We start from the raw sequence: 46,674 nt of genomic DNA, 5'->3' as shown, positions 1-46,674 counted from the left end.
CCCCACCGCCCCCCACCCTTTCTAGGGTGGGCGGGGGGTGGGTCCCCCGGGTCCTTTCCTGCTGGCTCCCCCCCCCCCCCACCCCCCCCCCCCCCCCCCGACGGGAGGCCCTAGGACTCGAGCCCTACGCCGTGCCGTCTGAGACCATGGACGGCGTGACAGAGAATCGGCGCGACACGCTTCAGGAGCAGACCTTCTACGAGCAGGTCGGCGGGGAGGAGACCTTCCGCCGGCTCGTCCACCGTTTCTACCGGGGGGTCGCCGAGGACCCGCTGCTGCGGCCCATGTACCCCGAGGAGGACCTGGGCCCGGCCGAGGAGCGGCTGCGGCTGTTCCTGATCCAGTACTGGGGCGGTCCGACGACCTACGGCGAGCGGCGCGGCCACCCGCGGCTGCGGATGCGGCACGTCCCGTTCAAGGTCGACCGGGCGGCGCACGACGCCTGGCTGAAGCACATGCGGGACGCCCTCGACGAGCTCGGCCTGCCCGAGGAGCACGAGCGCACGCTGTGGAAGTACCTGACGTACGCGGCGGCCTCGATGGTCAACACCCCGGGCTGATCCCCCCGGTGTCCGGCCGAACCGGACGGAAACGTTCCGATCGCATTCCGGAACGTCGTCGCCGGAATGCGATCACAATCCGGTCAAGCCCTCGTTCCCGGCGCTTTCCCGCGACCGGCCGTCTCTGACAACATCACCCGGAGGTCCGGACAACCACGGGGGGAACGGGTGGCGGCCGCAGGGGGGTCGGCGAGGTTCGTCCTCGCCCGCGCACGGGCTCACCGGCCGCTGCTCGCCGCCGCCCTGCTCACGGTCCTGCTGACCACGGCGGTCCTCGCGACCCTCACCGCCTACTCCGCGTCGATCGGCGACGCGGCCCTGCGCCGGGCCCTGACGGACCCGCGCAACGCCGCCGACACCGCGCTCGTCGTCGGGGCCGACGTCCCCGCGGACCGTCGCGCCGCGGCCGACGCCGCCGTGCGCGAGGGCGCCCGCGAGGCCTTCGACGGGCTGCCGGTGACCCTGCGCACCCTGACCCGCTCCGGCCCGTACGCCCTGCCCCGCTCGCCGGACGAGCACGCCGGAGCGGGTGAGCGCGCCGGAGCGGGCGAGCGCGCCGGGGCGGACGACCCCGGCCTGACGCACTTCGCGGCGCTGGACCGCACCCAGGTGCGGATCACCGAGGGGCGGATGCCCCGGGCGGCCGGCCGGGCGACCGTCGAGGCCGCCCTGCCGGAGACCGCCGCCCGCGCCCTCGGCCTGGAGCCGGACGCCCGGGTCACCCTGGCCGACCGGCTGGGCGGGCCGTCGGTACAGGTGCGGATCACCGGCCTGTACCGGCCGGTGGACACCGCCGCGCCCTACTGGCTGCTGGACGACCTGAAGGGCCGCGGGGTCGTCGAGGTCGACTTCACCACGTACGGTCCGCTGCTCGCCCACCCCTCGGTGCTCGACGGGGGCCGGGTCGCCGCCGGTACGACGAACTGGCTGGCGGCGGCCGACTTCTCGGCGGTGGGCACGGAGCGGATCGACGCGCTGCGCGAGGCGGTGCGCAGCGGCACCGCCGCCCTGGCCGGGGACGAGGCGCTGGGCGGCACGGCGACGGCGACGAGCGCGCTGCCCACCGTGCTGGACCGGGTCGAGCGTTCCCTGCTCGTCTCCCGCTCGACCCTGCTGATCATCGCCCTGCAGCTCGTCCTCCTGGCCGGCTGCGCCCTGCTGCTGACGGCCCTGCTGCTGAGCGCCGAACGCGCGGCCGAGACCCGGCTGCTGCGGGCCCGCGGCGGCTCCCGCGCCCAGGTGGCCCGGCTCGCCGCGCTGGAGGCGCTGCTGCTGGCCGTGCCCGCGGCGGCCTGCGCCCCGCTGCTGGCGGGCCCGCTCACCGGACTGCTCGCCGGACAGGGCCCCCTGACCCGGATCGGGCTGGACCTGGACACCTCCGTCGGCGCGGTCGCCGGGCGCGGCACGGTGTGGCTGGTGGCCGCGGGGGTGGCCCTGGGCTGTGCGCTGGCCGTCACGGTCCCCGCGCTCACCTCCTCCTTCGCGGCCGGCCGCGCCGAGCCCCTGCCCGGCGCGGTCCGCGCCGGCGCGGACGTGGGGCTGCTGGCGGTGGCCGCCGTCGCGTACTGGCAGCTGAGCCACCGGCCCTCCGGGGTCGTCGGCCGGGACCTCACCGTCGATCCGCTGCTCGTCGCGGCCCCGGCACTGGCGCTGCTCGCCGGCACGGTGCTGACGCTGCGGCTGCTGCCGCCGGTGGCGCGGCTGGCCGAGCGCGGGGCGGCCGCCGGCCGCGGGCTGCCGGGGGCGCTGGCGGGCTGGCGGTTCAGCCGCCGGCCGAGGAACGGCACGGGCCCGGTGCTGCTGCTGGTGCTCGCCGTGGCGCTGGGCATGCTGGCGGTCGGCCAGGGCTCCTCCTGGGAGCGCTCGCAGGCCGACCAGGCGGACTTCCGGGCCGGCGCCCCGGTGCGGGTGCTCGCCGCCGGGGAGGGCGAGCTGGGCCGCACCCAGGCGTACGCGGCCGTCCCCGGCGTGGGAGCGGCCGCTCCGGCGTACCGCACGGCGGTGACGCTGTCCGGCAACCGGACGGCGACCGTCCTGGCGCTGGACACGGCGCACGCGGCCGGGACCGTGCTGATGCGCCCCGACCTGGCCTCCGCACCGGTGGACGCGCTCCTGGACGGCCTGGCGCCGAAGGGCGGGACGGCGGGCGTGCGGGTCCCGGCGGACACCGCGCGCCTGGCGCTGGCGGCCCGGGTCCGGGGCGCGGCGGCGGGGACGGCGATCGAGGTCAGGGCCACCCTGGAGGACCGCCACGGGACGCCGTACAAGCTCACCTTCGGCCGGCTCCCCGCCGACGGACGGACCCACACGCTCGTCCTCGACCTGTCCGCCGTCGCCGAGGCCCCTCCGGGCGCCCTGACGCTGACCGGGTTCCAGCTCGACCTGCCCCAGCCGGTCGGGCGGGCCGAGGAGCACCGCTTCACCGTGGCCTCGCTGACCGCCACGGACACCGGCGGCCGGGCCCGGCCGCTGGCGCTGCCCGACGGCTCCGCCGGCTGGGACCTGTCCGCGCGGATCGCCGGCGCCGCGTCCTCCCCCGACGCCCGCACCGGCCCGACCCGCCCCCGGGCGGCCGCCGCCTCCCCGCCGGCCTTCACCTACGGCACCGGCTACGTGCCGCGGCGCAGCTCCTGGACGATTCCGCCGCTCACCGTCCGGCTGCGGATACCGCAGCCGGAGACGCCCGAGGTGGCCGCCGTGGCCACCGACCGCTACCTGGCCTCGACGAGCGCCCGCACCGGGCAGCGCGTGGACGTGACGATCGACGGTTCCCCGGTGCCGGTGCGGATCGTCCGGTCGGTGCGGGAGCTGCCGTCCGCGCCGTCCGGGGGGACGGACGACGGCGGGGCGCTGCTGGTCGACCTGCGGTCGGTCAACCGGGTGCTCCAGGCCCGGCACGCCGAGGGCGTGCGGCCCGGCGAGTGGTGGCTGCGGACCGAGCCGGGCGCGTCGGCCCGGGTGGCCGCGGCGCTGCGGGACCGGCCCGACGTCGAGCCGTCGCGGGTGGTGGTGCGGGACGAGATCGCCGCCCGGTTGCGCGACGACCCGTTCGGCGCGGGCCCCGGGGCGGCGTTCACCGCGGCGGCCTTCGCGGCGGCGGCGCTGGCGGCGGTCGGGTTCGCGGTGAGCGCGGCCGGGTCGCTGCGGGAGCGGTCCGCCGAGTTCGCGGTGCTGCGCGCCCTGGGCGCGTCACGCCGGCGGCTGACCCGCGTGGTGGTCCTCGAGCACGGGGTGCTGGTCGCCCTGGCGCTGGCGGCGGGGGCGCTGTTCGGCGCGGTGCTGGCGCGGGCCGTGATCCCGTTGATCACGCTGACCTCGGAGGCCTCCCGGCCGGTGCCGCAGGTGCTGGTGGAGCTGCCGGCCGGGCGGGTGGCCGTCCTGCTGGCCGCCGTGGCCGCGGCGCCGCTGCTGATCACGGCCGTGCTGGCGGTGCGCCGCGCGGACCCGGTGACGTCGCTGCGGGAACGGGGAGGTGAGTGAGGTGGGCGTGCGGTCCCCGGAACCGAGGGCGGTCGCCCCCTGGGTGCGCACCCGCATGCGCTCCGCGCCCGGTGCCGCGCTGGCCCTGGCGCTGCTGGTGGCGGTGACCGCGTTCCTGGCCGCCGTGCTGCCGCGCGCCGTCGACCGGTACGGCGACGCGGGCCTGCACCGGGCCCTGCGGTCAGCCGAGGCCGACCGCACCACGGTGGTGCTGGTCGACCCGCGGCCCGGCTCCGGCATGTCCCAGGAGGAGCGCGAGGCGGCCGTGCGCGCGGACGCGATGCGCGCGGCCCACTCCGAGGTCCTCGGCCTGGCCCCGCGCCCCCTCGCCGTCGACCCGGACCAGTCCGCCCACGGCGTGCGCACCGCCGAGGAGCAGGTGATGGACGAGCCCTGGCTGCCCCGGCCGGACGGCCTGCCCGCGCGGCTCACGTTCGTCGCGCAGAACGGGCTCGGCGACCACTCCCGCCCGCGCGAGGGCCGGCTGCCGAAGGCCCCGGGCACCGTCACCGCGGCGACGGAGAGCATCGAGGGCGCCGTCACCACCGACACCGCCAGGGACCTGAACGTCGAGGTGGGATCCGTCCTGGACGTCCCCGGCGTGGAGCGCGCGCCGCTCAGGATCCGGATCACCGGCATCGTCGAGCCGCGCGACCCCCGCGGCGCGTACTGGTCCACCGACCCCCTGCTGCGCACCCCGAGCCTGACCGTCCTGCCCGGCGACCCGGACCTGCGGGAGTACTGGCTGGGAACGGTGCTGCTCCCGCCGGACGCCGCCCCGGCGCTGCTCGGCACCGCCGCGGAGCCCTGGCGCTACTGGAACCTGGCCCCGACCGTCACCGCCCTGCACGGCCACGACGCGCCGCGCCTGAAGTCCGCCGTCGCGGCCCTGGAGTCCGGCCCGGTCCTCCAGCGGGTGCGCGCCGCCACCTCGCCCGACGTCGCGGCGCGTACCGAACTGGACGACGTGCTCGCCGAGTACACCGCGCTGCGCTCCGCCATCGGCCCGGTGGTCTCCGTCGCCGCCTTCGGCACCGGCACGGTCGCCGCCGTGGTCCTGCTCATGGCGGGCGGACTGGCCGCGGACCGGCGCCGCGGCGAGCTCACGCTGCTGCGCGCCCGCGGCGGCTCCCTGCGCGGCGTCGCCGGCCGGCTGCTCGCCGAGACGGCGGTGGTGGCCGTGCCCGCGGCCGCCCTCGGGCTGGCCGCCGCCTGGCTCGCGGTCCGCGACGCCCGGCCGGCGCCCGCCGCGGCCGCCGCGGGCGCCGTGGCCCTCCTCGCCTGTCTGGCCCTGCCCCTGCGGGCCGTCGCCGCGCACCGGTCCGTGCGCGTGCACGGCCCCCGCGAGGACGTCGCCTCGGCCCGCCCGTCGCGGCGCCGCACGGTCGCCGAGGCCACCCTGCTCGTGCTGGCGGCGGGCGCGGTCGTGGCGCTGCGCACGCGCGGCACGTCGGACGCGGCGACGGACTCCGGCGACCAGCTGGTGTCCCTGGCCCCGGTGCTGGTGGGGATGATCGCCGCCTTCGTGCTGGTGCGGCTGTACCCGCTGCCGCTGCGCGGGCTGGCCCGTCCGGCGAGGCGGCTGCGGGGCGCGGTCGGCCACCTGTCCCTGGCCCGGGCGGGCCGCGCCGCCGGCTCCGCGGTGCTGCCCCTGCTGGGGTTGCTGACCGCGCTGACCACCGCCGCCTTCGGCGGGTCGGTGCTCACCGGTGTGGCCGACGCCCGGGAACGCGCGGCCGTGCTCACCGTCGGCGCCGACGCCCGCGTCGAGTCGCCCCACCCCCTGCCGTCCGACCTGCCCGACCGGGTCCGCCGCGCACCCGGCGTGCGGGAGGTCACCGCCCTGAGCGTCGTCAGGTTCGCCCAGCCCGGGAGCGGCACGCGGACGGTGCCGGTGGCCGGTGTCGACCCGGACGGCTACGCCGCCCTCGCCCGGCACACCGGGATCGGCGCCTTCGACCGGAAGGCGCTGGAGGCGTCCGGGCCGTCGGAGGTCCTGCCCGCCCTGGCCTCGCCCGGGGTCGCCGACCGCCACGGCACCCGGCCCTTCCCCGTGCGCATGGAGGACGGCACCTCCGTCACCGTGCGGATCGTGCTGGTGCGCGAGCGGACCCCCGCGGTCGCCGGGCGGGAGTTCCTGGTCGTGGACCGGTCGGGGCTCTCCGCCCGGTCCGCCCGCCCGACCCTGCTGCTGGTGACCGGCGACCGCCCGGACGGGGCCGCGCTGCGCGCGGCGGCGGGCGGCGGGACACCGGTCCAGCTGCGCGCCGAGGAACGCGCCGGGTACGTCGACTCGCCCCTCCAGTCCGGCGCCGAACGCGTCTACGCCGCGGCGGTGGCGGCGGGCGCCGGCTACGCCGTCCTCGCGCTGCTGCTGACGCTGGTGCGCGCGGCCCCCGAACGGGCGGCGCTGCTCGCCCGGCTGCGCACCATGGGCCTCACCCGCTCCCAGGGGCGCCGCCTGCTCGTCCTCGAGTCCCTCCCGCAGGCGCTGCTCGCGGCACTGGGCGGGGTCCTCACCGCGTGGGCCACCATCCGGCTGCTCTCCCCCGGCATCGACCTGACCGCCGTCGCCCTGCCCGCCACCGCGTCGGCGGCGGGGCGGGCGACGCTGCGCACCGACCCGGTGTCGCTGCTGGTGCCGGCGCTGGCGGTCGTGGTGCTGACCGTCGGGGTCGCGGTGGTGCAGGCCTGGTGGACGGGGCGCCGGGGGTCGGTGCGGGAGCTGAGGGCGGGGGACGCCCGGTGAGGCCGGACGGCGGACGCACGAGGAGACCGGGTGGCGGACGCACGAGAGGACCGGACGGCGCGGGAGGGCGCCCGAAGGCCCCGCCGCGTGCCGGGCACCCGCGGCCACGACCGACCGACTCCCGCCCAGGAGGCGCCCGATGACCTCGAACCCCACCCTGGCCGACCTGGCGGACCGCGTCGCGGCCGACCGCGACCGTCCGGCCTTCGGCCACGACGCGCTCATCACCTGCGACCGCCTGGTCCGCGTCTTCACCGCGGACGGCGTGGAGGTGCAGGCGCTCCAGGGCCTCGACCTCCTGGTGCGCGAGGGCGAGCTGATGGCCCTGGTGGGCGCCTCCGGCAGCGGCAAGTCCACCCTGATGAACATCCTGGCCGGGCTCGACACCCCCACCGCCGGCGCGGCCCGCGTGGCCGGCCGCGACCTGCTCGCGATGAGCGCCAGGGACCGCCTCGCCTACCGCCGCGAGGTCGTCGGCTTCGTCTGGCAGCAGACCTCCCGCAACCTGCTGCCCTACCTGACCGCGGCCCAGAACGTCGCCCTGCCGATGCAGCTCGCCGGCGTGCGGGGCCGGTCCCGCGGCGCGCGCCGCGCCCGTGCCGAGCGCGCCCTGGAGCTGCTCGAGCTGCTGGAGGTCGCCGACTGCCGCGACCGTCGCCCGCACCAGATGTCCGGCGGCCAGCAGCAGCGCGTCGCCATCGCCGTGGCCCTCGCCAACGACCCGTCGGTGCTGCTCGCCGACGAGCCCACCGGCGAACTGGACTCGCACACCGCGGAACAGATCTTCGCCGCGTTCCGCACCGCGAACGAACGGCTCGGCACGACCGTCGTGATCGTCACCCACGACCAGGCGGTGGCGGGCGAGGTCCGCCGCACGGTCGCCATCCGCGACGGCCGCACCTCCACCGAGGTCCTGCGCCGCAGCGAGGTCGACGCCGCCACCGGCCACGAGACCGTGGTCGCCCGCGAGTACGCCATGCTCGACCGCGCCGGCCGCCTCCAGCTGCCCGCCGAGTACACCCGGGCGCTCGGCATGCGCGACCGCGTGGCGCTGGAACTGGAGTCCGACCACATCGGGGTGTGGCCGGACGACAGCGCACGCGACTGAGGGGCCGGACGCGACCAGCGGAACCGGGGGGAACGGAACGAGGAACCGGAAGCGGGGACGGGGTCGGGAACCCGACCCGGAGGACGGAGTCGGGGACCGGACCCGGAGGACGAGGTCGGGGACCGGACCCGAAGGACGGGGTCAGGAACCGGACCCGAAGGACGGGGTCGGGGACCGGACCCGGGAGAGGACCCCGCGGCGGGCTCAGCGCACGCTGAGGCCCAGCGTCCCGAGCCCGCCCTCGAGCCCTCCGCTCCCGCGCACGGCGACCGATCCGTACGGCGTCCGCAGGCGCAGCCAGGCGCCCGAGGAGAACAGCCCCAGCTCCTCGCCGCGCAGGAACCCCAGGGACTGGGCCGCGTGCACCGCCCGCACCGGGAGGCCGGTCTCCGCGACCGTGCGGGACCAGATCTCCCGTCCGATCCGGTCCAGTTCGGCGCGGGTGCGCCGCTGCGGGTCCAGCTCCTCCGTACGGGAGCGGAACTCCGCGACCGAGGCGGCGACGAGCCCCCGCAGGGCCCGGGGCCCCGGCAGTCCGGACTCGGCCCGCCAGCCGCCGCGCGGCGGCAGCACCCCCGCCCACGGCGGCCCGGTCACCGCGCCCGGGACGGCGGCCGTGGCGGCGGCCGGGTCCACCGACTCCAGCAGCTCCCCGGCGGACACGGTCACGTCCAGCGTGACGTCGAGCCCGTGCTCGTAGGGCTTGGCGAGCCGCGCGGCGCGGATCGCGAGCACCTCGAAGGAGGGCGGCCGCCCGAAGACGGCCAGCGCGGTCCCGGCCGCCTGCAGCCGCACCGCGGCCGAGCGGTCGTAGTGCAGCAGCCGGGAGAGGAAGGCCGCGAGGTCCGCGGCCTCCCCCTCGTCGGCGAGGTGGAGCACCGTGCCCGTCATGCGGCGACGGCCTCCTCCTCGTCCGCGTCCTTGTCCTCGTCCGCGGCCGGTTCGTCCCGGTACTCCTGGAGGAACTCCCGTTCCTCCGCGGTGATCCGGCGCGGACGCTGCGCCTCGAAGTCGAACGGCACGATGACCGTCGAGGCCCGGACGTAGACCTGGTCGCCGTCCTTCACCTCGTAGGCGAGGGTGAAGGACGCCGCCCGGATCTCCGTGACCCACAGCTCGACGTCCACGGGCGCGTGCCGGTGGACGAGCTGCCGCTTGTAGTCGATCTCGTGGCGCGCCACCACCGACCCCTGCTGGAAGTCCTTGTCCGGGCGGAACAGGAAGTCGATACGGGCCTCCTCCAGGTACCGGAGGAACACCACGTTGTTGACGTGACCGTACGCGTCCATGTCCGCCCAGCGCAGCGGGCAGCGGTAGATGTGCCGCAAGAGATCAGCCCCGGGTCAGCTTCTTGTAGGTGGCGCGGTGCGGACGCGCGGCGTCCGGACCGAGCCGCTCGATCTTGTTCTTCTCGTACGACTCGAAGTTGCCCTCGAACCAGAACCACTTGGAGTCGCCCTCGTAGGCGAGGATGTGCGTGGCGACGCGGTCCAGGAACCAGCGGTCGTGGGAGATGACCACGGCGCAGCCCGGGAACTCCAGCAGCGCGTTCTCCAGGCTGGACAGCGTCTCGACGTCCAGGTCGTTGGTCGGCTCGTCGAGGAGCAGCAGGTTGCCGCCCTGCTTGAGGGTGAGCGCGAGGTTGAGGCGGTTGCGCTCACCGCCGGAGAGGACGCCGGCCGGCTTCTGCTGGTCCGGTCCCTTGAACCCGAAGGCGGAGACGTAGGCGCGCGACGGCATCTCGACCTGGCCCACGTTGATGTAGTCCAGCTCGTCGGAGACCACGGCCCACAGGCTCTTCTTGGGGTCGATGTTCGCGCGGTTCTGGTCGACGTAGGAGATCTTGACGGTGTCGCCGACCTTGATCGAGCCGGAGTCGGGCTGCTCGAGGCCCTGGATCATCTTGAACAGCGTGGTCTTGCCCGCGCCGTTCGGGCCGATGACGCCGACGATGCCGTTGCGCGGCAGCGTGAAGCTGAGGTCGTCGATCAGCAGCTTGTCGCCGAAGCCCTTGCTGAGGTTGTTCACCTCGACGACGACGTTGCCCAGGCGCGGGCCCGGCGGGATCTGGATCTCCTCGAAGTCCAGCTTCCGCATCTTCTCGGCCTCGGCGGCCATCTCCTCGTAGCGTGCCAGACGCGCCTTGGACTTGGCCTGACGCCCCTTGGCGTTGGACCGCACCCACTCGAGCTCTTCCTTGAGGCGCTTCTGCCGCTTGGCGTCCTTCTGGCCCTCGACCTTGAGGCGGGCGGCCTTGGTCTCGAGGTACTTGGAGTAGTTGCCCTCGTAGCCGTGCAGGCGGCCGCGGTCGACCTCGCAGATCCACCCGGCGACGTTGTCCAGGAAGTACCGGTCGTGGGTGACGGCGACGACGGTGCCCTCGTACTTGGCGAGGTGCTGCTCGAGCCAGTTCACCGACTCGGCGTCGAGGTGGTTGGTGGGCTCGTCGAGGAGCAGCAGGTCGGGCGCCTCGAGGAGGAGCTTGCACAGCGCCACGCGGCGCTTCTCGCCACCGGAGAGGTTGGCGACGGGCCAGTCGCCGGGCGGGCAGCCCAGGGCGTCCATGGCCTGCTCCAGCTGGGCGTCGAGGTCCCAGGCGTTGGCGTGGTCGAGCTGCTCCTGCAGCTTGCCCATCTCGTCCATGAGCTCGTCGGTGTACTCGGTCGCCATCTGCTCGGCGATCTCGTTGAACCGGTCGAGCTTGCCCTTGATCTCGGCGACACCCTCCTGGACGTTCTCCAGGACGGTCTTCTCCTCGTTCAGCGGGGGCTCCTGCAGCAGGATGCCCACGGTGTAGCCGGGGGTGAGGAAGGCATCGCCGTTGGACGGCTGCTCCAGTCCCGCCATGATCTTCAGAACGGTCGACTTACCGGCACCGTTCGGGCCGACGACACCGATCTTCGCTCCGGGGTAGAAGCTCAGGGTGACGTCGTCGAGGATCACCTTGTCGCCGTGCGCTTTGCGCGCCTTGCGCATGGTGTAAATGAACTCAGCCAAGAGAAACCGTCCGGCAGCTTGAAATCTGGCAGTGGGCAGATACACCCCATCTTGCCGCACCGCCACCCCAGGGACGAAACGTAACCGGCCCGACGCCTGCGACCTGCGGTTCCACCGCCGACGGCGGTGACCCGGCCGTCACTGCTGGTCACCGCCGACCGGCCTCGCACGGCCCGGAGACGGCCCCGCGCCGGCTCCGGCCGGACGCGCCGCGCCCCGGCCGCGCCGCCGGCGGCCGGCCGGAACCCCGCGGACGGTCCCGCGGGAGCGGGGGGGGGGGGGGGGGGGGCGGCCCCAGCCCCCCCCCCCCCCCCCCCCCCCCCCGCCCTCTCCCGCCCCGCCCCCCTCCTCGCCCCACCGTGCGGCCCGCCCCACCCCCGTCGGTCCGGGCGGGTCCGGTCGGCCCGGGCGGGTCCGGTGCCGGTGGCGGCCCGCCGGGCTGTCAGAGGACGACCTCCACGTCGTAGGCGCGCAGCCAGGCGTCCAGCTGGAGCGTGGTCTCCAGGGCCGCCCGGCTCATGCCGTGCTCCAGGGCCGCCGCCCCGTCCCGGCGCACCGCCTCCTTCAGGGCCGGCGCGATGAGAGGGCTCAGGGGGCCGGACCCGGTGCGGACCAGGTCCGCCAGGCGCTCGCGCAGCGTCCGGTCGTAGGCCTCGGCCCGGATGGAGGGGTACGGCGTCTTGATCCGCTGGGACACCGCGTCCGGCAGCAGGTCCCTCATCGCCGCGCGCAGCAGGCTCTTCTCCCGTCCGTCGAAGCCCTTCATGGCCCACGGGATGTTGAAGGTGTACTCGACCAGGCGGTGGTCCGCGAACGGCACCCGCACCTCCAGGCCGCAGGCCATGCTCATCCGGTCCTTGCGGTCGAAGAGGACCTGGGCGTGCCGGGTGAGGGCGAGGTAGGTGACCTCGCGGTAGCGGGCCTCGACCGGGTCGGCGACGGACCGGCGGGCGTCGATCTCCGCGACCGCCGTGCTGTGGCAGTCCCGTTCGTACGCCGCCAGGTCCAGCTTGGCGAGCAGGTCGGGGGTGAAGACGACCTCGTTGCCCCGGTAGTTGTGGCGGCCCTCGTGGACCCAGGGGAACGTGGAGGACAGCACCGTGTCCCGTTCGCGCTGCCAGCGGTAGCCTCCGAAGACCTCGTCCCCGCACTCCCCGGAGAGGGCGACGGTGGAGTGCCGCCGCACGATGCCGAACAGCAGGTGCAGGGAGGCGTGTTCGTCGCCCTTGGCGATCGGCAGGTCGTACGCCTCCAGGACGGAGGCCCGCAGCGCGGGGTCGAGCAGGTCGGGCGCCGCGAGCGGGAGCTCGCTGTGGTCGGAGCCGACGTGCTCGGCGAGCAGCCGGGCGTAGAGGTGGTCCTCGTTGGCCCCGGCGCCCGCCGAACCGTCCGGGTCCGGGTCGCTGACCGAGCAGGAGCGGATGCGCCCGAGGCCCTTGGCCCGGGAGACCCGGGCGGCGAGCGCGGTCAGCGAGCTGGAGTCGAGGCCGCCGGACAGGAGCGTGCACAGGGGGACGTCGGACACCATCTGCTGTTCGACGATGTGCTCGAGGAGCTCCCGCACCGTGCGGATCGTCCGGTCGAGGGGGTCCGTGTGCTCGGCGACCTCCAGGCGCCAGTAGCGTTCCTCCGTGATGCCGGAACGGCCGACACGCACCATGCCGCCGGCGGGGACCTCGCGCATCCCGCGGAAGACCGCGTGGCCGGGGACCTTGGCCACGGACAGGATGTCCCGCAGTCCGTCGGCGTCGAGCACCGGCGTGAACTCCGGGTGGGCGAGGATCGCCTTCGGCTCGGAACCGAAGAGCACCCCGGAGGGGGTTTCGGCGTAGTACAGCGGCTTGACCCCCATGCGGTCCCTGACGAGCAGCAGCTCCTCGCGGTCCAGGTCCCAGACCGCGAAGGCGTAGATGCCCTCCAGACGGGTGGCGCACCCGGGGCCCCACTGCTGGTAGGCGCGGAGCACCACCTCGGTGTCGCTGCGCGTGGTGAAGCGGTGGCCCAGGCCGGCGAGCTGGGCGCGCAGGTCCTGGAAGTTGTACGTCTCGCCGCTGTAGGTCAGCGCGGCGCGTGCGCCCGGGGAGTCCTCGGCCGTCATCGGCTGGCAGCCGCCCTCCAGGTCGATCACGGAGAGGCGCCGGTGTCCGAGGGCCACGTGGTCGCTCGTCCACAGGCCGTCGGCGTCGGGGCCGCGGCGGGCCATGGTGGCGGTCATGGCCCGCGCCGTGTCGTGGTCGATCGGGCGGGCGAAGTCGACCCAGCCGGCGATACCGCACATGTTCGAGTACTCCTGGGAAGGTGTCGGGCGTGGTGCCCCGGTCGGACGACGGGGGCCGAAGGGGGCGCGGACGGTCGGACGGTGCGGCCTCAGAGGCGTTCGACGTGGGGCTGCGGGTAGGCCGAGCCCCGGGTGTCCAGGAGCAGCGGCGCGTGCTGTTCGATCACGTCGATGTCGAAGGCCTTGTGCTGCTGGAGCAGCACGGCCAGGTCCGTCCGCGCGAGGGCGGTGGGCAGGTCCGGGTCGGCGGCCGCGACGGGCGTGCCGTCCACGGTCCAGTGGGGTACGTACGGGTCGTGGTAGGACACCTCCGCGCCCCTCGCGCGCAGCCGCCTGACGACGTCGCGGGCGGGGGTCTCCCGGTGGTCGGCGATGTCCGCCTTGTAGGTCACGCCGAGCAGCAGGACCCGGGCTCCGGTGAGCGTCCGGCCCGCGCGGTCGAGGAGGTGCTGTGCGCGCTCGACGACGTAGCGCGGCATCCGCATGTTGATCTCCTGGGCCAGTTCGACCATGCGGAAGGGGTAGCCGAGGGTGCGGACCTTGTGGGCCAGGTAGTTGGGGTCGATCGGGATGCAGTGGCCGCCGACGCCGGGGCCGGGCCGGAACGCCTGGAACCCGAACGGCTTGGTGGCGGCGCAGGAGATCGCGTCCCACAGGTCGATGCCGAGTTCGTGGCAGAACACCGCCATCTCGTTGACCAGCGCGATGTTGACGTGCCGGTAGGTGTTCTCGATGAGCTTGGCCATCTCCGCCTCGCGGGTGCCGACGGCCTGCACGACGCTGTCGACCAGCTTCCCGTAGAAGGCGGCCGCGGCCGTGGTGCAGGCGGGTGAGTGGCCGCCGACCACCTTCGGCGTGTTGCGGATGCCGAAGACCTTGTTCCCGGGGTCCACCCGCTCCGGCGAGAACGCCAGCCAGAAGTCCCGGCCCGCGCTCAGCCCGGACTGCTCGAGGAGCGGCCGCACCACCTCGTCGGTCGTGCCGGGGTAGGTGGTCGATTCGAGCACGACCAGGGTTCCCCGCCGCAGATGGCGGGCGATCATGGCGCAGGCGCTCTCGACCATGGTCAGGTCGGGGCCGCTGTGCGGGGACAGCGGGGTGGGCACGCAGATCACGACCGTGTCCGTCCCGGCGACGACCCGTTCGTCGGTGGTGGCGGCGAAGCCCCGGGCGCGCAGCTCGGCCACGGTGGCGTCGTCGACGTCGTCGACGTGCGAGACGCCGGAGTTGAGCCGGTCGACGGTCGCGGCGTCCCGGTCGAGGCCGACGACGTTCAGGCCCGCCCGGACGGCTTCCACGGCGAGGGGCAGACCCACGTAGCCGAGTCCTATGACGACAAGATCACTGCGCACAGCATTCCCTTTCGGATCGGGGACACCGCCGGGGAGCGGGGCACCGGGGAGGGCGGGCGGCGCCGCGGGCGCGAAAGCGCCGCCGCGGACCGGGCCGCGTTCAGACGGCCCTGGCGCGGACGGCCAGGGCGGCGACGAGCAGGGGCGGGGCGAGCAGGAGCGTGAAGGCGGCCGCGTAGCCGCCGAGCGGGCCGGCGCCCGCGGCCAGACAGGCGTTGAGCACGGCGGAGGCCAGCGCCAGGACGACGACCTGGCCGAGGTTCATGTTGGTCTGCAGCGCGCTGGTGGTGTGGCCCTGCCGGTGCGGCGCGCTGTGCTTGAGGGACAGCACGGTGACGCACGGGTCGAGCAGGCCCATGCCGACCGCGGCCAGCGGCATGGCGGCCGCCGCGACCAGGGGGTGCACGCCGGGGAGGCTTCCCGCGACGGCCAGCGCGACGGAAGCGGCCATGATCAGCGCGCCGACGGTGACGAGGCGGTGCCGGGCGACGTGCTGGAGCGCCTTGCCCTGCACCCAGGAGGCACCCGCCCACAGCACCGCGGCAGCGGTGAACGCCACGCCGACCGTCACCGCGGCGACCCCCCGCTCGGTGATCAGCATCAGCGGGACCAGGGCCTCGACGGTGAAGTACGTGCCCGAGGTGAGGCCGCGCAGCAGCACCGTGGTCGGCAGCCCGCGGGCGCTCCGCCAGGTGCCGGCCGGCAGCAGGCGGGGGGCGAACACCACGAGCAGGGCGATGCCGACGGCGACGAACACCAGGTGGTCCACGTCCCACTCCGACACCCCGTACTGGCCGAGCGCCGCGCCGAGGCTGAGCATCGCCGCCACGAACAGGGGCGGGCGGGCGGCGCGCTCCTCGGCCGGCGGCAGGTCGGCGGGAGCGGCGCCGTCGTCCGCGGCGGGCCGGCGGAGCACGATCACCAGCGCGATCGCGGGCAGGACGGTCAGGGCGGCCAGGCCGTAGAACACCGCCCGCCAGGACCACCACTCGGCGACCACGCCGGCCAGCGGCGGTCCGACCAGCGACGGGATCACCCAGCTCGCGCTCATCAGCGCGAGCATCCTGGGCCGCAGCCGCTCGGGGTAGGACTGGCCGATCGCGGTGGTCACGGACACCGCGACCATCCCGGCGGCCAGACCGTCCACGAACCGGCCGGCCGCCAGCTGCCAGATCGACCCGCTGGAGGCCGACACCAGCAGCGTCACGACGGACAGGACCATGCCGAGGGCCAGCGGACGGCGCGCCCCCGACCGGTCCGCCCAGTGCCCGCCGAGCACCCCGCCCAGCAGGCTGGCGGCCACGAAGCAGCCCGCCACCAGCGGGAACAGGGACACTCCGTCCAGGTCCCGGGCCGCCGTCGGCAAGGTGGGCACCACGGCCAGCGCGGCGAACCCGGTCAGGAACATCACCACGGCGAACGTCGCCGTGGCGGCCGTGTACGGGCGCGAGAAGATGCCCGGCTCGGTGACGGCGGTGGGTCCGGGCGCCGGGCGGCTTTCAGCCATCGCCGCCCCGTCCCGCCGGACCGGGGACGTCGTCGTGGGTGTCGCAGGCCAGCCACTGGGCCTGTGCCCGGGCCCCGCCGCGCACGTCGGCTCCGGGACGCCAGCCGGTCTCGGCCGTGATGAGGCCGGTGGACATGAGGGGGGTGTGCGGGCCGTCCGCGGCGCGGGTGTGCCGCCACGGGGTGCGGCGGGCCGTGTCGGTGACGAGCTGGGCCAGCTCGGCCTCCTCGTAGCGCGCGGACGCCACGTTGTAGACCGCCGAGCGCACGGGGGAGGCCAGGACCGCGGCGAGCGCGCCGGCCAGGTCGCGGTGGTCGACGATCTGGTGACGCCGGCTGTCGAGGAGTTCCATGGGGCGCCGGGTCCAGGCCCGCAGCATCCACGAGGCCAGCACGCCGCGCAGCGGGGCGTGCGGTCCGACCTGCTCGGCGAACCGCACGACCTGGACGGGCACGCCGGTCTCCGCACCCCAGCGCCGGCACGTCTCCTCCGCGGTCCACCAGGCGAGCGCCTCGGCGTCCGCCGGCGGCGCCGAGACGGCGTCCTCGGCGCACTCCTCGTCGCCCAGCCCGCGGTAGACCGCGGCCGAACCGGCGAGGACGAGGCGCCGCACGCCGAGCTTCTCCGCGTCGGCGAGCAGGTCCGGCAGGGCCTGGCCCCCGCTGTGCGGATCACCGAGGTGGACCACCGTGTGCACGTCCGCGCCCAGCCGGTCGGCAGGGGCCGCGGCACATCCCGCGTCGGTGAGCAGACGCGCCAGCTGTTCCCTGAAGGCCGCCGGGCCACCGGTGACCGCGACACCGGCGGCGGTGTCGCGGGGGACGGCTCCGGCGGCGGCGCGGGCCGGGGCCGCGCGGTGTGCCGCCCGGCCCGCGGCGAACGCGGCCAGGGCCAGCGTCCGTATCCGCGGGATCATCTCCATCAGTTCGGCGCCGGTGTACTCCTCGCACAGACCACCGGGCCCCAGGGAGTCCATCACCGTGTCGGCCACCGCCGGGTCGGGGTCCGCCGCCGTCAGGCCCTCGACCACGACGCCGGTGGCGAAGGCCGTCAGCCACACCTGCCGCCGTACGGCGGCCGTCAGACCGTGGCCCTCCGCCGCCCCGACCGCCCCGAGATCGGCGTCACAGCGGTCCAGCAGGCCGACGCGCCGCAGGTACCGGTCGGTGTCCAGGTGCTCCCAGCGCGTCCCGTACCGCACCGCGCACTTGGCCTCCCCGTACTGGTAATAGGGGACGACGGGGAACGAGGAGCATGCGTATGTGGGCGCTTCCACGGCCCGGTCGGAGAAATAGGTGGCGCGCCGCCACCCGTGCGTGCTGTTCCCCGCCAGGCTCGGGACGTCGTCGTGGTCGATGGTGCTGGGAACCGCGATGCGCACCGGAATTCCCAGTGATTTCAGATATCGCTGGATGACGACGTCGTAAGGCCAGCCGTTCCCGTGTGCCGCGGCGAATTCCGCGTATCCGCGGGCTACGTCGGCGGGCATCATGAGCGCGAGCGACGGCACGTGTTCGTCGATCGCGTAGGCCCAGTGCGCTCCGGTGAGAGCACCGAGTCGCACCACTCCGCTGTTTCTTCCCTCCCACCCCTCGTAAAAGGCCACGGCCTCTTCGGGGACGGCGGCGGCGACCTTTTCCAGGTAAGGAAAGAAATCGTCGGCCATCAGGACGTCGTCCTGGAACACCACGTGGTGCGTGGCGTCGTCCCCGACACAGGACCAGGAGGGGTTCGCGGTGCGCAGCGCGGTGGGCGGGCCGGACGGATCCGGGTCCGTGACGACGCGGACGCGTCCTCGCGGGTCGCGCGCCGCGATGGCCTCGGCGGCGGCGACCCTCCTGGGGTGGGTCATCACGGCGCCCGTCAGAGAGATGGGGTGCACGGCTTCCCTTCTGGCCGTTCGGGTCGGGCCGGCCGGACGGCCGGCCCGGGGGTCGGGGACGGTGTCAGCTCTCGGCCGCGGCCGAGTTGCGGACCTGGCGCACGTTCTCGTTGAGACCGTGGTCCGCGCCCTGCTCCCGTTCGAGCCGGATCATGGCGGCGGGGCGGTAGTTGAGGATGTAGGCCCGGCGGGTGCCGTCGGTGGTGTTGCCGCGTGAGCCGTGCAGCGTCGTGCCCGTGTGCGCCACGGCCTCACCGGCCCGCACCGGCACGGGGGTCGCGCCCGGCTCGTCCTCGGAGCAGTCGCACTCGATGTTCCTGCCGTCGCTCGTGGGGCGGTGCGGCCGCAGGGGCAGGCGGTGCGAGCCCCGGACGTACCACATGCAGCCGTTGTCCACGTCCGCGTCGTCGAGCGCCACCCAGATCGACACGGCCCGGTGGTCGGGCATGTCGATCCAGTACGCCGCGTCCTGGTGCCAGGGGGTGGGCACACCGCTGCGGGGCTCCTTGTGGATCATCATGTCGAAGTCGAGCTCCGCGTCCGCCCCGATCAGCTCGCGGGCGAGCGTCAGCGCCCGCTCGTGCAGGGGGAGCTCCCGCAGCGGCGGGTGGAGCGCCGACGGCCACATGATCTGCGTGATGTTCTCCCGGACCCCGTCCTTCAGCGGGACGTGCGAGCCGAGGTCGGACCTCTTGTCGCCGGCCGCTATCTCCCCGCTCAGGAACCGGTCGTAGATGTCGCGGTAGATGGCGAGGTCCTCCGGGGGAATGAGCTCCCCTAAGGACACGAATCCGTCTTCAGTGATTCTCTGTGCAACTTCGGAAGGCGCCTGTGTGCTCACGGTCAACAGCCTCATCCCTCCTTCTCTCACAGCACTCGCATACTTCGGTGCGGAGAAAGGAGTTGTCGTCGAAAGGTGAGTCCGGGAATCAGAGAAAGTTGGTCTGGACCATTGATCAAAACCTTATGAGGAGCCTCGGGAGGAGGTCAACAGTGAGATCCGGACCGGACGCCACAAAGATCACGCCAAGCGTTCCCCGGTAATCCGGAATCCCTGGCGTGCGGACGATCACGGCCGTTACGATCCGGCGCGCCATGCCCCCGGGCGCAGCCCCACCGCGAGGAGACAGACGTGATCGACCCGGCCGAGCCGGCCGCCCCGCTGCGCGTACGCGCGGCGGTGCGTCGCAACCCCTACGCCTACATGCTCGACGACGCCGAACTCGCGGAGCTGCTGCGCGCGCTGGGCGAGCGACGGGCCGCGAGCATCGCCCGCAACCACGCCGCCGCGCCCGGCAGGGCACCGCGCGGCCCCTACCCGCGCCCCGCCATGGGGTTCGTCGTCCTCGACCCGACGGCCGACGCGGGCACCGACCCGGCCGATGCCGTGCTCGGCGCGCTCACCGTCGGAGAGGGGGCGCGTCGCTTCCTCCCGAACGCGGCCGCCAAGGCCGCCGCGCACCGGCGCCTCAAGGGCGACAACGGCACGGCCGTGCACACCGACCCGCACCTCCTCGGCACCGGCGCGTTCCGCTACGGCCACTCCGCCGAGGTGCGCGGCGTCGTCGTCGCCGCCAGCTCGCAGTCCACCGATCAGGACCTGTACGAGGCCTCGCGCCTCGCCGCCGAACTCGTCGAGGAGATCGGCGCCCGCCACCGGGAGTACGAGTGGCGCCGGGGCGAGACGGACTGGCTCTCCGACACCGACGGGCCGCCGGCCGCGTACACCGAGATGATCGCGTGGTTCCCGGACGAGCCGGCCGGCGCCGCCGTCTGACCGAGGCGCCGGGAAAGGGCGGCGGCTCCCCCTTCCCTCCCCGGTCCCTTCCCTCCCCGGTCCGGCCGTCGCCGTCCGGGCGGTGACGGCCGCCCCGTCGCCCCGTGCCACCGCTCCGTCCGCGGGGCCGGACGCCCGTCACGGCACGGGCGAGGTGTCCGGCGGGACCGGCGGGCGGCTGCCGGGGCCCGTGACCGGCCTCGGCGCCCCGGCCGGCGGGGGCCGGGACCGCGCGGGCCCGGCCCCCGCCGCGCGACGGGGTCCCTCGGGTGCTCAGTCCCCGGGCGGGGTCTGTCCGCGGCGGGTGAGGACCAGGCCCGCTCCGCCGAGGACGACCAGACCGATGGCGGTGCCGGCGATCCACGCGGTGGCGTCGGAGGATCCGGTCGCGGCGAGGTTGGTGTCGGTGGACGCGGCCGCGAGGGGGGTGGGACTCGGCCCGCTCAGGGTGTGGGCGGTGGTGCCGGTCTCCGCGGTCCGGGTCCGGCAGTCGAGCATGCCGGTGAACCGCTTCTCGAAGCCGCCCGACCCCTGGACCGTGAAGTCGTACCGCTGGTCCTCGCTCAGCGGAACCGTCACCGTGCGGGTCTCGCCCGGCGCGACGGTGTGCTCCCGGCCCGCCAGCTCGAAGGTGAAGGGTTCGTCGCCCTGGTTGCCGGCGGTGACGTCCACCCCGCCCTCGGCGCAGTTCTCGCGGGCGGACAGGGCCGGTATCGGCCCCTCCTGCGCCCAGGTGACGCTCGCCGTCGCCGAGACCGTCGACTCGCTGGAGCCGGCCAGGATCTGGGTCTGGCTGCGGCCCTCGGAGGCGAACGCCCGGCCGACCGGCACCGTGGTCGAGGCGTGCGCGGTCAGCTGGGCCGTGCCCGCCGCCGCGTCCTCGGGCACGTCGAAGAAGATCCGGCTGCCGTCGGCGGCGGCGGTGACGGGCCTGCCCTCCTCGTCGACGATCCGCACCCCGCTCGTGGCGTCCGCCGGCGGGGAGACCGTCACGCTGTGCGCGTCCGTGCGCACCGTCACGGGGCCGATCCGCTCACCCGGGCGGCCGGAGACCGCCGGCGGGTCCAGGGTCAGCGACGCCCTCGGCTCCGGCCGGTTCCGGGCCTTCTCGTACAGGTAGTCCGCGAGCTGCTCGGCCTGCGGGTCGACGGCGTCCACGTCCACGTCGTCGGAGTAGCGCCAGATGGCCACCTGCGTACCGGCCGCCGCGTCCTGCTCGGTGAGCTGGCCGCGCACACCCGCCTTCTCGGCGAGTGCCGCGAGGTCGTTCACCTGGGGGTAGGAGTTCTGCAGGATCCAGCGGATCCGCCCGGCGTCCTTGTTGGTGCCCAGCGAGGTGCCGCTCCAGGGAGCCTCGTGGTACTTGGCGTCCTTCTGCGTGGGCGTCCGGACGTCGACGCAGTACGTCTGCAGCGTGCCGCCGCCCTCGACGGACATCTCGAACAGGCCCGCCGGCACCTGCTGGTCCCCGGCGGCGCCGCGTATCACGGCCGCCCCGTACGCCTTCAGCCCGCCCACGGTCGCGACCGCCCCGCCCTGCCTCGGCACCGTCTCGTGGGCGACGGCCGTCCCGGCGCCGGTCAGCACGCCGGCGAGGGCGAGCCCGGACACCAGTGTCCCGGCGGCGAGGCGGGTCGCCCCACGTCCACGCGCGGACAACGCAGAGAACGAAGCAAACACCGAATTCCCTTCCGGGCAGGACCCGTTGACGTGAGGGGGGCGGTCCCACCAGCAGAATCACGGCCCCGAGCCTCCCGGGAGCCATGCCCGGCATCCTAAGGAGGCGGCACGCCACGCTTGTTCGATCATCCCGTCGCGAGGGTGATCCGACTCGGAATCGTTATCGCCGAGGCGTCCCCGCATCGATTTGTCGGCACATCAACTCGGGGACGACTCGGTACACATGCGCCGACAAGGCACACTCCGGTCGGCGCCGTCGCCGAGCGGCGTACGACGACGACGGACTCTGACGTCACGTCACCAGCTCCGGGTGAGCGGGGCGTTGGGGTCCGTCCGCTCCGGCCGCCTCCGGTGCGTCGCCGGGCCGGGTCCGCCAGTCGGGCTCGGACCGGTCCGGCGACGCCGCCGGCTCCGGCCGGCCCGTGCGCTTGAAGGCGGAGGTGCCGCGGGCGAGGTCGTGGCCGATCGCCACCGCGTCGATGTCCGCCGACACCCGGCCCTGCTGTCCCTCGCGCAGTTCCGTGCGCACCTTCAGGCGGCCCTGGACGACCACCGGCTCGCCCACCGACAGCGAGGCGGCGGCGTTGGCGGCGAGCTGCCGGTTGGCCCACACCGTGAAGAAGTTGGTGTGCCCGTCCGCCCACGTGCTCTTCTCCCGGTCCCAGTACCGCGAGGTCACCGCGAGCCGGAACCTCGCCGACGGGCCGGACGCCGTCTCCCGGTACACCGGCTGCGTCGCCACATTGCCCACCGCGCAGACCATCGTCTCGTTCATCGCGCTTCCCTCCCCGGGCCGGGCGCCGCCACCGGTGCCGGCCGGATCCGCGTACGGGTCCGTCCCGTACGGCTGCGTCTGCCGCGACGGCCGCACCCCCACGCGGTGCGCCGCCGTCGCCGCGGCGGCCGCGGACCGGGCCGCGATCGCCGCGAAGCCAGACTGCCTCCGCCGGGCCGGGCCCGCCGAGCGCTGTGGACCGTCCCCCGTCTGTGGACATCTCCGTCACCCGGACGGGTCACCCTGGCCGAACAGGCCACCCCCGGACGGACAGGCCACCTCCGGACGGACAAGGCCACTCCCGACGGACAAGGCCACCCCCCGACGGACAAGGCCACCCTCGGACGACCGGATCACCCGCAGCCGACCGGGAACCCCGACAGGCCGGGAACCGCGGCCGGCCGGAACCCTCCGCCCTCCCCTCAGCCCCTCCCGACCCGGGCCCCGGTCCCGGCCCCCACGACCCGCCCGTACTGCTCCCGCACCTCCAGGTACCGCAGCAGCTCCGCCGCCACCGGATCCAGGACCCTGGCCCGGCCGCACCCGGCGGCCGCCTCGCGCAGCCGTCTCTCCGCCTCCTGCCCGTACCGCCGGGCCGGTCCCCGGGCGGCCATGCGGCAGCTCCACTCGACGAGCGGTCCACCGGCGATGCCGAGCACCATCAGCAGCACCGGCACCCCCAGGTTCGGCGACACGACCCCGATGATCTGCCCCAGCAGCCACAGTCCGCCCACGAACTGAAGGAGCGTCATCGACGCCTGGACGAGCACGGCCACCGGCCACCACCCGGGCCTCGGCGGCCTGCCCGGCGGCAGTCCCGCGCGCACGGCCAGCTCGTCCAGCGCCTCTGGCAGCCCCTGGGAACCGCGCACCGCCGCCTCCCGCACCGCCTGCGCCCACGGCGCCGGCAGTCCGGCCGAGGCCCGGTCGGCCACCGTGCGCACGGCCTGCTCGACGCGCTGCCGGGCCGTGATCTCCTCGTCGGGCTGCCCCCGGAGCTGCCGTCCCGTGGCCGGCTCGCCCCGGCCCTGGCACCAGCGCCACAGCCGCAGCCAGGGCGTGCCGCACGCGCGGTTGGCGTTGCGCAGCCAGGCCCGTTCGGCGGCCTCGCCCGCCGCGGTGGCGCCCACGGCGTCCGCGAGCCGGTCCGAGAACTCCTCGCGCGCCTCCTCGCTCAGCCCGGTGCGCCGGCGGGCGGCGTACACGGGCCACAGCCGGGCCGCGGCGACGTCCACGTCGGCGGAGATCCGGCGGCCCGGGGCCCCCCGTTCGGCCACGAAGCGGGCCAGCGCCTCCCGCAGTTCGCCGACCCCGTCGCCGGTGAGCGCGGACAGCGCGAGCACGGTCGCCCCGGGCTCGCCGTACTCCCCGAGGGCGACGCCGTCCTCGTCGAGCAGGCGCCGCAGGTCGTCCAGGACCTGCTCGGCGGCCTCCCCGGGCAGCCGGTCGATCTGGTTCAGGACGACGAACATGACCTCCGCGTGGGCCGCCATGGGCCGCAGGTAGCGCTCGTGCAGCATGGCGTCGGCGTACTTCTCGGGGTCGACGACCCAGATGACCGCGTCGACCAGCGCCAGCACGCGGTCCACCTGCTCGCGGTGGAGCACGACCGCCGAGTCGTGATCGGGCAGGTCGACCAGGACCAGGCCGCGCAGCCGCTCGTCCGCGTCCACCGTCGCCTGCAGCGGACGCCGCCGGAGCCGGGGCGGGATGCCCAGCCGTTCGATGAGGCTCGCCGCGCCGTCGCTCCAGCTGCACGCGATGGGCGCGGCGGTGGTCGGCCGCCGCACCCCGGTCTCCGAGATGGCCACCCCGGCCAGCGCGTTGAACAGCTGGGACTTGCCGCTGCCGGTCGCGCCCGCGATGGCGACGACGGTGTGCTGCCCGGAGAGCCGGCGCCGCACGGCGGCCTCCTGCAGGACCCGGCCCGCCTCCGCGAGGGTCCGGTTGTCGAGCCGGGCGCGGGAGGACCCGACCAGCTCGCGCAGCGCCTCGAGCCGCAACCGCAGCGGCGTGTCGTACGCCAGGGGGGGCACGTTCTGCGGCCCGGGGCTCCGGGACTCCCCCACGGCCGACTCCCCCTCCCCGGCGTTCCCGGTCACCCGCCGCGCGATCAGCCCGTCGCCCCAGGGGGCCGTGTCGGTCCCCGTGCGGCGGGCGGGGCCCGCCGGTCCCGCACGGTCCGCGCGGGACGGGCCCCCGGCGGTGTCGTGGCCGCCCTCCCCGGACGACCCGGCCCCTTCACGACCGCCCTGCCCGGCACGACCACCTTCCCCGGCACGGTCGTCGCGCCCCGGGCGGTCGTCGCGTCCCGGGTGGTCGTCGCGTTCCGGACGGCTGTCGTCGCGCGAGGTGTCCCCCCGGCGGTCGGGGTGCTCGGCGTGCTCCTGGTCAGTGACGGCGGTCACCGGTCACCTCTCCTTCTGCAGTACGGACAGCGCGGCGATGAGTTCGGCCTGGGGTTCCGCGTGCACCTCGAGCGCGTCGAGCGGGGCGAGCCGGCGCTCCCGTTCGACGCGCAGGATCCGGTCCATGTGCTCGATGAGCAGCCGTCCGCCCCGGTCGCGCAGCCGCAGCGCCCCGTGCGCGCCGATCCGCTCGGCGAGCCCTTCCCCCGCCGCGCGCGTCCGGCGGCCGCCCAGCAGCACCGTGGCGACCAGCGCGGTGACCGTCTCGGGGTCGGGGGCGACGCTGCGGTCCAGCTCGCGCGTCTCCTCCTCGACGTACTCCTCGAGCTCCCGCCGCCAGCGCCGCACGGCGAGCCCGACGCGGTGCTCGACGCTCTCCGGCGAGGAGTCCCGGGCGGCGAGCTCGGGGGCGTCCGCCGCGGGTTCGCGCCGCCAGGCGTCGTCGATGCGCTCGTCGGCGGCGGCGACGGCGCACAGCAGCAGCGTGCTCAGGCTCTCCACCAGGGCGTCGAGGAGTTCGCCCGGGGTGCAGTCGAGCGGGAAGGCGCGCCACCGCTTGAGCGCGTCCCCGGAGAGGACGGCTCCGGCCTGCAGCCGGCTCCGTACCCGCGCGTGCTCGCCGTCGTACGCCCCGTCGACGGCCGCGGTGAGCCGCAGCGCGGCCGCGTACTGCGCGGCGGCGGCTCCGGCCAGTTCGGGCATGCGGGTGTTGAGGGAGTCGAGGACGCCGTGCGCGGTGCGCGCCAGGACCTGCTGCCGGGCGGTGGGATCGTGCGTCTGGTGCACGAGCCAGGTCCGCAGCGACGCCACGGCGGTGGCGGGCAGCAGCCCGCCGCCCCAGGCCGACTCGGGCAGCTCGGGCACGGTGAAGCGCGGTACGTGGCCGAGGCCGGCCTTGGTGAGCAGGGCGCCGTACTGCCGTGACACCTCGGACACGACCTGGTGGGGCACCCGGTCCAGGACGGTCACCAGGGTGACGTCGTACTCCTTGGCGGTGCGCAGCATGTACCAGGGCACGGCGTCCGCGTAGCGGGCGGCGGTGGTGACCATGATCCAGACGTCCGCGGCGCAGATCAGCTCGGCGGCGAGGACCCGGTTGTCGGACAGCAGGGAGTCGATGTCGGGCGCGTCCAGGAGGGCCAGCCCGGGGGGCAGCGTCTCGGCGGTCTCGACCCGCAGCACGCGCGCGGGGTTCTCGCCGGGGAGCAGCAGGTCCTCCGACGGGTCGCGGTGGCGGGACACCCACACGCGCGTGAGGTCGGGCAGCACCCTCATCCCGCTGAACCAGTGATGGTCCTCCGGGTGGCAGACGAGCACCGGTGTCCGTGTCGTCGGCCGCAGCACACCCGCCTCGCTGACGCGCCGTCCCACGAGGGAGTTCACCAGGGTGGACTTCCCGGCCCCGGTGGATCCCCCCACGACGGCCAGCAAGGGCGCTTCGGGATCTCTCAGCCGGGGCACCAGGTAGTCGTCGAGCTGCGCGAGCAACTCGTCGCGGTTGGCACGCGCGCGTGGGGCCCCCGCCAGGGGCAGCGGGAAGCGTGCGGCGGCGACACGGTCGCGCAGGGCGGAGAGTGCGTCGAGCAGCTGAGGCCGTACGTCCAAGGTCACCACATGCGAAGAATGCCCAATTTTAGGGGAATTCTGAAACATATGAGCATGTCTGCGTGCCGACAGGACACAAGGGGCGGAGGTGACGTCCGGGACGCGGACGCAGTCCAGGCATAACGAGTACACAACACCCGATGCGTGAGGCGCCGAAATCGGTGCACGATTCGTACCTGCCTGCGATTATCAGGACCGCTTCACCGAACCTCCACACCGAGCCACGGAGGCGAGGCGATCGGGGCAAGGATGCGGGGAGCCCTATCCTTGTCCCCGGCAGCGTCGGGGAACGGCCCACTCCGGGCACCACGACGACAGGCCGTCACACCGGCCCCCGTAGCTCAGCGGATAGAGCAGGCGCCTTCTAAGCGCTTGGCCGCAGGTTCGAGTCCTGCCGGGGGCGCAAACCCATCTGACCAGCGGAAACGCTGGTCTTTTCCCTTTTCGGGGGGATGGGGCACGCCCCGGGCCGAGCGCCTTCCCGCCCACCGCCGGGTTCCGGTCGACGGGCCGCCATGTCGGGATCGCCCACAAATGAGTGGTTCCACCCCAAAGGCGGGTTTATCGGCAATCATGGACGGGTTCATCGCCGTTCCCTCTGTCCCGGAGTCGCGCATGCGCACTACCGCCACCATCCCCCTGGGCGCACCGAACGCACACCGCCACGGTTCCGCCCCGCCCGCGTCGGATCAGGTCGAGGAGCGGAGTCTCACCTTCGAGGGCTTCGCGTACACGTGCCGCATCGTCCACCAGAACGCTCCGCGGACCGTCCCGCTGGTACTGCTCGGGGGCTCGTCCCAGAACAGGCACTCCTGGCAGGGCCACGAGAGATGGCTGTCACCGCTGTGCACGCTGGTCACCGTGGATCTCCCCGGTTACGGCAGCTCGGACTTCCTGCCCGCCCGGTACGGCATGGACTTCCTCGCCGCCGCGGTCAGGCACATGCTGGTGAGCATCGACATGCCGCAGGTGAACCTGTTCGGGGGCTGCTTCGGTGAAGTCGTCGGCCTCCGCTTCGCGCAGCTCCACCCCGAGTTCGTCCGGCGCATCGTCTTCTGCGGCGCGGCGAAGCGCCTTCCCGGGATCTACACCGACGCGGTGCCGCGCCTGTCGCAGGCGCTCGAACGGGGCGACGCCGAAGGGGCCGCCGACGGACTGGTGCACCTGTTCATGTCGAACCCGGGGGCCGGCCGGGTCCGCAAGCACGCGGTGGTCGCCCGCCTCCTCCGTCACCAGTTCCTGAACCAGACGCCGGACGAGGTCAGGAAGGCCGTCGAGCACAACACCCGGCTGCTGTCGCACGGGTGCTACGAGCCCCTGCCCGTCCCCGAGGTGCCGGCCCTGGTGTTCACGGGGGAGTACGACACCCTGTGCACCCCGCAGATGGGCCGTGAGCTCGCCGCGACGATGCCCTCGGCCCGCTTCACGACGGTCAGGGAGGCGGACCACCTGGTCACGGTCGAGCGCAGGGAGGAGTCCGCCGAACTGATCGGCCGGTTCTGCACCGACCTCCCCATCGACGACCTGCCGTACTGCACCGCCGTGGAGTCACCGGGCGCCGAGCTCGTCGGCGCGACGGCGTGCCGGTGACGGACATACGGGGAGTGGCCGGAACCCGATGTCGGGTTCCGGCCACTCTCCGTCGTACGGACGTCTCCGCGGTGCGGGACGTCAGGGTCCCTAGCCCGGGAGGGTGACGCTGCTCGTGCAGGAGACCTCGGGTCCGCCGGAGCAGGTCTGCCTCGAGTCGTTGACGAAGCGGATCTTCCCGTGCTCCTCCGACGTGACCTCGTGCTCACTCACCTGCTCGCAGCGGACGGTGCCCCGGCTGTCCTTGACGCAGTTGCCCGGGTTCTCGGCACCGACGGCCTGGACGGCACCGGCGCCGATCAGGGCGAAGCCCCCCAGGACGCCCGCCACCGCCGCCATCTTCTTCGACTTGAACATCTACCTGTTTCCTTGACGGTCGACCCGCCGCCGGGCGGCGGAGTCGTTCCGGATGACTGGACCGGTCACACCGGCCAACGAGTCGGGCAGGCCCGGGACCCGACCACCTGGGTTCGGGTCCCGGGACCTGCCCGGATCACGTGCTGGTGATCACGTACTGGTGATCACTTGCCGCCGATGGTGAAGCTGGTGCCACAGGCCACGGAGTTGACGTCGTTGGTCTCCTGGGTGTTGAGGCCCAGGATGGCGATGCCGACGTTGACGTCCTCGATGTTGATGAGGCCCTCGGTGGAGTTGTCCTGGGCGCAGGTGGTGGCCTGCTCGTTCTTCAGCTCGAACTCCGGCTTGTCACCGGCGTGGCTGACGCCGGCGCCGAGGAAGCTGACACTGCCGAGCATGGCCATCACGACGGCGGCCTTCTGGTACTTGCGCATTGCTTCTCCATTCTCGTCTGACACGTTCCGTATGGATCGCATCACTGACAGTCGCTAATCTAGGCGACGTTTTGCGGCAGTTGGTAAGTGAAACGCCGAATCGCGCCTTTTTCTGCAAAGAGGTCGTCGAGCCTCACTGACGAGGCGTCAGAACTCCGCGCCGTCGACGGCGGCGCCGTTCGTGCACGAGAGCTTGGGGGCCGAGCCGGAGCAGGCCACCGTCGACTCGTTGACGAAGCGGACGCTTCCGTCCCGGCCGGCCGGAAGCCGGTACTGCTTCGCCTGCTCGCAGCGGACGGTGCCCCGGCTGTCCTTGACGCAGTTGCCCGGGTTCTCGGCACCGACGGCCTGGACGGCACCGGCGCCGATCAGGGCGAAGCCTCCCAGGACGCCCGCCACCGCCGCCATCTTCTTCGACTTGAACATCTACCTGTTTCCTTGACGGTCGACCCGCCGCCGGGCGGCGGAGTCGTTCCGGATGACCGGACCGGCCACACCGGCCGACCGGCCGGGCGGGCCCGGGACCCGAGCGCGTGGCTCCGGCCCCGGGACCCACCCAGATCACCTGCCGGTGATCACTTGTGCTTGCCGCCGAGGTTGAAGCTGGTGCCGCAGGCGACGGAGTTGGCGTCGTTGGCCTCCTGGGCGTTGAGGCCCAGCAGGGCGGCGACGCCCACGTTGACGTCCTCGACGTTGACGAGGCCCTTGGTCGAGTTGTCCTGGACGCAGGTGGTGGCCTGCTTGTTCTTCAGCTCGAACTCCGGCTTGTCACCGGCGTGGCTGACGCCGGCGCCGAGGAAGCCGACACTGCCGAGCATGGCCATCACGACAGCGGCCTTCTGGTACTTGCGCATTACCTCTCCGTTTCTCGAGTAGACACAACCCGTGGCGGGTTGGTCACTGCCAGTGGTTAACGTAAGGGAGGTTTGCGGCTCTGGGTAGGAGAAACGCCCATATGCGTAAGTTTCTTACGAAGTTGCAGGTCGCAGGGTTGCCACGCGGGGACACGCGGGCGGATCGGGCGGGTCGCCCCGTTGCGTTCTCGTGGCCTTGCAGGAGGGCCGGCGGGCCCGGCCGCCGCCTGTCCCGGCGCGGTGCCCGGTCGTTCGCGGGCGGCGGGTCCGCAGGAAGCGGATGCGCGGGAGTTGCCCCGACGCCCGCGGCGGTACCGCACCGGCGTCCCGTCCACCGCGCTCCGCGGCGGACCCCGAGGGCCCCGGCGCGCGGACGCGCCGGGGCCCTCCCCCGTGCACCGTGAACCGGGCCCTCCCCCGTGCACCGCGGACCGGGGACCGCGTCCCCTCACGCGTAGCGGTAGATCCGGCCGACGTCCTCCAGTTCGGCCGGTGTCACGTCCCACGGCGGCAGCCGCTCCTGGCGCGCCACGATCCGGCCGCGCTGTGCGTCGCCGGGGCCCGGCGCCGTCGCGGGCAGGTAGCGGGCCCCGCGGTGGCGGAGCTGCCAGCGGTGCCACTGCAGGTCGACGAAGGCGTGGTGCAGCCAGAAGACGGGGTCGTTGACCGAGGCGGCCCCGAGCATGTCCCCGCCGACCCAGCGGTGCACCCGGTTGTGGTTGCGCCACGAGGCGCTGCCCCGGCCGGTGCCCCAGCCCTCCATCCGGTTGCGGAAGCCCCGGGTGACCGTCGAGTCCCAGGGCGCCGCGTCGTAGCGGGGCTCCTTCAGCGCCCATTCCAGATCGTCCCGGGTGGGCAGGTCGATCGGGGCGCTCTTGCGGCCGAGGTCCCGGGTGAGGAACTCCCCTTCGACGACGCCCACCCTGATGGCCCAGTTGCCCTCCCGGTGGGCGAACGGACCGGTGGTCACCCGGTGGTCGGAGCGGCGTCCGTCGCCGCCGAGGAGGTCCGCCGTCCACGGGGTGGAGCCGGCCGTGCGGTCGCGGGTCCAGTCCCAGTACGGCAGGGTCACCGAATCGTCCACCCGGCGCAGGGCGTTCTCCAGGTCGAGCAGGAACCGGCGGTGCCAGGGCAGGAAGGAGGGCGCCATGTGCGCGGTGCGCAGTCCGCGCTCGCCGTCGGCGGCGTAGTACGTGAGGTGCGTCCGCACGAACTCGTCGTACTCGCCGCGCCGTTTGACCTCCAGCAGCGCGTTGACGAAGCGGCGTTTCTCGCCGGCCGTGAGCGTGCCGGCGTCCTTACGCACGTACGTCATGCCGGCTCCCCCCGTGCGGGTGTGCCGTGCCGTCCGCGGGGGCGCGCAGCCGCCGGCCGGGGGCGAGGGCGTCGACGGCCGCGCGGGCGGCCTCGAGCGGCGTCCGGTACGAGCAGTAGTGGTCGACCGTGCTCAGCCAGGTGCCGTCGGCGCGGCGCATCAGGTGGAGGGGGCGTCCGTCGACGGTGACGTGCCACCGGCCGTCCCCGGCCGCGCCGCGCGCGGGGATCCACACGCCCCGGATGCGACGGCCGCGGTGGAGCACGTCGAAGGGCGCCCGGTCGGGGAGCGCCCGCCCGGAGCCGGTGCCGGCCGGGGTGCCGTCCCCGCGGCCGGGGGGACGCGGGGAGCGGAAGGCGGCGAGCAACGGGGTCAGGCCGGCGGTGAGGGCGCAGGCGCGCAGGCCGCGCGCCACCTCCCGCCGGGTTCTGCCCACCGGACCGGGGCGCGCCGCGCCCGGTGTCGTCTCCTCGGCACCCGCCGGTGCCGCGCCGGAGCTGATGACCATGGTCCTCTCCTCGTTCGTGTGATCGCTCGTGCGATCGTCCGTAGCGGTAACCGCCGGACGCCTCGCACGGTCACCCCCGGCACGAGGACGGTGGCCGTGGACCGCGGGAGCGGCCCGGTCGACCGGTCACACGCGAAGGCCGGCCCGCGGTCTCACCACGGGCCGGCCTTCGCGGACGTGACTCGGTGTCAGGCGCGCAGTCCCAGGTCGCCGTGGACCGGCTTGGCCTCGTTCACCACGGCCATCGCGTCCTTGGTCGTCTGGAGCACCGTGCCCTCGCCGCCGAGCAGGTTCGGGTCCTCCTCCACCGGCATCAGCTCGAAGGGGACCGCGGTGCGCAGATCGGTGTCGAGGCCGGTGGCCGCCAGGTCCTTGCCGTCCGCGGCGTACGAGGGCGCCGCGACGGCGGCGGCGATCAGGGACCCGGCGAGGACGGCGGCAGCCTTCAGGGACTTCATCGTGTTCCTTTCTTCGGCGACGCGGGTCGCCGGAGGTAAATCTGTCGTCGTGCCTAACGACCCCCGGCCGGAGCGGAAACCGGGAGGGCGAAGATTGACGAGTCCTCATATGAGCGCTTAGAAAGCCCGGTCGCGCCGTACGGCTCACGGGGCCGCCCGCGGCGCCCGCGGCAGCGGTGCGGGCGCGGGGAGGGCGACGCCGGGAGCAGCGGGACCCGCGTCGCCGCCGGCGTCGTGCCGGCCGGGGCGGGCAGGGTCGTCGCCCGTGCTCCGGGGGCCTCGCCCGCAAGCGGTCGTGCGCCGTTCGCGATCCGCCGTTCACCCCGCCGTCCGACCGGTCCGGCCGGACCCGGCCCCGCTCCACGGCACGACGGTGGCCGACGGCGGTCGACTTCACGGTTTCAACACACATGCCGCCATTGACTTAATTTCGGTGAATTTGTCCGTTTGCTGACTAGAGTTGCGAACCGCCTCACGCCCTCCTCCGGGCGAACGCGGCGCACTCGTCCCGCTGCCCGTCGCCCCGCCCCTTCCGAAAGGCTCCGACCGTCATGCGCCAATCCCTGGGCCAACTGCTTCGTCACGCGACGGTGTGTGTCCTCGCCCTCGCCGCGGTGTGGGCGCCCTGCGGCTCCCCGGCCGCCGCGCCGGCCGCGCCCGCGCCCGAGGCCACCGGCCTCGCGTTCGAGCAGCGGTACCGCGCGCTCCAGCACGGCGGCATCACGCGCGCCGCCAACACCTCCATCACCTGCCGCGCCCAGGTGTCCTCCTGCCGGGACGTGCAGACGGGCGGCCAGGGGGTGAACGGCGACTTCGACATGTTCTACGTCGACGTCGACAGCGACCCGAACACCTACAACTCCTCCCGCGCGGAGGTCCTCCTGCCCGCCGGCTCCCGGGTGACGTACGCACGCCTGTACTGGGGCGGCAACCTGCGCGTGGGCGAGCAGAAGCCGCTCGAGGACAACGGGCGGGTGCTGATCGCCGAGCCGGGCGGGGAGTACAAGGAACTCCTCGCGGACACGGTCGTGGGACACCGCGCGGCGGACGGCGCGGACGCCTTCCAGGCCTCGGCGGACGTGACGCGACTGGTGCGGGACAGCGGGCCGGGCCTGTACACCGTGGCGCAGGTCAACGTGGCCATGGGCCGGTCGGCGGCCGGCGCGTGGGGCGGCTGGACGCTGGTCGTGGCGTACGAGAACCCGGCGGAGCCGCTGCGGCACCTCGCGCTCTGGGACGGCTTCGCGCCGCTGATGGGCCGCGGGGAGACCCGGATCCCGCTGCGCGACCTGGGCTTCCCCGCGGGCGCGGGGGGCCGGGCGGGCCTGGTGGCGTACAACGGCGACCGCGGGACCCGCGGCGACTCGCTCGTCCTGACCACCGGCGGGTCCGCGCCCGCGACCACCGCGCTCGCCGACCGCGTCAACCCCGCCGACGACGTGCTGAACTCCACCATCAGCGACCCCGGGACCTCCCCGACGCGGGTGCCGGCGTACGCCCACACCCTCGGCTACGACTCCGACGTGTTCGACCTCGCGGGCGCCCTGCCGCACTCCGGTGACGAGGCGACCCTCCGGTTGACGTCCCAGCGGGACGCGGCGTGGGCCGGCGTGCTCTTCGCCGCCGTCGACGCCCGGCGGTGAGCGCGCCGCGGCCCGCCCGGGGTTCCCTCGTGAACCCCGGGAGCGGGGAAACCACGTGCGCGGGCCCGTCGCACGCCGACCGCCGGCCGCGGATCCTGCACCTCACCCAGCCGGTGGAGGGCGGGGTCGCGCGGGTCGTGACGGACCTGGTCCGGGCCCAGCTGGCGGACGGCCTGGACGTCGCCGTGATCTGCCCCGGCGGTGCGCTCGCCGACCGGCTGCGGGCGCTCGGCGCACACGTGCGGCACTGGCGGGCGACGCGGTCGCCGGGCGCCTCGCTCGTCAGGGAGGTACGGCAACTCGCCCGGCTGATCGACGAGGTGCGCCCCGACCTGGTGCACGCGCACAGCGCGAAGGCCGGGCTCGCCGGGCGCCTCGCGGTGCGCGGGCGGATCCCGACCGTCTTCCAGCCGCACGCCTGGTCGTTCGAGGCGGTGGACGGGGGCACCGCGGCCCTGGCGCTGCGCTGGGAGCGGTGGGGCGCGCGGTGGGCCGGGCGGGTGGTGTGCGTGAGCGAGGCGGAACGCGTGACGGGCGTGCGCGCCGGGATCGCCGGCCGGTGGGCCGTGGTGCCCAACGGCATCGACCCCGAGCACTTCCGCCCGGCCCCCGCCGACGCCGCGCGGGCCGGGCTCGCACCGCTCGCCGGTCTCCCGCCGGGGGCGCCGCTCGCCGTGTGCGTGGGCCGGCTGTGCCGGCAGAAGGGGCAGGACGTCCTGCTGCGCGCCTGGGACGACGTCGTGCGCCGGGTGCCCGGCGCCCGCCTCGTCCTGGTCGGCGACGGACCGGACCGGGACCGGCTGCGCGCGCACGCCCCCGCGTCCGTGCTGTTCGCGGGGGCCGTCGGCGACCCCACCCCCTGGTACCGGGCCGCCGACCTCGTCGTCCTGCCGTCCCGCTGGGAGGGGATGGCGCTGGCCCCGCTGGAGGCGATGGCCTGCGGGCGGCCCGTGGTCGTCACGGACGTCGACGGGGCCCGCGAGAGCCTGCCGCCCTCCTTCGCCGCCCGCTGCCTGGTCCCGCCGGAGGACCCCGGGGCGCTGGCCGGCGCCGTGGGCGGGCTGCTGCTCGACCCTCCGCTCCGCGCCTCGCTCGGCGACCTGGGCCGCCGGCACGTGCTGTCCCTCCACGACGTGCGGCACACCGCCGGGGCGGTCGCGGACGTCTACCGCGACCTGCTCGGCACCCGGTCCGCTCCCGCACGGGGGTGGCCGTCCCACGGGGCCGGGCCCGCCGGGGACCACCGGACGACACAGCACACCGAGCCATCCGAGCACAGGGAGTCCATTCACTCGTGACCGCCGAACGTACCGTGCCCTCCCCCGGCGCAACGCCACGGGAGCACGGATCCGCACCCGTGTCCGTCATGCCGCCGCGCGGCACCGACACCGGCAGCACCGGCCCCGGCCTCCGGCCTCCGGCCGCACGGCCCCCCGCGCGGCCGGCCTCCTCGGTCCCGCCGCGCGTCGCGGACGGTGCCGCCGCCCTGCTGGGCGTGCTGGCGCTCACCGGCGCCCAGCGCCATCCCCTGCTCGTCGTCCTGCTGGTCGGCACGGCGCTGCTGTGGCGCCCGCGCGCCGGCGGCCCGCCGGCGGCGGGGCTGCTGGAGGAACTGCCCGCCGTGTGCGGCCGCGTCGCGGTGGCCTGGCTGGCGGCGGCCGCGCTCTGGGCGGCGTACCGGCCGGAGCAGGCGCTGTCCGCCCGGACCGTGCTGACCGGTCTCGCCCTGCAGGCGGTCGCGGGCTGCGCGCTGCGCGCGGCCGTGCACGCGCGGCGGCGCGCCGCGCTGCTGCGCCACCCGCACGCCGCGCTCGTCGTCGGACCGGTGGCGACCGCGCAGCGCGTCGCCGCCGCCGTGCTGCGCCACCCCCGGTGCGGCGTACGGCCGGTGGGGGTCGTCGCCGACGCCCAGCCGGACGGCACCGAGGGCGTTCCGGTGCTGCGCACGGACGAGGAGGTCCAGCGGGCGGTCATCCAGAACGGGGTGCGGGCGGTGCTCGCCGTGCACCCCTCGGCGCGCGCCGAGCAGGAACCGCTGCTGCGGGCGCTGGCCGCGTCGGGCTGCGCGGTCTGGGAGGTCGACGCCGGCTCCCCGTCGTACGCGGCGCGGGAGCGGCTCGCCGGGTTCCCCTGCCGGCGGCTGGACCTCTCCCCGGCGCGCGCCGGCGGCGCCGGCAAGCGGATGCTCGACATCCTGGTCTCGGGGACGCTGCTGCTGCTGGTCAGCCCGCTGCTGCTGGTGTGCGCGGTGACGCTGCGGCTCACCGACGGGCCGGGCGTGGTGTTCCGGCAGGAGCGCATCGGCAGGAACGGGAAGCCGTTCACGCTGCTGAAGTTCCGCACCCACCGCCCGGTCGACGAGCACGAGTCGGCGACCCGGTGGAGCGTGGCCAACGAGCACGAGATGCGCCGGTTCTGCCGCATGCTGCGCCGCACCTCGCTGGACGAGCTGCTGCAGCTGTGGAACGTGCTCCGCGGCGACATGAGCCTGGTCGGGCCGCGTCCCGAACGCCCCTACTTCGTGGCGCAGTTCAGCCGGACCTACCCCGGTTACGCGGCCCGCCACCGGATGCGCACCGGCATCACCGGACTGGCCCAGGTCCACGGGCTGCGCGGTGACACCTCGATCGAGGACCGCTGCCGGTTCGACAACGCCTACATCGACGACTGGTCGCTGTGGCAGGACGTCTGCATCCTGCTGCGCACCGCCGCCCTGCTGGTCCGTCCGACGGGGAGCTGACCGACCGTGAGCCACGCCCTCGCACCGCTCCCGCGCCGGGCCGCCGCACTGGCGCCGGTCCTGCCGCTGGCGGCGGTGGTCGCCCTGCCCGCCCTGCCCTCGGCGGGTGACGGCGCGGGACCCGCCGACGCGGTCTCCGCCCTGGTGGTGGCGTACTGCGCGGTCCGCCTGCTGCGGGAGCGGCGGCGCCCGCTGTCGCCGGCCGCGGCGGTGGTGCTGGGCCTGCCGGTCGTGGGACTGGCGCTGGCCGCCATGGGGGCGTCCTCGGCGACGGCCGGCCTCAGCGGCCTGGGCCGCTACCTCCAGGTCTTCGTGCTGGTCCCGGCGGCCGTGCTGGTGCTGCTGCGCCACCGGGCCGACCTGCGCGTGCTGGCCTGGACGTTCGTGGGACTCGCCCTGTGGCAGGGGGCGGTCGGCGTGCACCAGTACGTCACCCGGACCGGCGCCTCCTACCAGGGCGAGCCCGTCCGCGCGGTCGGCACCTTCGGGGCCCAGGACGTGATGGGCATGGCGGCGGCGGTCTCGCTGGGCCTGGTGTGCGCGGTCGGGATCGCGCTGGGCCGGGCCCCGGCCCGGCAGCGGGCGGCGGCCGCCGGGTGCGCCCTGCTGCTGCTGCCGCCGCTCGCGCTCTCCTTCAGCCGGGGCGCCTGGATCGCGACCGTCCTGACGTGCGCCGTGCAGCTGACCGCGGCCGGGCTGCGGCGGGCGCTGCGGACGGCCGCGGCCGTGGTGGCCGCGGCCGTGGTCCTGGTGGGCGGCTTCGGCGTCGGCACGGCGCAGCTGCAGGAGCGGCTCGGCAGCATCACGCAGGTCGCCGACGCCCCCGACCAGTCGGTCGTGGACCGGTACACCCTGTGGGCGTCCGCCGCCGGCATGTGGCGCGCACACCCGTTGACCGGCGTGGGCCTGAAGAACTTCCCCGAGCACCGCGACGCGCACGCCGGCCTCGCGCTGTCGTCGGGCAGCGACATCGCGGGCGCGGGAGAGACGTTCCACAGACAGGCGCTGCTCTCCCCGCACAGCATGTACCTGCTGGTGCTGAGCGAGCAGGGCCTGATCGGGCTGCTCGCGCTCGCCGGGAGCTGGCTGGCGCTGCTGGTGTGCGGGCTGCGCAGGCTGCTGCGGGCGCGCCAGCACGGGCGGGGGGTCGACTGCGGGCTCATCGCCTGCGGGCTGCTGGTCTGGACGCTGACCGACTTCGTGTACGGCGACATCGGCGGCCCCTCCACCGTGCTGACCGCCGTGGGCCTGGGCCTCGCGGCGTGGTGGGCGCTGGCCGACGGCGAGCGGGTGGAGGCCGCGCGCCCCGCGGGGGCGGCCGCGCGGGCCGAGGGGGCGGTGGCGCGATGACCGTGGTGCCCCCGCGGGCCCCCGGGCCCGCGGCCGACGAGGCGGCGGCCGTCCCCGCGGCGCGTACCGCAGGCCCGGCCGGGGACGGCGGCGACCACGCCTCCCCGTCCCGGCGGTTCCTCGCCCGGGCCGCGCTCGTCACGGCGGCGCTGTCCGTCGCCGGCTCCCTGCTGGGCCTGGTGCGCGACCAGTCGCTGGCCCGGCTGTTCGGCGCCGGGAGCGACACGGACGCCTTCCTGGTCGCCTGGACCGTGCCGGAGATCGCCGCGACGCTGCTGATCGAGGACGGGCTGGCGATCGCCCTGATCCCGGCGTTCAGCATGGCGCTGGCCCGGCGGGCCCGGGGCGCCGCGGGCGACCCGGTCCGCGCCCTGGTCGCCGCCACCCTGCCCCGGCTGTGCCTGGCCTTCGCCGCGGTGGCCGCGCTGGTCGCCGGTACGGCCCCCCACCTCGTCCGGGTCCTGGCGCCGGGGCTGCCCGATCCGGACCTGGCCGTCGACTGCACCCGGCTCACGGCGATCAGCGTGCTGGCCTTCGGGCTCGCCGGGTACTGCAGCGCCGCCCTGCGGGCCCACCGCCGCTTCGTCGCGCCGGCGGCGATCTACGTCGCCTACAACACCGGCATCGTCGCCGCGATGTTCCTGCTCGGCGGCGCGTGGGGGGTGCGCTCCGCGGCGGTCGGGGTCGCGGTGGGCGGCTGCCTGATGGTGGCGGTGCAACTCCCCCCGCTGCTGCGGCAGCTGACGTCGCGCTCCCCCGCGCCCGGCGGTTCCGGGGGCGGGGCCGGGGACGGGGAGCGGCCGGTGCGCCTCGCCCTGATCGCCGCCGTGCTCCTGTTCGCGCTGTGCCGCCAGTCGCAGGTCCTCGTCGAGCGCTTCCTGGCCTCCTCGCTCCCCGCCGGGGCCATCTCGCACCTCAACTACGCGCAGAAGGTCGCGCAGATCCCGATGACGCTGTCGCTGATGCTGTGCACCGTCACCTTCCCCGTGGTGGCGCGGGCGCTCGCGGACGGCGACACCGAGCGGGCCCGCTCCCGCGTGGAGCGGGACCTGGTGCTGGCCTCCTGCGTGGTGCTGCTGGGCATGGGCGCGGTGCTCGCCTGCGCCCCGCAGATGATCGAACTGCTCTTCCAGCGGGGCGCGTTCACCGCGGGCGACACCGCCGCGACGGCGGACGTCATGCGCGTGTACGCGCTCGGGCTGCTGGGCCAGACGCTGGTGGGCGCCCTGATCCGCTCGTACTTCTCGACGGGCCTGCCCAGCTGGTACCCCCTCGGCGTGATGGCCGCGGGCGTCGTCGCGACCTCCCTGATCGGCGCCGCGACCGTGGACCGCTGGGGGGTGGCGGGGATCGCCGCCGCCAACGCCTTCGGCATCACCGTCACCGCCGCCCTGCTGCTGGCCGGGCTGCGCACCGCCCGGCGGGCCGGCTCCCCCGGCGTCTCGATCCGCGTCCGCCGGGTCCTGGCCGGGCTGGGCGGGCCCGTGCTCGCCGCGGCCGCCGCCACCGCCGCCGGGGCGTTCGCCGCGGGCCGGCCCTCCTCGTCGGCGGCGGGCCTCGCGGCCGGCTGCCTGACCGTGACCGTCGTCTTCACCGTCCTCTGCCTGGCCCTGGGGGTCCAGGGTTCCGCATCCGCACTGCGCTCCGCGCGCACCGTCACACGAAAGCTCGCACATGGCCGCTTCCGTTGAATCCACCGCCCACGGCGCCCTCCCCGCCCCGCGCCGCCCGGGTCCCGTCCCGTGGGTGGCGATGTACCACTCGGTGGGCGACTGCTCGGACGACCCCTACCGCATCACCGTCACCCCCGAGCGGCTCGCGGAGCAGCTGGCCTGGCTGCGCCGGCGCGGGCTGCGGGGCGTGTCCGTGGCCGAGCTGCTCGCCGCCCGCGCCCGGGGCGAGGGGCGGGACCTGGTCGGGCTCACCTTCGACGACGGGTACGCCGACTTCGTCACCGACGCCCTGCCGCTGCTGCACCGCTGGGACTGCGGCGCCACCCTCTTCGTGCTGCCCGGGCGGCTCGGCGGCGACAACGCCTGGGACCCGCTCGGCCCGCGCAAGCCGCTGCTGACCGCGGACGGCATCCGGCACGCGGCCGCCGAGGGCGTGGAGATCGGCTCGCACGGGCTGACGCACGTCGACCTCACGAAGGCGGACGACGTCGCCCTGAAGACCGAGGTCGTCGAGAGCCGGGAGCGGCTCGCGGAGCTGACCGGCACCCGGGTCGAGGGCTTCTGCTACCCGTACGGCACGGTCGACGCCCGCGCCGTCGCGGCCGTGCGGGAGGCGGGCTACGCCTACGCCTGCGCCATCGACCCCGGCCCGCTGACCGGTCCGCACGCCCTGCCGCGCGCCCACGTCGGCCAGAACGACACGGCGTGGCGCCTGCGTCTGAAGTACCGGCTGCACCGGCTGCGCCGGCGCCCGGCGGAGGGGGTGTGAGATGGGGGCGTCCGGTCTGAGGGTGCTGCACGTCATCACCGGTCTCGGCGTCGGCGGGGCCGAGCAGCAGCTGCGGCTGCTGCTGCGCCACCTGCCCGCCGACTGCGACGTGGTGACGCTCACCAACCCCGGTGCGGTCGCCGACGGCCTCGCCGCCGACGGCGTCCGCGTCGTGCACCTGGGCATGGGCGGCAACCGCGACCTGGCCGCGCTCCCGCGCCTGGTCCGGGTGATCCGCTCCGGCGGCTACGACCTGGTGCACACGCACCTGTACCGGGCCTGCGTCTACGGCCGGCTCGCCGCGCGCGCCGCCGGGGTCCGCGCGGTCGTCGCCACCGAGCACTCGCTGGGCGACTCGCAGATGGAGGGCCGCAGGCTGACGGCGGGGGTGCGCGCGCTGTACCTCGCCAGCGAGCGGCTCGGTTCGGCGACGGTCGCCGTCTCCGACGCCGTGGCCGAGCGCCTGAAGCGCTGGGGCGTGCCCGCGCCGCGCATCGAGGTCGTGCCCAACGGCATCGACCTGGAGCGTTTCCGCTTCGACCCCGGCCGGCGGGAGCGCACCCGCCGGCGCCTCGGCCTGCCGGAGGGGGCGTTCGTGGTCGGCGGGGTCGGACGGCTCGTGAGCGGCAAGCGGTTCGACGTCCTCGTCCGCGCGCTGGCCCGGCTGCCGGAGGACCACTGGCTGCTGCTGGTGGGCGGCGGCCCCGAGGAGCACCTCCTGCGCCGCACGGCCCACGAGGCCGGGGTGGCCGGCCGGGTCCTGTTCACCGGCGAACGCCCCTGCGTCCCCGACGGCTCCCCGGGGCCGGACCTGCCCTCGCTCACCTCGGCGATGGACCTGCTCGCCGCCCCGTCCGCGGAGGAGGCCTTCGGTCTGGCGGCCGTGGAGGCGCTGGCGTCGGGCCTGCCCGTGCTCTACGCCGCCTGCCCGGCGATCGAGGACCTGCCCGCGGGGGCCGCCGCCGGCGCCCGGCGGGTGCGCGGCGGCCCCGAGGAGTACGCCCGCGCGATCGCCGAGGTCCGCGCGGCGGGTCCCGGGCCGCGCACGGCGCCCGGGGCCGCGCACCACTACAGCATCACCCGCAGCACCGCCCGCCTCATGGACGTGTACGCGGCGGCCCTCGGCGGCACGTCGCCGTCCCCCGCACCTCGACAGGGAGCACACCCGTCATGACCGACACACCGGCCCGTCGGCGCCGTCCGTCCCTGGCCTCCTCGCTGGCCCGCGTCAGGAGCCTGCCGGCCTGGTCCGCGCTCGTGGCGGGCACCCTCGCCGGCGGTCTGTGCGGCGGCGTGTACGGGCTGCTCACGCCCCCGGTGTACACGGCCACCAGCTACGTCGTCGCCGTGCCGACGGACAAGGCGTCCCCGGAGGCCGCCCGCGGTTTCGCACAGGCGTACGGCCGGGTGGCCACGCAGCTCGCGGTGCTCGGCGACGCGCAGGTGTGGGCCGGCGTGCCGGTGCGGACGCTGCGGGACAGCGTCCGCGCGGCGACCTCGCCGGACGCGCCGATGGTCGCCGTCACGGCCACCTCCGCGCGGCCCGGGCTCGCCGTCGACATGGCCGACGCGGTCTCCCGCTCGCTGACCCGGCACGCGGAGGACACCAAGGGCAGCACCCAGGTCCGGCTCGTGCAGTTCTCGCGCGCGGTGGAGCCGGGCGAGCCGGCGTCCGCGTCGTCGGCGGTGACCACGCTGGTGGGCGCGGGCGCCGGCGGACTGCTGGGCGGTCTGGCCCTGCTGGTGCGGCCGAGGCGGCCCGGCCGGGACGGGGACCCCGTGCCGGCCGCCTCGGTGCCGGGCCCGGCCACCGCCGCCGACGCGCACGGGCAGCGGTGACGGCGGTGCACCCGGCCGGTCCGGCGTCAGGACGTGCCGCCCGGCCACCAGCCGAGGCGGAGGCAGGCCTTCCCGCCGAGCCACTGCTCCACCCAGCTGCCCAGGTCCAGCGGCGAGCAGCTCTCCCGGGGCGGCGGAGCGGCGGGCACGGCCGGCGTGGGGACCGGGGCCGGCCCGTCCGAGCGGCCGGAGAGCACGGACCGGTAGACGCGGGACGACTCGGGGTTGTCGCCGCACTGCCACACACCGTGCGGGCAGTAGTCGGTCACCGTGTTGTACAGCGGCCGCTGCTCGTCCATCCACGCGAGCATGCGCCGCATGTACTCGGGATTGTCGCCGTTGCGGAAGAGCCCCCATTCGGGGTAGGAGATCGGTTTTCCGTGGGCTTTCGCGAAATCCACGTGCGCCTGGAGCCCGTAGGGTTCCTTCACCTGTTCGTCGAACGACATTCCGGACGGCTGGTCGTAGGAGTCCATGCCGATGATGTCGACCGTGTCGTCCCCCGGATAGCACTCGGTCCAGGGAACGGCGTCCCGGCCGCGGCTCGGCGCGAAGTCGAACCGGAAGTCCTGGCCCGGCACCGCGCGCATCGTGGCGACGATCCGGTTCCAGTACTTCTTCCAGGACTCCGGGTCGGGCCCGCACCGATGGGTGTAGGTGGTGCCGTTCATCTCCCAGCCGAGCACCAGGATCGTGTCCGGCACCTTCAGCTCGACCAGCCGCTCGGCGAGCGCGCGGAAGTGGTGGTCGAACTCCCCGGCGGCGCCCCGCCGCAGCAGCCGGCGCACCTCGGCGTCGGGGACGCCCGCCTCGTTGCGCTCCTGCAGGGGGACGTTGAGGACGAGCATCCGGTCGTCCTTCTCGTTGCGCCAGCGCGCCCAGTCCTCGAGGAAGCCGACGCGGCCCTCGATGTCGCTCCAGTGGTTGCCGGGCAGGTAGGTGTGCCCGACGCGCAGCTCGGCGCCGCCCAGCCAGCGGCTCAGCTGCTCCATGCGGGCCACGCCCCGGGCGTCCGAGGCGAGGAACGCCCCGAACGCCGGGGTCTCCTGACGGGGCGCCCGCAGCTCGGGGACGGTGAGCGGCGGCAGGGGCGGGGCCGGCGCCACGGGCGCGGGGGGCGTCACGGCGGGCACCGTCGGGGCCGGAGCCGGCGGGCGGGAGTCGTCGGTCCGCGCGGCCCCGCCCCCTGTCACGGGGCCGGCCGCCAGGGCGGCCGACACGACGACCGCCGCCGCGCCCACGGCCAGCCAGCGCACTCGGGCCCGCTGATGCTGTGGGGCCATGGCTGCTCCTTTTCGCTCGTCCGCCTGGGTTCGCTGTTCTCTTTGTTGACGAACAGTCATACGAAGTAAAGGCACAGGAAAACCGGCGGCGCCAGCGTCATGCGGCTTTCGAGTGCCGGGATCGTCCGTGTGGGTGAGCCGGCGCGGAGAAGGCCGGAAGGAAGCCGGGAGAAATCCGAAGGAGCCCGGAAGGAGCCCGGAACGACTTCGGAAGAAGTGCCGGAAGGAAACTGAAGGAGCGTGAGAAACCATGTCGTCGTTCGACCTCCGTGTCCCCGCCGTACTGCTGCGGACGGACCGGAATCCCTTTCACCACGGAACGCTGGGGGCGGTGCGGTCGCTCGGCCGGGCGGGTGTGGAGGTGCACCTCGTCGCCGACACGGCGGGAAGCCCCGTCCGGCGGTCGCGTTACGTGCACCGGATGCACCCCCCGCCTCCCCCGGGGGCGTCGGAGCGGGAGATCCTCGCCGTACTGCGCCGCGTGGCCGACCGGGTCGGGCGACCCGCCGTGCTGGTCCCGCTGGACGACGCGAGCGCCCTCGCCGCCGCCCGCGCGCGGGACGACCTGACCCCCCGTTACCTGCTGCCGGAGATGCCGGGCACCCTGCCCGAGCGCGTCGCCGACAAGGCGGAACTGGCCGCCGTGTGCGCGTCCGCGGGCGTCCCGCACCCGGTGACGCTGGTCCCGGACGGTCCGGAGCGGGCCGCCGACGACGCCCGGCGGCTCGGGCTGCCGCTGGTGGCGAAGTGGAGCCGGCCCTGGCTGCTGCCGTCCGGGAGCGGGCTGCGCAGCACCCGGCTGGTGCACTCCGCGCAGCAGGCCCGGGAGCTGTACCTGCGCACCGAGGAGGCCGGAAGCCGGCTGCTGCTGCAGGCGTACCTGCCGCCGGGGCCGGACCGGGACTGGTTCTTCCACGGCTACGCCGACCGCGAGGGCACCGTCCGGGCGGGCGGGCCGGGCCGCAAGCAGCTGTCCTGGCCGCGCGGGGCGGGCCTGACCGCCGTGGGCCGCTGGACGCCCAACCCCGAGGTGCGGGCGCTGGCCGAGCGGCTCGTCGGCGAACTCGGCTACCGCGGCGTCCTCGACCTCGACTTCCGCCGCTGCGGCACGTCGGGCCGTTACCACCTGCTCGACTTCAACCCGCGTCCCGGCGCCCAGTTCCGGCTCTTCGCGGACAGCGCGGGACTGGACGTCGTCCGCGCCCTGCACCTGGACCTGACCGGCCGTGGGCTGCCGGACGGGGACCCGGTGGCCGGACGGGCGTTCGTGGTGGAGAACTACGCGCCGTTCGCCGCGCTGCGCACGGCGCCGGGCGGCCGCGAACTGGCCTGGTACGCCCGGGACGACCGCGGCCCCGGGCGGGCGATGTGGGCCCTGTGGTGCCGTCACGTGACCGGCCGGCTGCGCGAGCGGCTGACCGCGGCGGCCCCGGTGCCGGCCCCGCGCCCCGCCCCCCGGGCGGTCTCGCCCTCCCTGACCGACAACGAGAAAGCGAGCAGCTGATGATGTACGACCTTCTGGTGGTGGGCGCGGGTCCGTACGGTCTGTCGATCGCGTCCCACGCCGCGGCCGCCGGGCTGAACCTGCGCGTGTTCGGCCGGCCCATGGCGTCCTGGCGGGACCACATGCCCTGCGGCATGTTCCTGAAGTCCGAGCCGTGGGCGTCCAACCTCTCCGACCCGGACGGCCGCTGGCGGCTGGACGCCTACTGCGCCGAGCAGGGGCTGACGGCACGTCACGCCCAGCCGATCCCGGTGGAGGAGTTCGCGTCGTACGGCCTGTGGTTCGCCCGGCACGCCGTGCCGGCGGTGGACGAGCGCACGGTGACCCGGGTGACGCCCGGTCCGGACGGCTTCGCGGTGGTCACCGAGGACGGGGAGGCGCTGCGCGCGCGGACCGTGGCGCTGGCGGTCGGGGTGATGCCGTTCATCGAGGTGCCGCAGACCCTGCGCGGGCTGCACCCCGCGCTGGTCACGCACAGCAGCCACCACAGCGATCTCGGCCCCTTCCAGGGCAAGGACGTCACGGTGATCGGCGGTGGCCAGGCGGCGCTGGAGATCGCGGCGCTGCTCGCCGAGCAGGGCACGCGGGTGCGGGTGCTGGCGCGGGCGGAGCGGCTGCGGTGGAACGACGTGCCGCCGCCCTGGGAGCGGCCCTGGTGGCAGTCGGTCCGCTCCCCGCACAGCGGGCTGGGCCCCGGCTGGCGGAACTGGTTCTACTCCGAGCGCCCCGGCCTGTTCCGGCGGCTGCCGGAGGCGACCCGGTCGCGCATCGCGGCCACGGCGCTGGGGCCGGCGGGCGCCTGGTGGGTGCGGGACCGGGTGGAGCGGGCGGTGGACCTGCTGCCGGGCCACGAGGTCACCCGGGCCAGTGCGGTGCCGGGCGGGGTGCTGCTGGAGACGATCGACCTCAGGGGCGGCCGGCGCAGCCTGGAGACCGAACACGTCATCGCCGCCACCGGGTTCCGGGCGCGCTGCGACCGGCTCGGACTGCTCTCCGCCGAGCTGCGCGGCACGCTGGCCACCCTGTCCGACGGCTCCCCGGCCCTCGGGCACACCTTCGAGTCGTCCCACCCCGGGCTGTTCCTCGCGGGCCTGGTGACCGCGTCCGGCTTCGGCCCGGCCATGCGCTTCGTCCACGGTGCGTCGTTCACGGCGGCGACCCTCGTGCAGGGGGTGCGCCGCCGGCTCAGGGCGACCCCGCCGCGCGGGACGGTTCCCGTCCCGGCCGGCAGCCGGAGCGCGTCGCCGTCACCGGTGGGCCCCTGACGCCGGGGCGGGCGGTGCGCGACGTGCGCCGTCCGCCCCGCACACGGTTCGTCCCCCGGACCGGTTCGGCCACCTCGCGGGTGGTCCGGGTCGGTCCGGGGGACGTGCCGGGGTCCGGTGGGTGCCGGGCGGGTGTGCCCGGCGCCGGGAGCGGTTAGGAGCGGGCGCCGGCGCGCCGGCGGCGGTACAGCATCGCCCCGCCCGCGATCAGCGCGGCGCTGGCGGCCGAGGCGGTGATCAGGCCCTCGGCGCCGGTCTCGGCCAGGTGGAGCCCGGGGCCGGGCCGCTCCTCGTCGACGGACACGGGCGCGGGCGGCGTCTTCTTGCCGGGCACGCTCCTGACGGGCTCGGGCTCGGGCTCGGGCGCCGGGGCGGCGGCGCGCGGGGGCGTGTCGTCCTCGGAGCCGTAACCGGGCCCGGACGGCCCCTGCGCGTCGTTCTCGCAGGAGTTGCCGTACGCGCCGTTGAACGCCCCGATCAGGGTGACGTCGTTGCCGCACACGTTCACCGGCAGGTACAGCGGCGCCTGCACGTTGTTCCCGGACAGCAGGCCGGGGGAGTCCTCGGCACCGCCGACCGCGTGCGCGCCGCCGCCGGACCCGCCGTGCGAGGAGCCGCCGCGGGACGAGTCGCCGTACGAGGAGTCACCGTACGAGGAGCCCGCGGAACGGTCCTTCCCGGACCCGTGCGCGTGCGAGCCGTTGGCGCAGGAGTTGCCGGCCGCGCTGTTGAACGCCCCGATCGCGGTGACGTCGTTGCCGCACACGTTCACCGGCACGTGCACCGGCGCCTGCACGTTGTTCCCGGACAGCACACCGGGAGAATCCTCGGTGCCGCCGACCGCGTGCGCGCCGCCGCCGGACCCGCCGTGCGAGGAGCCGCCGCGGGACGAGTCGCCGTACGAGGAGTCACCGTACGAGGAGCCCGCGGAACG

37 protein-coding genes and 1 tRNA gene are annotated in these 46,674 nt (G+C 75.2%); 17 read left to right on the top strand and 21 right to left on the bottom strand.

Going from position 1 to position 46,674, the window contains the following annotated elements; all coding sequences use genetic code 11:
* The first annotated feature begins 146 nt into the window (after window positions 1-146).
* From ACZ56B_RS14190 to ACZ56B_RS14175, 4 genes are all read left to right on the top strand, one after another.
* Window positions 147-560 carry a globin gene (locus ACZ56B_RS14190; protein ID WP_468789667.1) on the top strand — a complete coding sequence of 138 codons (414 nt, stop codon included), beginning with the start codon at window positions 147-149 and terminating at the stop codon, window positions 558-560.
* A 168-nt stretch (window positions 561-728) separates the two neighbouring features.
* A complete protein-coding gene (locus ACZ56B_RS14185; RefSeq protein ID WP_468789666.1) occupies window positions 729-4,040 on the top strand; it encodes an FtsX-like permease family protein in 3,312 nt (1,103 codons plus the stop codon).
* A gap of 55 nt (window positions 4,041-4,095) precedes the next feature.
* Window positions 4,096-6,789: an FtsX-like permease family protein gene (locus ACZ56B_RS14180; RefSeq protein ID WP_468789720.1), complete on the top strand. Its 2,694-nt coding sequence runs from the start codon at window positions 4,096-4,098 to the stop codon at window positions 6,787-6,789.
* A 139-nt stretch (window positions 6,790-6,928) separates the two neighbouring features.
* Complete coding sequence (locus tag ACZ56B_RS14175; RefSeq protein WP_468789665.1) at window positions 6,929-7,897, top strand: ABC transporter ATP-binding protein; 969 nt, start codon at window positions 6,929-6,931, stop codon at window positions 7,895-7,897.
* Window positions 7,898-8,101: 204 nt separating this feature from the next.
* Here the strand turns inward: ACZ56B_RS14175 and ACZ56B_RS14170 are convergent, their stop codons facing one another.
* The 8 genes from ACZ56B_RS14170 to ACZ56B_RS14135 form a co-directional block, all read right to left on the bottom strand.
* A complete protein-coding gene (locus ACZ56B_RS14170; protein WP_468789663.1) occupies window positions 8,102-8,788 on the bottom strand; it encodes a DUF8185 domain-containing protein in 687 nt (228 codons plus the stop codon).
* The gene (locus ACZ56B_RS14165) at window positions 8,785-9,225 is read right to left on the bottom strand and encodes an acyl-CoA thioesterase (protein ID WP_468789661.1); all 441 of its coding nucleotides are present in this window, start codon (window positions 9,223-9,225) and stop codon (window positions 8,785-8,787) included. The genes ACZ56B_RS14170 and ACZ56B_RS14165 overlap by 4 nt, the downstream gene beginning before the upstream one ends.
* 4 nt (window positions 9,226-9,229) lie before the next feature.
* A complete protein-coding gene (gene ettA / locus ACZ56B_RS14160; protein ID WP_468789659.1) occupies window positions 9,230-10,894 on the bottom strand; it encodes an energy-dependent translational throttle protein EttA in 1,665 nt (554 codons plus the stop codon).
* A 442-nt stretch (window positions 10,895-11,336) separates the two neighbouring features.
* Window positions 11,337-13,172 carry an asparagine synthase (glutamine-hydrolyzing) gene (asnB, locus tag ACZ56B_RS14155; protein WP_468789657.1) on the bottom strand — a complete coding sequence of 612 codons (1,836 nt, stop codon included), beginning with the start codon at window positions 13,170-13,172 and terminating at the stop codon, window positions 11,337-11,339.
* A gap of 89 nt (window positions 13,173-13,261) precedes the next feature.
* The gene (locus tag ACZ56B_RS14150; RefSeq protein WP_468789655.1) at window positions 13,262-14,524 is read right to left on the bottom strand and encodes a nucleotide sugar dehydrogenase; all 1,263 of its coding nucleotides are present in this window, start codon (window positions 14,522-14,524) and stop codon (window positions 13,262-13,264) included.
* A gap of 100 nt (window positions 14,525-14,624) precedes the next feature.
* Window positions 14,625-16,031, bottom strand: coding sequence for an MFS transporter (locus tag ACZ56B_RS14145; RefSeq protein WP_468789653.1), 1,407 nt, complete (start codon window positions 16,029-16,031; stop codon window positions 14,625-14,627).
* Window positions 16,024-17,913, bottom strand: a complete 1,890-nt coding sequence (locus ACZ56B_RS14140; protein WP_468789652.1) for an NAD-dependent epimerase/dehydratase family protein — start codon at window positions 17,911-17,913, stop codon at window positions 16,024-16,026. Before ACZ56B_RS14140 ends, ACZ56B_RS14145 begins: the two co-directional genes overlap by 8 nt.
* 64 nt (window positions 17,914-17,977) lie before the next feature.
* On the bottom strand, window positions 17,978-18,700 hold the full coding sequence (locus ACZ56B_RS14135; protein ID WP_468789650.1) for a phytanoyl-CoA dioxygenase family protein: 723 nt from the start codon (window positions 18,698-18,700) through the stop codon (window positions 17,978-17,980).
* Between the two features lie 345 nt (window positions 18,701-19,045).
* Between ACZ56B_RS14135 and ACZ56B_RS14130 the strand changes: the two genes are divergently transcribed.
* Window positions 19,046-19,690: a hypothetical protein gene (locus ACZ56B_RS14130; protein ID WP_468789648.1), complete on the top strand. Its 645-nt coding sequence runs from the start codon at window positions 19,046-19,048 to the stop codon at window positions 19,688-19,690.
* 273 nt (window positions 19,691-19,963) lie between these two features.
* On the opposite strand, the gene ACZ56B_RS14125 is transcribed toward ACZ56B_RS14130, so the two are convergent.
* The 4 genes from ACZ56B_RS14125 to ACZ56B_RS14110 all read right to left on the bottom strand — a co-directional run bounded on the left by ACZ56B_RS14125 (window position 19,964) and on the right by ACZ56B_RS14110 (window position 26,167).
* Window positions 19,964-21,370 carry a Cys-Gln thioester bond-forming surface protein gene (locus ACZ56B_RS14125; protein WP_468789646.1) on the bottom strand — a complete coding sequence of 469 codons (1,407 nt, stop codon included), beginning with the start codon at window positions 21,368-21,370 and terminating at the stop codon, window positions 19,964-19,966.
* 292 nt (window positions 21,371-21,662) lie between these two features.
* Entirely contained in the window at window positions 21,663-22,145 is a 483-nt protein-coding gene (locus ACZ56B_RS14120; protein ID WP_468789644.1) for a single-stranded DNA-binding protein, read from the bottom strand.
* A 422-nt stretch (window positions 22,146-22,567) separates the two neighbouring features.
* The gene (locus tag ACZ56B_RS14115) at window positions 22,568-24,553 is read right to left on the bottom strand and encodes a YfjP family GTPase (RefSeq protein ID WP_468789642.1); all 1,986 of its coding nucleotides are present in this window, start codon (window positions 24,551-24,553) and stop codon (window positions 22,568-22,570) included.
* 3 nt (window positions 24,554-24,556) lie between these two features.
* On the bottom strand, window positions 24,557-26,167 hold the full coding sequence (locus ACZ56B_RS14110) for a dynamin family protein (RefSeq protein WP_468789640.1): 1,611 nt from the start codon (window positions 26,165-26,167) through the stop codon (window positions 24,557-24,559).
* Window positions 26,168-26,488: 321 nt separating this feature from the next.
* On the opposite strand from ACZ56B_RS14110, the gene ACZ56B_RS14105 reads away from it, so the two are divergent.
* Window positions 26,489-26,561 (top strand) — tRNA-Arg (locus tag ACZ56B_RS14105).
* Between the two features lie 212 nt (window positions 26,562-26,773).
* Entirely contained in the window at window positions 26,774-27,748 is a 975-nt protein-coding gene (locus ACZ56B_RS14100; protein ID WP_468789638.1) for an alpha/beta fold hydrolase, read from the top strand.
* A gap of 90 nt (window positions 27,749-27,838) precedes the next feature.
* Here ACZ56B_RS14100 and ACZ56B_RS14095 read toward each other — a convergent pair whose 3' ends face one another.
* The 7 genes from ACZ56B_RS14095 to ACZ56B_RS14065 form a co-directional block, all read right to left on the bottom strand.
* Complete coding sequence (locus tag ACZ56B_RS14095) at window positions 27,839-28,105, bottom strand: hypothetical protein (protein WP_468789636.1); 267 nt, start codon at window positions 28,103-28,105, stop codon at window positions 27,839-27,841.
* Between the two features lie 164 nt (window positions 28,106-28,269).
* The gene (locus ACZ56B_RS14090) at window positions 28,270-28,539 is read right to left on the bottom strand and encodes a hypothetical protein (protein ID WP_468789634.1); all 270 of its coding nucleotides are present in this window, start codon (window positions 28,537-28,539) and stop codon (window positions 28,270-28,272) included.
* A 147-nt stretch (window positions 28,540-28,686) separates the two neighbouring features.
* A complete protein-coding gene (locus ACZ56B_RS14085; protein WP_468789632.1) occupies window positions 28,687-28,965 on the bottom strand; it encodes a hypothetical protein in 279 nt (92 codons plus the stop codon).
* 149 nt (window positions 28,966-29,114) lie between these two features.
* Entirely contained in the window at window positions 29,115-29,393 is a 279-nt protein-coding gene (locus ACZ56B_RS14080) for a hypothetical protein (protein ID WP_468789630.1), read from the bottom strand.
* A gap of 448 nt (window positions 29,394-29,841) precedes the next feature.
* Window positions 29,842-30,708: a tyrosinase family protein gene (locus ACZ56B_RS14075; protein WP_468789628.1), complete on the bottom strand. Its 867-nt coding sequence runs from the start codon at window positions 30,706-30,708 to the stop codon at window positions 29,842-29,844.
* Window positions 30,692-31,216 (bottom strand): tyrosinase family oxidase copper chaperone, encoded by a 525-nt coding sequence (locus ACZ56B_RS14070; protein ID WP_468789626.1) that lies wholly within the window; start codon window positions 31,214-31,216, stop codon window positions 30,692-30,694. The genes ACZ56B_RS14075 and ACZ56B_RS14070 overlap by 17 nt, the downstream gene beginning before the upstream one ends.
* A 188-nt stretch (window positions 31,217-31,404) precedes the next feature.
* Entirely contained in the window at window positions 31,405-31,674 is a 270-nt protein-coding gene (locus ACZ56B_RS14065; RefSeq protein ID WP_468789624.1) for a hypothetical protein, read from the bottom strand.
* A 551-nt stretch (window positions 31,675-32,225) separates the two neighbouring features.
* On the opposite strand from ACZ56B_RS14065, the gene ACZ56B_RS14060 reads away from it, so the two are divergent.
* The 8 genes from ACZ56B_RS14060 to ACZ56B_RS14025 are packed head-to-tail and all read left to right on the top strand — an operon-like array spanning window position 32,226 to window position 41,688.
* Entirely contained in the window at window positions 32,226-33,317 is a 1,092-nt protein-coding gene (locus ACZ56B_RS14060) for a DUF3344 domain-containing protein (protein WP_468789622.1), read from the top strand.
* A 29-nt stretch (window positions 33,318-33,346) separates the two neighbouring features.
* Window positions 33,347-34,615, top strand: coding sequence for a glycosyltransferase (locus ACZ56B_RS14055; protein WP_468789620.1), 1,269 nt, complete (start codon window positions 33,347-33,349; stop codon window positions 34,613-34,615).
* Window positions 34,612-36,057: an exopolysaccharide biosynthesis polyprenyl glycosylphosphotransferase gene (locus tag ACZ56B_RS14050; protein ID WP_468789618.1), complete on the top strand. Its 1,446-nt coding sequence runs from the start codon at window positions 34,612-34,614 to the stop codon at window positions 36,055-36,057. The genes ACZ56B_RS14055 and ACZ56B_RS14050 overlap by 4 nt, the downstream gene beginning before the upstream one ends.
* Before the next feature lie 6 nt (window positions 36,058-36,063).
* Entirely contained in the window at window positions 36,064-37,407 is a 1,344-nt protein-coding gene (locus tag ACZ56B_RS14045; RefSeq protein WP_468789616.1) for an O-antigen ligase family protein, read from the top strand.
* Window positions 37,404-39,098, top strand: coding sequence for a murein biosynthesis integral membrane protein MurJ (murJ, locus tag ACZ56B_RS14040; protein WP_468789614.1), 1,695 nt, complete (start codon window positions 37,404-37,406; stop codon window positions 39,096-39,098). The genes ACZ56B_RS14045 and murJ overlap by 4 nt, the downstream gene beginning before the upstream one ends.
* A complete protein-coding gene (locus ACZ56B_RS14035; RefSeq protein WP_468789612.1) occupies window positions 39,082-39,849 on the top strand; it encodes a polysaccharide deacetylase family protein in 768 nt (255 codons plus the stop codon). The genes murJ and ACZ56B_RS14035 overlap by 17 nt, the downstream gene beginning before the upstream one ends.
* A 1-nt stretch (window position 39,850) precedes the next feature.
* On the top strand, window positions 39,851-41,023 hold the full coding sequence (locus tag ACZ56B_RS14030; protein WP_468789610.1) for a glycosyltransferase: 1,173 nt from the start codon (window positions 39,851-39,853) through the stop codon (window positions 41,021-41,023).
* Window positions 41,020-41,688: a YveK family protein gene (locus ACZ56B_RS14025; protein ID WP_468789608.1), complete on the top strand. Its 669-nt coding sequence runs from the start codon at window positions 41,020-41,022 to the stop codon at window positions 41,686-41,688. Before ACZ56B_RS14030 ends, ACZ56B_RS14025 begins: the two co-directional genes overlap by 4 nt.
* 26 nt (window positions 41,689-41,714) lie before the next feature.
* Here ACZ56B_RS14025 and ACZ56B_RS14020 read toward each other — a convergent pair whose 3' ends face one another.
* A complete protein-coding gene (locus ACZ56B_RS14020; protein ID WP_468789606.1) occupies window positions 41,715-42,971 on the bottom strand; it encodes a glycoside hydrolase family 26 protein in 1,257 nt (418 codons plus the stop codon).
* 250 nt (window positions 42,972-43,221) lie between these two features.
* Here ACZ56B_RS14020 and ACZ56B_RS14015 point away from each other — a divergent pair, with 250 nt between their 5' ends.
* Complete coding sequence (locus tag ACZ56B_RS14015; RefSeq protein ID WP_468789604.1) at window positions 43,222-44,475, top strand: carboxylate--amine ligase; 1,254 nt, start codon at window positions 43,222-43,224, stop codon at window positions 44,473-44,475.
* Window positions 44,476-44,477: 2 nt separating this feature from the next.
* Window positions 44,478-45,740, top strand: coding sequence for an NAD(P)-binding domain-containing protein (locus ACZ56B_RS14010; RefSeq protein WP_468789718.1), 1,263 nt, complete (start codon window positions 44,478-44,480; stop codon window positions 45,738-45,740).
* A 154-nt stretch (window positions 45,741-45,894) separates the two neighbouring features.
* Here the strand turns inward: ACZ56B_RS14010 and ACZ56B_RS14005 are convergent.
* Window positions 45,895-46,674, bottom strand: a 780-nt coding sequence (locus ACZ56B_RS14005) for a chaplin (RefSeq protein WP_468789602.1), incomplete at its 5' end; no start/stop codon positions are given.

This window comes from Streptomyces sp. NPDC034670 (assembly GCF_055574875.1).
Note: the sequence above shows the minus strand (reverse complement) of the source record. Positions and strands in the feature narration are given on the sequence as shown.

What these genes read in the sequence shown, in the direction of transcription:
- murJ (WP_468789614.1), top strand. Translation starts at nt 37,404, where the DNA reads ATGACCGTGGTGCCCCCGCGGGCCCCCGGGCCCGCGGCCGACGAGGCG.
- ACZ56B_RS14145 (WP_468789653.1), bottom strand. Translation starts at nt 16,031, where the DNA reads ATGGCTGAAAGCCGCCCGGCGCCCGGACCCACCGCCGTCACCGAGCCG.
- ACZ56B_RS14020 (WP_468789606.1), bottom strand. Translation starts at nt 42,971, where the DNA reads ATGGCCCCACAGCATCAGCGGGCCCGAGTGCGCTGGCTGGCCGTGGGC.
- ACZ56B_RS14180 (WP_468789720.1), top strand. Translation starts at nt 4,096, where the DNA reads ATGCGCTCCGCGCCCGGTGCCGCGCTGGCCCTGGCGCTGCTGGTGGCG.
- ACZ56B_RS14025 (WP_468789608.1), top strand. Translation starts at nt 41,020, where the DNA reads ATGACCGACACACCGGCCCGTCGGCGCCGTCCGTCCCTGGCCTCCTCG.
- ACZ56B_RS14010 (WP_468789718.1), top strand. Translation starts at nt 44,478, where the DNA reads ATGTACGACCTTCTGGTGGTGGGCGCGGGTCCGTACGGTCTGTCGATC.
- ACZ56B_RS14065 (WP_468789624.1), bottom strand. Translation starts at nt 31,674, where the DNA reads ATGAAGTCCCTGAAGGCTGCCGCCGTCCTCGCCGGGTCCCTGATCGCC.
- ACZ56B_RS14060 (WP_468789622.1), top strand. Translation starts at nt 32,226, where the DNA reads ATGCGCCAATCCCTGGGCCAACTGCTTCGTCACGCGACGGTGTGTGTC.
- ACZ56B_RS14090 (WP_468789634.1), bottom strand. Translation starts at nt 28,539, where the DNA reads ATGCGCAAGTACCAGAAGGCCGCCGTCGTGATGGCCATGCTCGGCAGT.
- ACZ56B_RS14070 (WP_468789626.1), bottom strand. Translation starts at nt 31,216, where the DNA reads ATGGTCATCAGCTCCGGCGCGGCACCGGCGGGTGCCGAGGAGACGACA.
- ACZ56B_RS14175 (WP_468789665.1), top strand. Translation starts at nt 6,929, where the DNA reads ATGACCTCGAACCCCACCCTGGCCGACCTGGCGGACCGCGTCGCGGCC.
- ACZ56B_RS14170 (WP_468789663.1), bottom strand. Translation starts at nt 8,788, where the DNA reads ATGACGGGCACGGTGCTCCACCTCGCCGACGAGGGGGAGGCCGCGGAC.
- ACZ56B_RS14100 (WP_468789638.1), top strand. Translation starts at nt 26,774, where the DNA reads ATGCGCACTACCGCCACCATCCCCCTGGGCGCACCGAACGCACACCGC.
- ACZ56B_RS14015 (WP_468789604.1), top strand. Translation starts at nt 43,222, where the DNA reads ATGTCGTCGTTCGACCTCCGTGTCCCCGCCGTACTGCTGCGGACGGAC.
- ACZ56B_RS14190 (WP_468789667.1), top strand. Translation starts at nt 147, where the DNA reads ATGGACGGCGTGACAGAGAATCGGCGCGACACGCTTCAGGAGCAGACC.
- ACZ56B_RS14030 (WP_468789610.1), top strand. Translation starts at nt 39,851, where the DNA reads ATGGGGGCGTCCGGTCTGAGGGTGCTGCACGTCATCACCGGTCTCGGC.
- ACZ56B_RS14085 (WP_468789632.1), bottom strand. Translation starts at nt 28,965, where the DNA reads ATGTTCAAGTCGAAGAAGATGGCGGCGGTGGCGGGCGTCCTGGGAGGC.
- ACZ56B_RS14035 (WP_468789612.1), top strand. Translation starts at nt 39,082, where the DNA reads ATGGCCGCTTCCGTTGAATCCACCGCCCACGGCGCCCTCCCCGCCCCG.
- ACZ56B_RS14120 (WP_468789644.1), bottom strand. Translation starts at nt 22,145, where the DNA reads ATGAACGAGACGATGGTCTGCGCGGTGGGCAATGTGGCGACGCAGCCG.
- ACZ56B_RS14080 (WP_468789630.1), bottom strand. Translation starts at nt 29,393, where the DNA reads ATGCGCAAGTACCAGAAGGCCGCTGTCGTGATGGCCATGCTCGGCAGT.
- asnB (WP_468789657.1), bottom strand. Translation starts at nt 13,172, where the DNA reads ATGTGCGGTATCGCCGGCTGGGTCGACTTCGCCCGCCCGATCGACCAC.
- ACZ56B_RS14095 (WP_468789636.1), bottom strand. Translation starts at nt 28,105, where the DNA reads ATGTTCAAGTCGAAGAAGATGGCGGCGGTGGCGGGCGTCCTGGGGGGC.
- ACZ56B_RS14075 (WP_468789628.1), bottom strand. Translation starts at nt 30,708, where the DNA reads ATGACGTACGTGCGTAAGGACGCCGGCACGCTCACGGCCGGCGAGAAA.